The 47,081-nt window shown below is 59.3% G+C and carries 49 protein-coding genes; 34 read left to right on the forward strand and 15 right to left on the reverse strand.

All coding sequences use genetic code 11. From position 1 onward, the window contains the following. Nucleotides 1-203: 203 nt before the first annotated feature. Complete coding sequence (locus tag ACM6IV_RS03590) at nt 204-1,424, reverse strand: CaiB/BaiF CoA transferase family protein (protein WP_414868757.1); 1,221 nt, start codon at nt 1,422-1,424, stop codon at nt 204-206. A 13-nt stretch (nt 1,425-1,437) separates the two neighbouring features. Continuing rightward, entirely contained in the window at nt 1,438-2,619 is a 1,182-nt protein-coding gene (locus ACM6IV_RS03595; RefSeq protein ID WP_007953903.1) for an acyl-CoA dehydrogenase, read from the reverse strand. Nucleotides 2,620-2,777: 158 nt separating this feature from the next. On the opposite strand from ACM6IV_RS03595, the gene ACM6IV_RS03600 reads away from it, so the two are divergent. From ACM6IV_RS03600 to ACM6IV_RS03645, 10 genes are all read left to right on the forward strand, one after another. Continuing rightward, nucleotides 2,778-3,677, forward strand: coding sequence for a LysR family transcriptional regulator (locus ACM6IV_RS03600; protein ID WP_414868758.1), 900 nt, complete (start codon nt 2,778-2,780; stop codon nt 3,675-3,677). Between the two features lie 434 nt (nt 3,678-4,111). Then, entirely contained in the window at nt 4,112-5,233 is a 1,122-nt protein-coding gene (locus ACM6IV_RS03605; RefSeq protein WP_414868759.1) for a Re/Si-specific NAD(P)(+) transhydrogenase subunit alpha, read from the forward strand. Nucleotides 5,234-5,248: 15 nt separating this feature from the next. Further along, on the forward strand, nt 5,249-5,569 hold the full coding sequence (locus tag ACM6IV_RS03610) for an NAD(P) transhydrogenase subunit alpha (protein ID WP_003187417.1): 321 nt from the start codon (nt 5,249-5,251) through the stop codon (nt 5,567-5,569). Next, nucleotides 5,569-7,002, forward strand: a complete 1,434-nt coding sequence (locus ACM6IV_RS03615) for an NAD(P)(+) transhydrogenase (Re/Si-specific) subunit beta (protein ID WP_103306483.1) — start codon at nt 5,569-5,571, stop codon at nt 7,000-7,002. The genes ACM6IV_RS03610 and ACM6IV_RS03615 overlap by 1 nt, the downstream gene beginning before the upstream one ends. A gap of 214 nt (nt 7,003-7,216) precedes the next feature. Continuing rightward, entirely contained in the window at nt 7,217-8,710 is a 1,494-nt protein-coding gene (locus ACM6IV_RS03620) for an acetyl-CoA hydrolase/transferase family protein (protein ID WP_414868760.1), read from the forward strand. 321 nt (nt 8,711-9,031) lie between these two features. After that, complete coding sequence (locus ACM6IV_RS03625; RefSeq protein WP_007911656.1) at nt 9,032-9,247, forward strand: DUF1127 domain-containing protein; 216 nt, start codon at nt 9,032-9,034, stop codon at nt 9,245-9,247. A gap of 598 nt (nt 9,248-9,845) precedes the next feature. Then, nucleotides 9,846-10,163, forward strand: a complete 318-nt coding sequence (locus ACM6IV_RS03630; protein WP_414868761.1) for a DUF2388 domain-containing protein — start codon at nt 9,846-9,848, stop codon at nt 10,161-10,163. A 107-nt stretch (nt 10,164-10,270) separates the two neighbouring features. Further along, nucleotides 10,271-10,588 carry a DUF2388 domain-containing protein gene (locus tag ACM6IV_RS03635; RefSeq protein ID WP_414868762.1) on the forward strand — a complete coding sequence of 106 codons (318 nt, stop codon included), beginning with the start codon at nt 10,271-10,273 and terminating at the stop codon, nt 10,586-10,588. Between the two features lie 35 nt (nt 10,589-10,623). Beyond that, nucleotides 10,624-10,944 carry a DUF2388 domain-containing protein gene (locus ACM6IV_RS03640; protein WP_034152281.1) on the forward strand — a complete coding sequence of 107 codons (321 nt, stop codon included), beginning with the start codon at nt 10,624-10,626 and terminating at the stop codon, nt 10,942-10,944. Beyond that, on the forward strand, nt 10,941-12,902 hold the full coding sequence (locus ACM6IV_RS03645) for a DUF4105 domain-containing protein (RefSeq protein ID WP_414868763.1): 1,962 nt from the start codon (nt 10,941-10,943) through the stop codon (nt 12,900-12,902). The genes ACM6IV_RS03640 and ACM6IV_RS03645 overlap by 4 nt, the downstream gene beginning before the upstream one ends. Before the next feature lie 47 nt (nt 12,903-12,949). Here the strand turns inward: ACM6IV_RS03645 and ACM6IV_RS03650 are convergent, their stop codons facing one another. The 3 genes from ACM6IV_RS03650 to trpB form a co-directional block, all read right to left on the reverse strand. After that, nucleotides 12,950-13,405: an anti-virulence regulator CigR family protein gene (locus ACM6IV_RS03650; protein WP_414868764.1), complete on the reverse strand. Its 456-nt coding sequence runs from the start codon at nt 13,403-13,405 to the stop codon at nt 12,950-12,952. Nucleotides 13,406-13,527: 122 nt separating this feature from the next. Next, a complete protein-coding gene (gene trpA / locus ACM6IV_RS03655; protein ID WP_414868765.1) occupies nt 13,528-14,340 on the reverse strand; it encodes a tryptophan synthase subunit alpha in 813 nt (270 codons plus the stop codon). After that, nucleotides 14,340-15,572, reverse strand: a complete 1,233-nt coding sequence (gene trpB / locus ACM6IV_RS03660; protein WP_414868766.1) for a tryptophan synthase subunit beta — start codon at nt 15,570-15,572, stop codon at nt 14,340-14,342. The genes trpA and trpB overlap by 1 nt, the downstream gene beginning before the upstream one ends. A 114-nt stretch (nt 15,573-15,686) precedes the next feature. On the opposite strand from trpB, the gene ACM6IV_RS03665 reads away from it, so the two are divergent. Then, a complete protein-coding gene (locus tag ACM6IV_RS03665) occupies nt 15,687-16,604 on the forward strand; it encodes a LysR family transcriptional regulator (protein WP_414868767.1) in 918 nt (305 codons plus the stop codon). Here ACM6IV_RS03665 and ACM6IV_RS03670 read toward each other — a convergent pair. Next, entirely contained in the window at nt 16,577-16,903 is a 327-nt protein-coding gene (locus tag ACM6IV_RS03670; RefSeq protein ID WP_007911686.1) for a DUF883 family protein, read from the reverse strand. The two genes, ACM6IV_RS03665 and ACM6IV_RS03670, sit on opposite strands and share 28 nt — an antisense overlap. Nucleotides 16,904-17,060: 157 nt before the next feature. Here ACM6IV_RS03670 and ACM6IV_RS03675 point away from each other — a divergent pair, with 157 nt between their 5' ends. Both ACM6IV_RS03675 and ACM6IV_RS03680 read left to right on the forward strand, forming a co-directional pair. After that, on the forward strand, nt 17,061-17,276 hold the full coding sequence (locus tag ACM6IV_RS03675) for a dodecin (protein WP_414868768.1): 216 nt from the start codon (nt 17,061-17,063) through the stop codon (nt 17,274-17,276). A 126-nt stretch (nt 17,277-17,402) separates the two neighbouring features. Then, nucleotides 17,403-17,627 carry a DUF1161 domain-containing protein gene (locus ACM6IV_RS03680; RefSeq protein ID WP_414868769.1) on the forward strand — a complete coding sequence of 75 codons (225 nt, stop codon included), beginning with the start codon at nt 17,403-17,405 and terminating at the stop codon, nt 17,625-17,627. 250 nt (nt 17,628-17,877) lie between these two features. Here the strand turns inward: ACM6IV_RS03680 and ACM6IV_RS03685 are convergent, their stop codons facing one another. Then, nucleotides 17,878-18,879, reverse strand: a complete 1,002-nt coding sequence (locus tag ACM6IV_RS03685) for an LLM class flavin-dependent oxidoreductase (protein WP_414868770.1) — start codon at nt 18,877-18,879, stop codon at nt 17,878-17,880. A gap of 241 nt (nt 18,880-19,120) precedes the next feature. Between ACM6IV_RS03685 and ACM6IV_RS03690 the strand changes: the two genes are divergently transcribed. Then, nucleotides 19,121-19,552: an OsmC family protein gene (locus ACM6IV_RS03690; protein WP_034152273.1), complete on the forward strand. Its 432-nt coding sequence runs from the start codon at nt 19,121-19,123 to the stop codon at nt 19,550-19,552. A gap of 258 nt (nt 19,553-19,810) precedes the next feature. Further along, entirely contained in the window at nt 19,811-20,050 is a 240-nt protein-coding gene (locus tag ACM6IV_RS03695; RefSeq protein WP_414868771.1) for a DUF1161 domain-containing protein, read from the forward strand. Nucleotides 20,051-20,056: 6 nt separating this feature from the next. Here the strand turns inward: ACM6IV_RS03695 and ACM6IV_RS03700 are convergent, their stop codons facing one another. Beyond that, nucleotides 20,057-20,476: a hypothetical protein gene (locus ACM6IV_RS03700; protein WP_414868772.1), complete on the reverse strand. Its 420-nt coding sequence runs from the start codon at nt 20,474-20,476 to the stop codon at nt 20,057-20,059. Nucleotides 20,477-20,516: 40 nt separating this feature from the next. Beyond that, the gene (locus ACM6IV_RS03705; RefSeq protein WP_414868773.1) at nt 20,517-20,939 is read right to left on the reverse strand and encodes a hypothetical protein; all 423 of its coding nucleotides are present in this window, start codon (nt 20,937-20,939) and stop codon (nt 20,517-20,519) included. 60 nt (nt 20,940-20,999) lie between these two features. Here ACM6IV_RS03705 and ACM6IV_RS03710 point away from each other — a divergent pair, with 60 nt between their 5' ends. Next, nucleotides 21,000-22,082 (forward strand): aminopeptidase, encoded by a 1,083-nt coding sequence (locus ACM6IV_RS03710; RefSeq protein ID WP_414868774.1) that lies wholly within the window; start codon nt 21,000-21,002, stop codon nt 22,080-22,082. Between the two features lie 93 nt (nt 22,083-22,175). Here the strand turns inward: ACM6IV_RS03710 and ACM6IV_RS03715 are convergent, their stop codons facing one another. Together ACM6IV_RS03715 and ACM6IV_RS03720 are read right to left on the reverse strand one after the other, a co-directional pair. Continuing rightward, complete coding sequence (locus ACM6IV_RS03715) at nt 22,176-22,826, reverse strand: HAD family hydrolase (protein WP_414868775.1); 651 nt, start codon at nt 22,824-22,826, stop codon at nt 22,176-22,178. Nucleotides 22,827-22,854: 28 nt separating this feature from the next. Next, complete coding sequence (locus tag ACM6IV_RS03720; RefSeq protein WP_414868776.1) at nt 22,855-23,400, reverse strand: gamma carbonic anhydrase family protein; 546 nt, start codon at nt 23,398-23,400, stop codon at nt 22,855-22,857. Between the two features lie 88 nt (nt 23,401-23,488). Between ACM6IV_RS03720 and prlC the strand changes: the two genes are divergently transcribed. The 3 genes from prlC to ACM6IV_RS03735 all read left to right on the forward strand — a co-directional run bounded on the left by prlC (nt 23,489) and on the right by ACM6IV_RS03735 (nt 28,003). Then, on the forward strand, nt 23,489-25,540 hold the full coding sequence (gene prlC, locus ACM6IV_RS03725; RefSeq protein ID WP_414868777.1) for an oligopeptidase A: 2,052 nt from the start codon (nt 23,489-23,491) through the stop codon (nt 25,538-25,540). Next, nucleotides 25,537-25,824, forward strand: a complete 288-nt coding sequence (locus ACM6IV_RS03730) for a YheV family putative zinc ribbon protein (RefSeq protein ID WP_414868778.1) — start codon at nt 25,537-25,539, stop codon at nt 25,822-25,824. Before prlC ends, ACM6IV_RS03730 begins: the two co-directional genes overlap by 4 nt. Before the next feature lie 115 nt (nt 25,825-25,939). After that, the gene (locus ACM6IV_RS03735; protein WP_414868779.1) at nt 25,940-28,003 is read left to right on the forward strand and encodes a M3 family metallopeptidase; all 2,064 of its coding nucleotides are present in this window, start codon (nt 25,940-25,942) and stop codon (nt 28,001-28,003) included. Here the strand turns inward: ACM6IV_RS03735 and ACM6IV_RS03740 are convergent. Further along, nucleotides 27,981-28,625: a tyrosine-protein phosphatase gene (locus tag ACM6IV_RS03740; RefSeq protein WP_414868780.1), complete on the reverse strand. Its 645-nt coding sequence runs from the start codon at nt 28,623-28,625 to the stop codon at nt 27,981-27,983. The two genes, ACM6IV_RS03735 and ACM6IV_RS03740, sit on opposite strands and share 23 nt — an antisense overlap. Nucleotides 28,626-28,927: 302 nt before the next feature. Here ACM6IV_RS03740 and ACM6IV_RS03745 point away from each other — a divergent pair, with 302 nt between their 5' ends. From ACM6IV_RS03745 to ACM6IV_RS03755, 3 genes are read left to right on the forward strand one after another with little or no spacing between them, the layout of a single operon-like run. Further along, nucleotides 28,928-29,674 (forward strand): gluconate 2-dehydrogenase subunit 3 family protein, encoded by a 747-nt coding sequence (locus ACM6IV_RS03745; protein WP_414868781.1) that lies wholly within the window; start codon nt 28,928-28,930, stop codon nt 29,672-29,674. A 2-nt stretch (nt 29,675-29,676) separates the two neighbouring features. Beyond that, nucleotides 29,677-31,461 carry a GMC family oxidoreductase gene (locus ACM6IV_RS03750; protein WP_414868782.1) on the forward strand — a complete coding sequence of 595 codons (1,785 nt, stop codon included), beginning with the start codon at nt 29,677-29,679 and terminating at the stop codon, nt 31,459-31,461. Nucleotides 31,462-31,473: 12 nt separating this feature from the next. Next, the gene (locus ACM6IV_RS03755) at nt 31,474-32,775 is read left to right on the forward strand and encodes a c-type cytochrome (protein ID WP_414868783.1); all 1,302 of its coding nucleotides are present in this window, start codon (nt 31,474-31,476) and stop codon (nt 32,773-32,775) included. A gap of 69 nt (nt 32,776-32,844) precedes the next feature. On the opposite strand, the gene ACM6IV_RS03760 is transcribed toward ACM6IV_RS03755, so the two are convergent. Continuing rightward, the gene (locus ACM6IV_RS03760; protein WP_414868784.1) at nt 32,845-33,147 is read right to left on the reverse strand and encodes a hypothetical protein; all 303 of its coding nucleotides are present in this window, start codon (nt 33,145-33,147) and stop codon (nt 32,845-32,847) included. Between the two features lie 220 nt (nt 33,148-33,367). Here ACM6IV_RS03760 and ACM6IV_RS03765 point away from each other — a divergent pair, with 220 nt between their 5' ends. The 3 genes from ACM6IV_RS03765 (at nt 33,368) to ACM6IV_RS03775 (ending at nt 37,009) form a co-directional block, all read left to right on the forward strand. Then, nucleotides 33,368-34,426 (forward strand): PA0069 family radical SAM protein, encoded by a 1,059-nt coding sequence (locus ACM6IV_RS03765; RefSeq protein WP_414868785.1) that lies wholly within the window; start codon nt 33,368-33,370, stop codon nt 34,424-34,426. Nucleotides 34,427-34,663: 237 nt separating this feature from the next. Then, a complete protein-coding gene (locus tag ACM6IV_RS03770; protein ID WP_064116616.1) occupies nt 34,664-35,392 on the forward strand; it encodes a carbonic anhydrase in 729 nt (242 codons plus the stop codon). A gap of 90 nt (nt 35,393-35,482) precedes the next feature. Next, the gene (locus ACM6IV_RS03775) at nt 35,483-37,009 is read left to right on the forward strand and encodes a SulP family inorganic anion transporter (protein WP_414868786.1); all 1,527 of its coding nucleotides are present in this window, start codon (nt 35,483-35,485) and stop codon (nt 37,007-37,009) included. A gap of 137 nt (nt 37,010-37,146) precedes the next feature. Here ACM6IV_RS03775 and ACM6IV_RS03780 read toward each other — a convergent pair whose 3' ends face one another. After that, a complete protein-coding gene (locus tag ACM6IV_RS03780) occupies nt 37,147-37,797 on the reverse strand; it encodes a hypothetical protein (RefSeq protein WP_250605512.1) in 651 nt (216 codons plus the stop codon). Between the two features lie 369 nt (nt 37,798-38,166). On the opposite strand from ACM6IV_RS03780, the gene coxB reads away from it, so the two are divergent. The 4 genes from coxB to ACM6IV_RS03800 all read left to right on the forward strand — a co-directional run bounded on the left by coxB (nt 38,167) and on the right by ACM6IV_RS03800 (nt 42,557). Continuing rightward, the gene (gene coxB, locus ACM6IV_RS03785; protein WP_414868787.1) at nt 38,167-39,294 is read left to right on the forward strand and encodes a cytochrome c oxidase subunit II; all 1,128 of its coding nucleotides are present in this window, start codon (nt 38,167-38,169) and stop codon (nt 39,292-39,294) included. A gap of 82 nt (nt 39,295-39,376) precedes the next feature. After that, entirely contained in the window at nt 39,377-40,963 is a 1,587-nt protein-coding gene (gene ctaD, locus ACM6IV_RS03790; protein WP_414868788.1) for a cytochrome c oxidase subunit I, read from the forward strand. A gap of 129 nt (nt 40,964-41,092) precedes the next feature. Continuing rightward, on the forward strand, nt 41,093-41,644 hold the full coding sequence (locus ACM6IV_RS03795) for a cytochrome c oxidase assembly protein (protein ID WP_103302941.1): 552 nt from the start codon (nt 41,093-41,095) through the stop codon (nt 41,642-41,644). Nucleotides 41,645-41,669: 25 nt separating this feature from the next. Continuing rightward, entirely contained in the window at nt 41,670-42,557 is an 888-nt protein-coding gene (locus tag ACM6IV_RS03800) for a cytochrome c oxidase subunit 3 (protein WP_414868789.1), read from the forward strand. Nucleotides 42,558-42,566: 9 nt separating this feature from the next. Here the strand turns inward: ACM6IV_RS03800 and ACM6IV_RS03805 are convergent, their stop codons facing one another. Then, on the reverse strand, nt 42,567-42,770 hold the full coding sequence (locus tag ACM6IV_RS03805; RefSeq protein WP_150649207.1) for a twin transmembrane helix small protein: 204 nt from the start codon (nt 42,768-42,770) through the stop codon (nt 42,567-42,569). Nucleotides 42,771-42,841: 71 nt separating this feature from the next. On the opposite strand from ACM6IV_RS03805, the gene ACM6IV_RS03810 reads away from it, so the two are divergent. From ACM6IV_RS03810 to ACM6IV_RS03830, 5 genes are read left to right on the forward strand one after another with little or no spacing between them, the layout of a single operon-like run. Continuing rightward, nucleotides 42,842-43,582, forward strand: coding sequence for an SURF1 family protein (locus ACM6IV_RS03810; protein WP_414868790.1), 741 nt, complete (start codon nt 42,842-42,844; stop codon nt 43,580-43,582). Beyond that, a complete protein-coding gene (locus ACM6IV_RS03815) occupies nt 43,548-44,141 on the forward strand; it encodes a hypothetical protein (RefSeq protein WP_414868791.1) in 594 nt (197 codons plus the stop codon). Before ACM6IV_RS03810 ends, ACM6IV_RS03815 begins: the two co-directional genes overlap by 35 nt. Before the next feature lie 10 nt (nt 44,142-44,151). Next, a complete protein-coding gene (locus tag ACM6IV_RS03820) occupies nt 44,152-45,231 on the forward strand; it encodes a COX15/CtaA family protein (protein ID WP_414868792.1) in 1,080 nt (359 codons plus the stop codon). Next, complete coding sequence (gene cyoE / locus ACM6IV_RS03825) at nt 45,219-46,118, forward strand: heme o synthase (protein WP_038365028.1); 900 nt, start codon at nt 45,219-45,221, stop codon at nt 46,116-46,118. Before ACM6IV_RS03820 ends, cyoE begins: the two co-directional genes overlap by 13 nt. Next, nucleotides 46,115-46,750, forward strand: coding sequence for an SCO family protein (locus tag ACM6IV_RS03830; RefSeq protein ID WP_083353913.1), 636 nt, complete (start codon nt 46,115-46,117; stop codon nt 46,748-46,750). Before cyoE ends, ACM6IV_RS03830 begins: the two co-directional genes overlap by 4 nt. Nucleotides 46,751-47,081 lie beyond the last annotated feature (331 nt).

Below are 47,081 nucleotides of genomic sequence, written 5' to 3' on the forward strand. Positions count from 1 at the left end.
CTATCGAAACCTGCATAACTCATTGAATCTCAAGGAGTTTTCCGTTTCGACTGCGCCGGAAGTGGGGCGAATTATAGACATCTGAAATCTGCCGTCAACCGTTAATTGCGCTTTTCTTTCAATCACTTGCAGATTTGCTAGAAAATGTTCAAACGCTTCTCTATATAGGAAGCAAATGCTGCGTCGCTATATAGAAGAAATGTCTAGATCACTCCAGCCGCCTTCAAATCAGCCACCGCACCCGCACCTATCCCCAGCACCCGCTGCAAAACATCCAGCGTATGCTCGCCCAATAAGGGTGGCGCTCGACGATACTCGACTGGCGTCTGCGACAACCGAATAGGGCTGGCCACCTGAGGCACCGTCCCCGCCAACGCATGCGGCATCTCTATCGACAATCCACGTGCTTTAACCTGAGGATCTTCGAATACCTGCGACAGATCGTTGATCGGGCCACACGGAACGCCCGCCTGCTCCAGCTGAGCAACCCATTCGGCAGTCGTCTTGAACACGGTGGCCTGACGAATCAACGGAATCAGTTCCGCGCGGTTAGCCACCCGCAGCTTATTGGTCGCGAAGCGCGGATCATCCGCCCACTGCGGCTGCCCCGCCACTTCGGCGAACTTGCGGAACTGCCCGTCGTTACCAACCGTGAGAATGAAATCACCATCGGCCGTAGGAAAATCCTGATAAGGCACAATGTTCGGATGCGCATTGCCCAAGCGCTTCGGTGCATTGCCCGTTGTCAGGTAGTTCATCGCCTGGTTAGCCAGACACGCCACCTGTACATCGAGCAACGCCATATCAATGTGCTGACCACCACCGTCATGATCGCGGTGCGCCAGTGCCGCGAGGATCGCCACTGTCGAATACAGACCAGTGAGAATGTCCGTCAACGCCACACCGACCTTCACCGGCCCGGCCCCCTCATCCCCCTCAGGTCGACCGGTCAGACTCATCAGTCCGCCCAGCCCCTGAATCATAAAGTCGTAGCCCGCGCGTTTGGCATATGGCCCGGTCTGGCCAAAACCGGTGATCGAGCAGTAAATCAGATCCGGATTGATCGCCTTCAGCGACTCATAATCCAGGCCGTAAGCCGCGAGCCCGCCGACCTTGAAGTTCTCGATGAGAATGTCCGACTTTGCCGCCAGCTCACGCACCAGCCTCTGGCCCTCGGGACGCGTGAAGTCGATAGTCACCGATTGCTTGTTGCGGTTGGCCGACAGGTAATAAGCGGCCTCCGAAGTGTTCTCGCCATAAGCGTCTTTAAGGAAGGGCGGGCCCCAGGCGCGAGTGTCGTCACCATTGCCCGGGCGCTCGACCTTGATCACCTCGGCGCCAAGATCGGCGAGGATCTGCCCGGCCCACGGTCCGGCCAATACCCGCGATAAATCCAGTACCCGCAGATGCGACAGTGCGCCCATGGTCGCTCTCCTATTAATAGAACGCCTGCAGACCGGTTTGCGCACGCCCGAGGATCAACGCGTGGACGTCGTGGGTACCTTCATAGGTATTCACCACTTCCAGGTTGACCAGATGACGGGCCACGCCGAACTCATCGGAGATGCCGTTACCACCGAGCATGTCGCGAGCCATACGCGCGATATCCAGCGACTTGCCGCACGAGTTGCGCTTCATGATCGAAGTGATCTCGACCGCAGCAGTGCCTTCATCCTTCATACGACCCAGACGCAGGCAGCCTTGCAGAGCCAGGGTGATTTCGGTCTGCATGTCGGCCAGCTTCTTCTGGATCAGTTGAGTAGCGGCCAATGGCCGACCGAACTGCTGACGATCCAGGGTGTACTGACGAGCGGTGTGCCAGCAGAACTCGGCGGCGCCCAGTGCCCCCCAGGAAATGCCATAACGCGCCGAGTTGAGGCAGGTGAACGGACCTTTCAGGCCACGCACGTCCGGGAAGATGTTCTCTTCCGGCACGAATACGTTGTCCATGACGATCTCACCGGTGATCGACGCGCGCAGACCGACCTTGCCGTGAATCGCCGGAGCACTCAGGCCTTTCCAGCCTTTTTCCAGGACGAAGCCACGGATGTCGCCGGCATCGTCTTTGGCCCAGACCACGAACACATCGGCGATCGGGCTGTTGGTGATCCACATTTTCGCGCCAGTCAGGCTATAGCCGCCGTCGACCTTACGTGCACGGGTAATCATCGCGCCTGGATCCGAACCGTGGTTTGGCTCAGTCAAACCGAAGCAGCCAATCCACTCGCCAGACGCCAGTTTCGGCAGGTACTTCTGTTTCTGCGCTTCAGTACCGAATTCGTTGATCGGCACCATCACCAGCGACGACTGCACGCTCATCATCGAGCGGTAGCCGGAGTCGACACGCTCGACCTCACGGGCGATCAGGCCGTAGCTGACATAGTTAAGTCCGCTGCCTCCGTATTGCTCAGGGATGGTCGCGCCCAACAGGCCGACTTCGCCCATTTCGCGGAAGATCGCCGGGTCGGTTTTCTCATGGCGGAAGGCTTCAAGAACACGCGGTGCGAGGCTCTGTTGAGCGAACTGCTCGGCGGTGTCGCGGATCATGCGCTCTTCTTCAGTGAGTTGCTGATCCAGCAGCAGGGGATCGATCCAATTGAAGCTAGCTTTACCGCCCATGAGTGTGTCCTCGCAAATCGGCTGAATTAACGTGGGATTGATCCTAGGCGTCGTTCGCTGGCGCGGCAAACGAGGATTTCGCATCCTGTTGTGCTAATTTCTCACTCCGAAACGTCGCCAAATGCCTTTTATGCGGCGCATTAGTGAGGTTGACGTACATGCGCAGGAAGATCCCCAGCACCACCGCCCTGATCAGTTTCGAAGCCGCCGCGCGCCACGAGAGCTTTACCCGGGCCGCCGAAGAACTTTCCCTCACTCAAGGCGCCATTTGCCGACAGATCGCCAGCCTTGAGGAGTTTCTCAGTGTGGAACTGTTCCGACGCTCGCGGCGCGGAGTGAAACTGACAGAAGCAGGACTTTCCTACAGCCGCCGGGTCGCGACGCAACTCGATGCGGTCGAGCGCGACACGCTGTCAGTGATGGGCCAGCAAGGCATCAACGTGATCGAATTGGCGGTGGTGCCGACCTTCGGTACTCAATGGCTACTGCCACGGCTCAAGGATTTCCAGCTCAAGCACCCGGAAGTCACGGTCAACCTGACCAACCGCACCCGGCCCTTTCTGTTTGCTGATACCGAATTCGACGCCGCGATCTACTTCGGCGATGCCGATTGGTCAGGTACCGAATCCCACAGACTGATGGGAGAGAATCCGATGCCGGTGTGCAGCCCCGCCCTACTTGGCAACGAGACGCATCTGACCGCCGAAGCCATCGCCGAACTGCCGCTGCTGCAGCAAACCACCCGCCCCTACGCCTGGCGCCAGTGGTTCAACTCGCAACACCTGAATATTCCCCGCGACATGACAGGCCCGCGCTACGAGCTATTCTCCATGCTGGCCCAGGCAGCGATGCACGACATGGGCATTGCGCTGATTCCGCCGTTCCTGATTCAGCGTGAGCTGGCCGAGAAACGCCTGGTGGTCGCCAACCCCCAAGCACTCTCCAGCATCAAGGCCTATTACCTGATGATTCCTGAGCGAAAGGTCGAATCAGCGTCATTAAAGGCTTTTCGCGACTGGCTGGTAAACCAGGCACAGAGCTACAGCCTAGAAGGATAAAGGCTTACAGCAATATCTAACCTCGTAGTCAGGAAAAACAAAGCCCTACAGATATAACTATTTGTCGCAATTTCGCTGACTGTATCCGAAAGTCGTACAGACGTCCCAGAAGCGCCTGACGACGTGGCTTTGAGCCTTCATGGACGACGCATTACTGTCTATTCACGCCACCAATGAGAAATTTTTCCATATTCGGCCAGAATCCTTGTAAGGCACGGCCTGCAAGGGATTCAACTGGCCATCTGCGACATTCGGTCACGGGATGACTTGTAGTTAATTTTCCGTCACCCGTCATAATCCCTTGAAGGGCATAAAGTTCGCCTGCAAAATGCCGCGCCCCGCCCTGATTTGGCGGGATCGTGCTGATCGGCCGCCCCAGTCGCACCATCCGTAGTGCATGGGTTTACTCAATAAGATCACGCAGGAGATTTGACGTGCACATTGGTGTTCCTCTCGAAACCCAGACCGGTGAAACACGGGTTGCTGCAACCCCGGAAACCATTAAAAAGCTGATCAGCCAAGGTCATAAGGTCACTGTGCAAACCGGCGCCGGCGTTAAAGCCAGCGTTGTCGACAGTGCCTATGAAGCGGCAGGCGCAACCATTGGCAGTGCCAATGATGCGTTTGGCGCCGAGCTGATTCTCAAAGTGGTCGCACCAAGCGATACCGAACTGACGCTGATCAAGCGCGGTACGGTGCTGGTGGGCATGCTCAACCCGTTCAACAACGAGACCATCGCGAAGATGGCCGAGTGCGGCATTACCGCGTTCGCCCTCGAAGCCGCGCCGCGCACCTCGCGCGCGCAGAGTCTCGATGTGTTGTCGTCGCAGGCGAACATTGCCGGCTATAAGGCGGTGTTGCTTGCTGCGCACCACTATCCACGTTTCATGCCTATGTTGATGACCGCTGCGGGCACCGTGAAAGCGGCGCGCGTATTGATTCTCGGCGCGGGTGTGGCCGGGTTGCAGGCGATTGCCACGGCGAAACGTCTGGGTGCGGTAATCGAAGCGTCCGACGTACGTCCGGCCGTCAAGGAACAGATCGAATCCCTCGGCGCCAAGTTCGTCGACGTGCCTTACGAGACCGATGAAGAGCGCGAATGCGCTGTTGGTGTTGGCGGTTACGCGCGGCCAATGCCGGCGAGCTGGATGCAGCGTCAGGCCCAGGCCGTGCACGAGCGCGCCAAACAAGCTGACATCGTCATTACCACCGCGCTGATTCCGGGCCGCAAGGCGCCGACGCTGTTGAGCGCGGAGACCGTGGCCCAGATGAAACCGGGCTCGGTGGTCATCGACCTCGCAGCGGCTCAGGGTGGTAACTGCCCGCTGACCGTGGCTGATCAGGTCGTGGTCGAGAATGGCGTAACCATTTGTGGCCCGACCAATCTGGCCGGCGAAGTCGCTGCAGACGCCTCGGCACTGTATGCGCGCAACCTGCTGGACTTCCTCAAGCTGGTGTTCACCAAAGAAGGCCAGTTCGACGTCAACCTCGAAGACGACATCGTCGCCGCGTGCCTGATGTGCCGCGACGGCCAAGTCATCCGCAAAAACGCCTAAGCAGGGATTCAGACGATGGAAGAGCTTATCTCCCCCGGTATCTACAACCTGATCATCTTCGTGCTGGCGATTTATGTCGGTTACCACGTGGTCTGGAACGTTACACCTGCGCTGCACACGCCATTGATGGCGGTGACCAACGCCATCTCCGCGATCGTGATCGTCGGCGCCATGCTTGCCGCCGCACTGACCGTCACGCCGCTGGGTAAAACCATGGGCACCCTTGCGGTGGCGCTGGCTGCGGTCAACGTGTTCGGTGGCTTCCTGGTCACCCGCCGCATGCTTGAGATGTTCAAGAAGAAAGCCCCGAAAGTAAAAGAAGAGGCGCCGAAGTAATGAGCATGAATCTCGTCACGACGCTCTACCTGATCGCGTCGATCTGCTTTATCCAGGCCCTCAAAGGCCTGTCGCACCCGACCACCTCGCGCCGCGGCAACCTGTTCGGCATGCTCGGCATGGCGTTGGCGATCCTGACCACCGTCGGCCTCATCTATAAGCTGGGCGCCGAGCTGGCAACCGCGGGTATCGGTTACGTCATCGTTGGCCTGCTGATCGGTGGCACCGCCGGTTCGATCATGGCCAAACGCGTTGAAATGACCAAAATGCCGGAACTGGTCGCCTTCATGCACAGCATGATCGGCCTCGCGGCCGTGTTCATTGCCATCGCGGCAGTGGTTGAGCCGCAATCGCTGGGTATCGTTAAACAGCTGGGCGACTCGATTCCGGCGGGCAACCGTCTGGAGCTGTTCCTCGGTGCGGCGATCGGTGCAATCACCTTCTCCGGTTCGGTGATTGCCTTCGGCAAGCTGTCGGGCAAGTACAAGTTCCGTCTGTTCCAGGGCGCGCCGGTACAGTTTGCCGGTCAGCACAAGCTCAACGCAGTGTTGGGTCTGGCGACGCTGGCACTCGGTCTGACGTTCATGTTCACCGGCAACCTCACTGCGTTCGCGCTGATGCTGGCGCTGGCGTTCGTGATGGGCGTGCTGATCATCATCCCGATCGGCGGTGCCGACATGCCAGTCGTGGTGTCGATGCTCAACAGCTACTCGGGCTGGGCGGCGGCGGGTATCGGTTTCTCGCTGAACAACTCGATGTTGATCATTGCCGGTTCCCTGGTGGGCTCGAGCGGTGCGATTCTCTCGTACATCATGTGCAAGGCGATGAACCGTTCCTTCTTTAATGTACTGCTCGGCGGTTTCGGCAACACGGCCGATGCGGGCCCGGCCGGTGCGAAAGAAGCCCGCCCGGTGAAATCCGGTTCGGCTGACGATGCAACCTTCCTGCTGACCAACGCCGACACCGTGATCATCGTGCCGGGCTACGGTCTGGCAGTGGCGCGTGCGCAACATGCATTGAAAGAACTGACCGAGAAGCTGACCCACCGTGGTGTAACCGTGAAGTATGCGATCCACCCGGTGGCCGGCCGTATGCCTGGCCATATGAACGTCCTGCTCGCCGAGGCCGAAGTGCCTTACGACCAGGTGTTCGAGATGGAAGACATCAACTCCGAGTTCGGCCAGGCCGACGTGGTGCTGGTGCTCGGCGCGAACGACGTGGTCAACCCGGCCGCCAAGAACGATCCGAAGTCGCCGATTGCCGGCATGCCGATTCTCGAAGCATTCAAGGCCAAGACCATCATCGTCAACAAGCGCTCGATGGCCAGCGGTTACGCCGGTCTGGACAACGAACTGTTCTATCTGGACAAGACCATGATGGTGTTCGGCGACGCGAAGAAAGTCATCGAAGACATGGTCAAAGCGGTCGAGTAATTCCCCGCTGCAAGACCGAACGCCCCGACTCGTCGGGGCGTTTTTGTTTGCGCAAAACGCCGGACAATTTGCCGCGTTGTTGCGGATCCGGTAACGGTGTTTTACTTGAAACCCGCTAAATAGACGCCTCGTTTGCGACCTTGGTAGCGGGACAGGCGCCCGTCAAATTCACTAGACTGCGCATCCTGCTACTCGTTGCCCGAGATAATAATCCATGTACCGTGACCGTATTCGCCTGCCTTCGTTGTTGGATAAAGTGATGAGCGCTGCCGACGCCGCCGCTCTGATTGAGGACGGCATGACCGTCGGCATGAGCGGCTTCACCCGCGCCGGCGAAGCCAAAGCCGTTCCCCACGCATTGGCCGAGCGGGCCAAGGTCACGCCGCTGAAGATCAGCCTGATGACCGGCGCCAGCCTCGGCAATGATCTGGACAAACAACTGACCGAAGCCGGCGTACTGTCGCGACGCATGCCGTTCCAGGTCGACAGCACCCTGCGCAAGGCAATCAATGCCGGCGAAGTCATGTTCATCGACCAGCACTTGTCGGAAACCGTCGAGCAACTGCGCAACCAGCAACTGAAGCTGCCGGATATCGCAGTGATTGAGGCTGTGGCCATCACTGAACAAGGTCATATCGTGCCGACCACCTCGGTGGGCAACTCGGCGAGTTTTGCGATTTTCGCCAAACAGGTGATCGTCGAGATCAACCTAGCGCACAACGCCAACCTCGAAGGCCTGCATGACATCTATATCCCGACCTATCGCCCGACGCGCACGCCGATCCCGCTGGTAAAAGTCGACGACCGCATCGGCAGCACCGCGATTCCGATTCCGCCGGAGAAGATTGTCGCCATCGTTATCACCCAGCAGGCGGACTCGCCGTCCACGGTGTCAACCCCGGATGTCGATACCAACGCCATCGCCGCGCACCTGATCACCTTCTTCAAGCAGGAAGTCGATGCCGGGCGCATGACCAACAAACTGGGCCCGTTGCAGGCGGGGATCGGCAACATTGCCAACGCGGTGATGTGCGGCCTGATCGATTCGCCGTTCGAAGACCTGACCATGTACTCCGAAGTGTTGCAGGATTCGACCTTCGACCTGATCGATGCCGGCAAGCTGAGCTTCGCCTCGGGCAGCTCGATCACCCTCTCGGAGCGGCGCAACAGCGATGTGTTCGGCAATCTGGAGAAATACAAGGACAAACTGGTGCTGCGGCCGCAGGAGATCTCCAACCACCCGGAAGTGGTGCGTCGGCTGGGCATCATCGGCATCAACACGGCGCTGGAGTTCGACATCTACGGCAACGTCAACTCGACCCACGTCTGCGGCACGCGGATGATGAACGGCATCGGTGGTTCCGGCGATTTCGCACGCAACGCGCACCTGGCGGTCTTCGTGACCAAATCGATCGCCAAGGGTGGCGCGATTTCCAGCGTAGTACCGATGGTCAGCCACGTTGACCACACCGAGCATGACGTCGACATTCTGGTGACCGAAGTGGGTCTGGCCGACCTGCGGGGTCTGGCGCCACGGGAACGTGCGCGAGTGATCATCGATAACTGTGTGCACCCGGACTTCCGTCAGGCGCTGAATGATTACTTCACTTCTGCCTGTGCAATCGGTGGTCACACCCCGCATATCCTGCGTGAAGCGTTGAGCTGGCACATGAACCTGGAAGAAACCGGTCGCATGCTCGCCGTGTAATTCACACAGATAAACCGCTGATGCAAACACAGTTTGCATCAGCGATCTTTGGCAAACGTTCCACCTGACAAAAACTGTACTGCTGTACCGGTCTTTTCCTACAGTGATCGCCTACCTTCTCAGCTTAATTGAGCTAAAACGCACTACTTGAGTGCAGACAGGTACAGTTTGCTCAATTTTGACCCGTACACCCCCTATAAACAGTTAACTGGTCACTCACAATACAGCTGAACTGTATCTAGAGAGACTTGGCAAACGAGAGGATCATGGGCACCAGTCAAACCACTACCTGATCCCGCCACAAGCGGAAGGATGTCAACCATGGAACGTACACTCAGTTCCGAACTGTTCTTCGAAGACAAAGCTGTAAACACCCAGGCTTCCCTGCCTCTGCGCGTTATCGCCAACCTGATGTTGTGGCAGCGCCGCATCTCCAGCCGCCATCAACTGGCTCGTCTGGATTCGCGTCTGCTGGCTGACGCCGGTATCAGCGAAGCACAACGCTACGAAGAGCTGAGCAAGCCGTTCTGGCGCTAAGTAGCGTCGCTGGCTCTGGTCGTTAGACCCACCGCCAGCAACCCGAATTGAACAAACAAAACCCGTCGTGGGGAACCACGACGGGTTTTGTCGTTTTTGGCTTTGGGAAACCACGATATGGATGCCGAGACCACCAACAGGTACAGTTCGCAGCATGAAGATATCAACCAGTACAATTTAATCAGTGTACATGCACCTTCGGCGCCTCAACGGCGCAACGTCTCCGTGCACCGTGACCGGTACAGGGGACACGTTATGAATGACTTACAGAATGTTTCAAAATCTAAAGACACCTGGTCACGCGGTGCAACGCTCTGTGGCGCCTCCGCCGCCCCTTTTGCCGGCGCGTGGAACGGGCACAGCCCGGCGTTTACTGGCTCAACTGCAGGGTCGGGATCTCGCCAGTCGAGGCCTTAGCCACACCGAGTGCTTCCATGAACCGGATAAACCCTCCTCGCGCTAGCATTCTGCCCACTGTGCGAATCTCGCAAAGCAAGCCTAATATCCAAACAGAACGTGGCGAATGCTGTGCAAGTGGCGTCTGACTCCTCAGATACCGAGCCACCTCTCAATACGGTTTATCCACAGGAGTTACACCATGACCCGTCTTCGTCTGCTCAGTGCTGCCGCCCTGCTGGCCGTGGCTGCCAATGCCAGCGCCACCAGTTTCATCGTGACCACCGACGCCGTTGTCGGTGCCCTGAAATCCTCATCCGATGCCACCTCCGACGTCACCTCGTCGTTCCGTGACGACAAAATCGTTCTCGCCGCTCGCGACGACGCGGCCAGCTTCGTGGCAAGTGAAGGCGAAATCCGTGGGGTGAAGCTGGAAAGCGCGCTGGATCACATTCGCCATCAGGCGCCACAGCTGCAAGCCACCGACGCACAATTGGCTCAGGCCATCCTGACGATCTAAGCGACCGGTACAGTTCGGGACACGCGGGTCGTGTCCCGATGTTTCGGCGCTGGCTCTGGTCCGGGCATTGCGCTAGCCTTTGGGCTCGCTAACCATTACCGAGTCTCATGCGTTTTCTTTCAAATCTGCTCTTCCCTTCTGTTCTGTTGACGGCCTGCTGGACGATGTCGGCGAATGCCTTTGATGCGTTCAACCTGTCGACGCAAAGCAGTGTCGTCAGCGGTTATGCCACCAGCATGGTGTCTTCTGCGCCTTTCGACCGTAAACTGCTGCTCGCCGCCCATGATGACGCGGCAGCGTTCGTTGCCAGTGACGGTGAATGGCGAGGTGCTCGTCTGGAATCCGCGCTGCATTACCTGCGCAAAACCCGACCGAAACTTCATGCCAGCGATCTTGAACTGGCAGAGGCAATTCTCGTCCAATAGTTATCCCGTAACCCTTGCCCTTCCGGAGTCGTTCCATGCGTAGCCCGCTGATTGCTGCCGCCCTTGGCCTGTTTTTGTTGGCCGACGTGGCCCAGGCGCACACCCTGGTAGCCACCAGTAACATCATCGTTCGCGCTTCCCAGCGCACCATCGATTTCACGTCTGACACCACGACGTCGATTCGCGACTCGAAAATCATCCGCGAAGCCCATGACGACGCCGCCAGTTTCGTAGCATCCAATGGCGATATCCGTGGCGCGCACCTTGAAGCCGCCCTCAACACTTTGCGCACTCGTGTGCCGGAAGCACGCGACGCCAGTGATCAGGTGCTCGCCGAAGCCATCCTCGCACTGTGAAGTCACTCGGCACCTGGCTGCTGGCCGGGGCGTTGTTGCTGCTTGGCAACAGCGCCCACGCCGGCCTGCAACTGCGGCTCAAGACCGACGGTCTGAGCCCCGCCCAACAACAGGCCAGCCAGGCGCTCATCGATGAGGCGATGCAAAAGCTGCCGCCGAGCTTCATCGAACGGCTGGACCGACGCATCGATGTCGGCTGGACCGACGACATGCCCGGCAACGCCTACGGCCAGGCCACGCTGGTCGCCGAACTCGATCTGAACCGCAAACTGCTCGGCAGTCTTACTGACGGCAGTGCAGCCAAAGAAAAAACCAACCGCCCCCACGGCACTGTGCGTCAGGAACTGCTCGCAACGGTGCTGCACGAAATCACCCACATTTATGATCGCGCGCGCCTGTGGCCGAGTGCCGAGCGCACGCTGATCCAGCGCTGCAGCCGACGTTTCAACAGCGCCGGGCTGGTCGGTATCCCCGATGAATGTCGCGGCCAGAACGGCCGGCGTTTCACCCTCAGCGATGACCCGCGCCTGCTCGATCTCGCCGGTTGGCAGCAATACGTCGGTCGCCGTGGTGAACGCGAACAGCACAACCGGCAGATCGCCCGTAGCCCGGACTTGTACGAGATCTCCAGCCCCAAGGAATTCGTCGCGGTCAACATGGAGTACTTCCTCCTCGACCCGAGCTACGCCTGCCGCCGCCCGGCGCTGTATCGCTATTACCAGCAACACTTCGGCTGGGCGCCGCCGGCCAGGGACGCCTGCAGCAAGACCTTCTCGTTCCTCAATGCCGGCAATGACTTCGCCAAGCAACCTCTGGGGCAAGTCGATCCGGAACGAGTCTATGCCGTCGACTATCTGCTGGCCGAAGCCAATCAGAACTGGGTCAGCCGCTGGGGCCACAGCATGTTGCGCCTGGTGATCTGCGCGCCGGGTCGACCGCGTGGGCCGGATTGCCGGCTCGACCTCGATCAGCATCTGGTGCTGTCCTACCGCGCCTTTGTCGGCGATGTACAGCTGTCGAGCTGGGACGGACTGGTCGGCAAATACCCGTCACGCCTGTTCGTCCTCCCGCTAGCGCAGGTCATCGATGAATACACCAAGACTGAACTGCGCAGCCTCGCCTCGGTGCCGCTGAATCTGTCACGCGACGAGATCGAAGGCGTGGTCGAACACGCTGCCGAAATGCACTGGAGCTACGACGGCAACTACTTTTTCCTTTCCAACAACTGTGCGGTGGAAGGCTTGAAGCTGTTGCGCAGCGGCAGCAACAACACACAGTTCGTGGGTCTGGACAGCATCATGCCCAACGGCTTGCTGGAAGTGATGAAGGGCCGTGGTCTGGCGGATACCAGTGTGCTGGATGATCCGAAAGAAGCGTTGCGTCTCGGCTACCGCTTCGACTCGTTCCGCGATCGCTATCAGGCAATGTTCGATGTGCTGAAGAAGCAATTGCCAATCAAACAGAACACCGTCGAGGAATGGCTTTCGCTGTCGGCCGAAGAGCGCCGAGAGTGGTTCGAACGCGCCGACCTTCGTACCAGCGCCGCACTCCTGCTGTTGGAACAAGCCAGTTATCGGCGGCAATTGCTGCTGGCCCAGGATGAGGTCAAACAGCGTTACCTCGGCGCACGCGAGCTCGAAAACGGCGGCATGGACAAGGCCAACGCGACCTTGCAGGAAATCCTCGCCAACAGCGGGTTCCTCAGTCGTCCGGCGGAACTGCTCGATTCCAAGGGGTACGGACTGCCACAGCCGGCCGAGTTCAGTCGACTCGAAGCAGAGAGCAGTCAGCGGCAGAAGAAGCTGTTGGCACTGTCCGGTGATCTGGACGCCGAAGTGCGCAAGTTGCTGGAGCCCAAGCGCGCCGCGGAGATTGCGGCCAGTGAGGAGAATGTGAAGCAGATTGGCGCGCATCTGCGCAAACTGCACAAGGCCTCCGGCGGACTGGAGTTGCCCTGAAAAAAAGATCGCAGCCATTGGCTGCGATCTTTTTTATTGCCTGCAGATCAGTACAAAACCCCGTCCAGAATTTCATAAACGATCCCGGTGCCCACCGCGATCAGCACAATGTCGCCCCCCGCCCGGCGCCATTCGTAGCCCGGATACACCGGCAAACGACCTAACGCCCGATTATCCAGACGCTCGCCGTAATAGCCGTGCGGCAACGGCCGGCCACGCTCCAGATGAATCCCGGGAGGCGGCGGCGCACCGCGTACGAAGTAGCCATGATTATCACGAATGGTCTGGCGTACAGGCCCGAAGTCATGGGGCGGCGGGCCGCCACGGTGCTCATTGTGTGGGCCACGGTGGTCGTCACCGTGATTGTCGCCACGGTTATCGTAATGGCCCTGTGGCGGGCCGCCGTGGTCGTGATCATCGCGCGGGTCGGCGCTGGCCAGCAGCGGTGTCGCACTGATCATCAGCACGCCCAGCCCGGCAATCAGACGTTTCGGCATTTTCATCGGGTCTTTCCTCACGGCACAAACAGCAAAAAGGGCCTCAGAACGATGTTCTGAAGCCCTCGGTCTTGCTCGTTTAGTCTTTGCCGCGAGGCGCTAATTCCTCTGTATCAGGAACTTTACCTTCAGCTGACACGGGCCTTACGTACGCCTTCGGAGAGTGCCGAGCACAGGCTCAATACGCCGTCGATGGCCTGGTCCGGTGTAGTCGCGTTGGCGATGTGATCGATCAGTGCCGACCCCACCACCACACCGTCAGCGAGACGCGCGATGGACGCCGCTTGCTCTGGCGTACGGATGCCGAAACCGATGCTGATCGGCAAATCGGTATGACGACGCAGACGGGTCACGGCCTCTTCAACGTGCTCCAGCGTTGCAGCACCGGCACCGGTCACACCGGCAACCGACACGTAATAAACGAAACCGGAACTGCCATTGAGGACCTTCGGCAAACGCGCATCATCAGTGGTCGGCGTGGTCAGACGAATGAAGTCCAGACCGGCAGCCTGCGCCGGGTCACACAGCTCGGCGTTGTGCTCAGGCGGCATGTCGACCACGATCAGGCCATCGACGCCGGCCTCTCTCGCATCGGCGATGAAGCGCTCAACGCCGTACATGTGGATCGGGTTGAAGTAACCCATCAGCACTAGCGGGGTGTCGCTGTTGCCTTCACGGAACTCGCGAACCATTTGCAGGGTTTTCGTCAGGTTCTGCCTGGCGCCCAAGGCGCGGATGTTCGCCAGTTGAATCGCCGGGCCGTCAGCCATCGGGTCGGTGAATGGCATGCCCAGCTCGATCACGTCGGCGCCAGCACCCGGCAAACCTTTGAGGATCGCCAGCGAGGTGTCGTAGTCCGGATCACCGGCGGTGACGAAAGTCACCAGCGCGGCGCGGTTCTGTTCTTTGAGGTCGGCAAAACGCGTTTGCAGGCGGCTCATCAGTGTTTCTCCTGCTTGGACTGTTCCATATGGTGCATGACGGTCTGCATGTCTTTGTCGCCACGGCCCGACAGGTTGACCACCATCAGGTGATCCTTCGGCAGCTTCGGTGCGCGTTTGAACACTTCAGCCAGGGCGTGGGCGCTTTCCAGTGCCGGAATGATCCCTTCCAGGCGGCAGCATTTGTGGAACGCGTCGAGGGCTTCGTCGTCGGTCACCGAGGTGTATTGAACGCGGCCGATGTCATGCAACCAGGCGTGCTCCGGGCCAATGCCGGGATAATCGAGACCGGCGGAAATCGAATGGGCGTCGATGATCTGGCCATCGTCGTCCTGCAGCAGGAACGTGCGATTGCCGTGCAACACACCCGGAACGCCGCCGTTCAGGCTCGCGGCGTGCTTGCCGGTTTCGATGCCGTAACCGGCCGCTTCAACACCGATGATTTCAACGCCCTTGTCGTCGAGGAACGGGTGGAACAGGCCCATGGCATTGGAACCACCGCCGATGCACGCCACCAGGCTGTCCGGCAGTCGACCTTCCTGAGCCTGCAATTGATCGCGGGTTTCCTTGCCGATCACGGCCTGGAAGTCGCGAACCATTGCTGGATAAGGGTGCGGGCCGGCCACGGTGCCGATCAGGTAGAAGGTGCTGTCGACGTTGGTCACCCAGTCACGCAGCGCTTCGTTCATCGCGTCTTTCAGAGTGCCGGTGCCGGCCACGACCGGAATCACTTCAGCGCCCAGCAGCTTCATGCGAAAGACGTTGGCCTGCTGACGTTCGATGTCAGTGGTGCCCATGTAGATCACGCAATCCAGACCGAAACGTGCAGCAACGGTGGCCGTGGCTACGCCATGCATACCGGCGCCGGTCTCGGCGATGATGCGTTTCTTGCCCATGCGCCGCGCCAACAGGATCTGGCCGATGCAGTTGTTGATCTTGTGCGCGCCGGTGTGGTTCAGCTCTTCGCGCTTGAGATAAATCTTCGCGCCGCCGCAGAACTCGGTCAGGCGTTCGGCGAAATACAGTGGGCTTGGACGTCCGACGTAGTCACGCTGGAAGTAGGCCAATTCTTCTTTGAATGCCGGATCTTCCTTGGCCGCTTCGTATTCCCGAGCCAGATCGAGGATCAACGGCATCAGGGTTTCTGCCACGTAGCGGCCGCCGAAGGCGCCGAACAGGCCGTTATCGTCCGGGCCGTTGCGCAGATCAGAGGTGTTCGACGTCTGGGTCATGAGTCGCTCCAGGTGAATTCGGATGAAAAGACAATGACGACCACTCTACCCCTGACCTTCTAAGCTGAAAACCGATAAGATCGCCACAACCTGTCAGGAAAACTCACAGATACCATGAGCCACGACCTTCCCCCGCTGAACGCCTTGCGCGCATTCGAAGCCACCGCCCGGCTGAACAGCGTCAGTCAGGCCGCCGAACAGCTTCACGTCACCCATGGGGCGGTCAGTCGTCAGCTCAAAGTGCTTGAAGAACACCTCGGCGTCAGTCTGTTCGCCAAGGACGGTCGCGGCTTGAAACTCACAGATGCCGGTGTGCGTTTGCGCGATGCCAGTGGCGAAGCGTTCGACCGGTTGCGCAGCGTCTGTGCAGAGCTGACGCAAAGCACCGCCGATGCGCCGTTCGTGCTGGGTTGCTCAGGAAGTCTGTTGGCGCGCTGGTTTATTCCGCGCCTGGGGCGGTTGAATGCGGATCTGCCGGACTTGCGTCTACATCTGTCGGCGGGTGAAGGCGATCTCGATCCTCGTCGCCCGGGACTGGACGCTTTGTTGTTGTTCGCCGAACCACCCTGGCCAGCGGATATGCAGGTTTACGAACTCGCTGCGGAACGCATTGGCCCGGTGATGAGCCCGCTGTTCAGCGGCTATCAACGCCTGCAAAACGCGCCAACCTCGGCGCTGTTTAATGAACCGCTGCTGCACACCACCTCTCGCCCACAAGCCTGGCCAAGCTGGGCACAGCAAAACCACCTCGACGCGAAAGCGTTGAAGCTCGGGCAAGGTTTTGAGCATTTATATTATTTGCTGGAAGCAGCAGTGGCAGGTCTCGGTGTGGCGATCGCGCCGGAGCCGCTGGTGACGGAAGATTTGAAGGCTGGTCGCCTGGTTGCGCCGTGGGGCTTCTGTGAAACCCCGGCGCAACTGGCGTTGTGGCTACCCAAACGCGCCGCAGACGGGCGCGCCCGGCAACTGGCGCAATGGCTCAAGAACGAGCTGCGCCAGACGGATCACTCGCCGCGTTTGAACAGCAAGTAAGCCGCGAGCAGGCCGATCGCACCGACTGCCACACCGGCCGTCGTCCACGGATGTTCCTGCGCGTAATCACGGGTGGCGATCCCGGTTTCGCGGGTTTTCACTTTGACTTCTTCATAGGCATCGCTGAGCAGGTGGCGCGAGTGTTTCAGCGCACTTTCGGCATTGCTTTTCAGCGCCTTGAGGGTCTTGCGCGACTCGTCCGAAGCGTCGTCCTTCAGGCTTTCCAACGACTTGAGCAGACTCTCGATCTCGGCTTCCATGCTTTGCAACGAGGCTTTACGTAAAGAGGTGTTGGCCATGGTGGCTCTCCTGCATTGGTGATGAGTGGCGTGTGTTGGTTGGGACTTCAGCGGTTTGAGAAAGTGCAGAAAATCTGAACTTCGCCTGCGCGCCGCCACCGAAATCAACAGTGCAGATTCACTGCTAGTCTCAATTCCACACGCCTAGGAGATCGTTATGAGTGACCATCACACGTACAAGAAAGTCGAGCTGGTCGGTTCGTCTACAACCAGCATCGAAGACGCCATCAATAACGCAATTGCTGAAGCAAACAAGACCATTCGCAATCTGGAATGGTTTGAAGTCACCGAGACCCGTGGCCATATCGAAAACGGTAAGGCTGCGCACTTTCAAGTGACACTCAAGATCGGCTTCAAGATTGCCAGCAGCTGAGTTTGGTCTAGTCTTCTGAACTTGCGCGCTGGCCGAGTGCCATAGGAATGGCAATGCGCTACAGGGTGGGTGCATCGGGTGAACGCTCGATGCCCGCCTCTTTCAATCCGACCAGGAGTGCGACCGATGAAGAAGTTCATATTGGCAGTAGGGTTGTTGAGCCTTGCGGGTGGTGCGTTTGCTGCCGGCAAGCCTTGTGAAGAGCTGAAAAGCGAGATTGCGGCGAAGCTGGATGCCAAGGGTGTTTCCGGGTATTCGCTGGAGATTGTCGATAAGGGCGCAGCCGCTGGTGGCGACGTCGTTGGCACCTGCGAAGGCGGAGCCAAGGAAATCGTCTACAAGCGCGGTTAATCGCGCCTGAAATACAAAAGCCGACGTGAAGGCGTCGGCTTTTTTGTGTCCGGGATTTGAGATTTCTGGTGAGTTTGAAATCGAACCCCCTCACCCCAGCCCTCTCCCCCAAGGGGTAGAGGGGGAAAGGGAGCCGATCGGGGATTGTTCAGACCGTGAGTTCGACTCGATTTTTCAGGTCGATGTATTTCGAACATCCAACTCGATCAGTCCCCTCTTCCTCCGGGAGAGGGCTAGGGTGAGGGGCTTTTCAGCCCTTCATCACCTGCGCCAACAACTCGTACGAATGCACGCGGTCGGCGTGTTCATACAGATCACAAGTGAAAATCAACTCATCGGCCTGGGTCTGCTCGACCAGCACTTCAAGTTTGGCGCGGATCTTCTGCGGGCTGCCGACCATCGCCAGACCGAGGAAATCGCCGACGGCTTCACGTTCATGCGGCAGCCACAGGCCGTCCATGGTTTTCACCGGCGGACGCTGCACCAGACTCTGCCCGCGCATTAACGCGAGAATGCGCTGGTACACCGACGTCGCCAGGTAATCGGCCTGTTCATCGGTATCCGCCGCCACCAGCGGCACACCCAGCATCACGTACGGCTTGTCGAGCACCGCCGACGGCTTGAAGTGATTGCGATAGACGCGAATCGCCTCATGCATGAAGCGTGGGGCGAAATGCGAGGCGAAGGCGTATGGCAAGCCGCGCTCACCGGCCAACTGTGCACTGAACAGGCTGGAGCCGAGCAGCCAGATCGGCACATTGGTCCCGGTGCCCGGCATCGCGATCACGCGCTGATCCGGCGTGCGCGGGCCGAGGTAGCGAACCAGTTCGGCGACGTCTTCGGGGAAATCATCGGCGCTGCCGGAGCGCTCGCGGCGCAAGGCCCTGGCAGTCATCTGATCGGAGCCCGGCGCGCGGCCCAGACCGAGGTCGATCCGCCCCGGATACAGACTTTCGAGGGTGCCGAACTGCTCGGCGATCACCAGCGGCGCATGGTTGGGCAGCATCACCCCGCCGGAGCCGACGCGAATGGTCGACGTCCCGCCCGCCAGATAACCGAGCAACACCGAGGTGGCGGAACTCGCGATGCCATCCATGTTGTGGTGTTCAGCCACCCAGAACCGCGTGTAGCCGAGTTTCTCGACATGCTGCGCCAGGTCCAGCGAGTTGCGCAGCGATTGCGCCGGGCTGCCGTTCTCGCGCACTGGCACCAGATCAAGGGTGGAAAATTTTACGTCGGACAGTTGTTTCATAAACCTGCGTCTCCGAGTGAGGAGGCAGGTTTTTCTTGCGAACGAGAACCTGCCGAATTCATAAGCGTGTTTTGTGCAATGAGGGCATATACCCGAGTTTCAATAGCAGCGATGAAATTTCCTACTAAAAAAGTCAACGATTCAGCCAGGCTGAACTTTGTTCCCGCGTCTATCCTCAGAAGCCTTGCAAGTAAAACCACGAAGGCGCGGCGTTTCCGCGCCAGATCTTGAGGAGGCAGACATGGCTATCGTGAAGAAAGCATCCGCGCATTGGGCAGGCGATCTGAAAACCGGCATCGGCTCGATCTCCACTGAAACCGGTGTCCTCAGAGAAGCACCGTACGGCTTCAAGGCGCGCTTCGAGGGCGGCAAAGGCACCAACCCGGAAGAGCTGATCGGCGCGGCGCATGCCGGCTGTTTCTCCATGGCGTTTTCGATGATTCTCGGCGATGCGGGCCTGAAGGCCGACAGCATTGATACTCAGGCTGAAGTGACCCTGGACCAGGTGGATGGCGGCTTCGCGATCACCGCGGTGAAGCTGATCCTCAAAGCGAAAATCCCGGGGGCGACTCAGGCGCAGTTTGAGGAACTGAGCAACAAGGCCAAGGAAGGGTGCCCTGTTTCAAAAGTGCTGAACGCGAAGATTACCCTTGAGGCTTCGCTGGTCAGTTGATTCGACGCTGACCGGTCTGACGCTATCGCGAGCAGGCTCGCTCCTACAGTTGATCTCCAGCGGGCACAGCAATTGTGAACAGCGGAGAACCCTGTAGGCGTGAGCCTGCTCGCGATAGCAATCTGAAAGTCACTGCAAATCTGAAACCGTAAACACAAGTTGTGAGCGAAGTCAGAACCCTCGCGGTAAAAATATGGTCGAATCAATCACAGCAGCTTCAGCGCACGCCCGTGCGCGCTGCCTCAGGGAGCTTCACTCATGAAACGTATTGGCTTGGCGATTCTCTGCAGTGCACTGGCCACTTCTGTCATTGCGGCACCCAAAGACTGCGAAGAACTGAAAAAAGAAATCGAAGTAAAGATTCAGGCCAAAGCCGTGCCGTCTTACACACTGGAAATCGTCAGCAAGGAAGAAGCCGCAAAACATGACATCGCCATGGTGGTCGGTTCCTGTGAGAACGGTTCCAAAGCGATCATCTATCAGAAGAACGACAGCTGAGTCGCCTCAGATAATGCAGTCGTAGTCGTAATCTTCGGCGACGATTTCGCGCTTGGCGTTGTACAGCCGGGCACTCGGGGTGAATGCCAGCGAACGCCCCTCCAGCACATAACGCTGCCCGGCCTCGAAATGGTCATAGCGGATGTACAGGTAGCACAGCCGCTCCACCGGACCGTTCATCAAACTGCCGCCCCCGCCGAACACTTCGAAATCGAACCGCACGCGCAATTCGTGGCTGCCGGGAGTGACCTGAAAGAAGCGCCCGTCATTCAGTCGTTGTTTGTCGAGGCGCTCGGCCATCAGGACTTTGCCGCCGGGTGTCGGCGTCGAAAAGTCGACCCAGGCCATGTGCGGATCGACAGGAGGCAACGGCGTCTGGCAACCGGCCAAAACACTGAAAACGAACAGCAACCGCAACGTGCGCATGATGAATGTCCACGGATGTGAACACTCAGCATAGCGCCGTTCAGGTGCGCTGGCAGCCTGCCGGCGTGCCCTGGCCTACCACTTTGCGCTGCTCGTCATAGAGCTTGGCCCAAGGGCGGAAACCGATACTGCCGGCCTGCAACTGATAACGCTGGCCAGCGTTGAAATCCTTGAATTTCACGCTCAACTGGCAATCGCGCCATAGAGGTTCGGCATCCGGGCCGATGTTGGTCGCCTCGACCGGAAACTGATAACGCACCTTCAGCTCATGGCTGCCGGGTTGTACTTCGAAATAGCGTTTGTCGACGGCCGCCTGGGTATCGACTTGCAGCGCTTGCAGCGCCGTATCCTGTTGCCGGGCATCGAGATCGATCCAGGCTTGCGAAGGATCCGGGTCGGGCATTCCGAATCCGGCACAACCGGCCAGTGTCAGCAGGCCTCCTGACAGCATCAACATGCGCATAGCGGTGCTCCTTAAGGCGGGATAGTCTTGCGGACAGACTCTCCGGGGGGATTTCTTATTTTGATCAGGCCGTTTCCAAGCCTTGGGTTACTTGATCGCGTTTTTCGGATTTTGTTTCCGGGTGTGTTGTTTTTGTTGCTCAACGGTTGCGCCAGCATCAGCTATTACGGCCAGTTGGCCAGCGGCCAACTGCAATTGCTGCGGGCACGCGAGCCTGTGGAAAAAGTCATTGCCGATCCAGGCCGGGACGCGAAATTGCGGACACACCTGGCTCAGTCGCAAAAGGCTCGGGTTTTCGCCAGCGAGCATCTGCACTTGCCGGATAACCAGAGCTATCGCCTGTACGCCGACATCCATCGCCCGTACGTGGTGTGGAATGTGTTCGCCACCCAAGAGTTCTCCCTGACGCCGCAGAACCATTGCTTCCCGATTGCCGGCTGCGTCGCCTATCGCGGTTACTACAGCCAGAGCGCTGCGCGGGGCGAGGCGGCGATCCAGCGCTTGCAAGGGATGGACGTGTCGATTGGCGGTGTCGAAGCTTATTCAACGCTCGGCTGGTTCAACGACCCGATCCTCAATTCGATGATGGGCTGGGGTGACGAGCGCCTGGCCACGTTGATCTTTCACGAGCTGGCGCATCAACGCTTCTATGTGAAGGACGACACCGAGTTCAACGAATCCTTTGCCACGTTTGTCGAGCAGGAAGGTACGCGGCAGTGGCGGGCGTTTCGTGGCTTGCCGGCGGACACCGATTCACGGCTGAAGCAGCGCGATCAGTTTATTGAGCTGGTACTCGATACCCGCTCACGACTGGAGAAGCTCTATGCGCAGTCAATGCCGGTTGAGCAGATGCGCGAACGCAAAGCGGCGGAGTTCGAGCAGTTTCGCCGGGATTATCGGCTGATGAGGGATAGTCAGTGGGCCGGGGACAAACGCTATGACGCTTGGGTGAGTGCGCCGTTGAACAATGCGCGGTTGTTGCCGTTTGGGTTGTATGACCAATGGGTGCCGGCGTTTGCGGCGCTGTTCAGGCAGGTCGGCGGGGATTGGCTGAGATTTTATGCTGAGGTTGAGGAGTTGGGGGAGCTGCCGGTGAAAGAGCGTAAAGCGGCGCTGAAAGCGTTGGCAGATGCGCAAGCCTGAGGTGGCTGAAAGGGCGTCATCGCGAGCAGGCTCATTCCTACAGGGGAATGCGTTCCAAATGTAGGAGTGAGCCTGCTCGCGATAGTCATCTGATCAGCGCCGCAGAAATGCCTGATGCAACTCGGCCAGCGTTTCAAAGTGATAAGCCGGCGCCTCGGCACTCAACTCTTCAAAACTGCCAAAGCCATAACCGACCGCCGCCGCATCCAGCCCATTGCTGCGAGCGCCGATCAGGTCGTGCTTGCGATCACCGATCATCAGCGTATCCGCCGGATCCAGCCCTTCTTCCGTTATCAAATGCGCAATCAACTCAACCTTGTCGGTCCGCGTGCCATCCAGCTCGCTACCGTAAATCACTTTGAAATGCCGGGCGAAGTCGAAATGCCGGGCGATCTCGCGGGCAAATTCCCACGGCTTGGAAGTGGCGATATACAGCTGCCGGCCTTGACCACTGAGGGTTTCCAGCAACGGCGTGACGCCATCGAACACACGGTTCTCGTACAGGCCCGTCACTTTGAAGCGCTCGCGATAAAAATTCACCGCCTGCCACGCTTTCGCCTCATCGAAACCGTAAAACTGCATGAACGCCTGCAGTAGCGGCGGGCCGATGAAATGTTCCAGTCTGGTCAGGTCCGGCTCGTCGATGCCGAGCCTGGCGAGGGCGAACTGGATGGAACGGGTGATGCCCTCACGCGGGTCGGTCAGGGTGCCATCGAGGTCGAACAGTACGGTCTGGTAATGCATGAGAAATCCTGAGCAGGTGTAAGGCGATTCAGAGCTGGCCGTAGCCTTCGGCCAAATGCAGGTCCTTGAGCTTCACGTAGTTCGCCGCGCTGTAGGTGAAGAAAGCTTTTTCCTTGTCGGTGAGTGCTCGCACCTGTTTCACCGGGCTGCCGACATAAAGGAAGCCACTTTGCAGACGCTTGCCCGGCGGCACCAGACTGCCCGCGCCGATGATCACGTCGTCCTCGACCACCGCGCCGTCCATGACGATGCTGCCCATGCCGATCAACACACGGCTGCCGACAGTGCAGCCATGCAGCATGACCTTGTGGGCGATGGTCACGTCATCGCCGATCAGCAGCGGAAAGCCGTCCGGGTTGAACGGGCCGGCATGGGTAATGTGCAACACGCAACCATCCTGCACGCTGGTGCGTGCTCCGATGCGGATGCGGTGCATGTCGCCACGGATTACGGTCAGCGGCCAGACCGAGCTGTCTTCACCGATTTCGACGTCGCCGATTACCACCGCCGAGCCGTCGACAAACGCGCCTTTGCCAAGGCTTGGGGTGTGATTCTGGTACTTGCGAACGGACACGATAATTTCTCTCTCTGTCGCCGATAGCTGCGGTGAATGCCGATTGTAATTAAGATGGGGCAATGTTTCCCCAGCCAAGGTGCCAACCGTGAGCGTGAACAACCCTCTTCTGCAGTCCTACGACCTGCCACCGTTCTCCACGATCCGTGCCGAACACGTCCTGCCGGCCATCGAAACGATCCTGGCCGACAACCGCGCCGCCATCGCCGAAATCCTCAAAACTCAAGTTGAGAAACCGACCTGGGCCGGTCTGGTCTTGGCGATGGACGAACTCAATGATCGCCTCGGCGCTGCCTGGAGTCCGGTCAGCCACCTCAACGCCGTGTGCAACAGCGCCGAACTGCGCGAAGCCTACGAATCGTGCCTGCCGGCCTTGAGCGCCTACTCTACCGAGATGGGCCAGAACCGCGAGCTGTTCCAGACCTATGAGGCATTGGCCAACAGCCCGGAAGCCGCCGGTTTCGACGTGGCGCAAAAGACTATTCTGGAACACGCCCTGCGTGACTTCCGTCTGTCGGGTATCGACCTGCCGGAAGCCGAACAGAAGCGCTACGCCGAAGTGCAGAGCAAACTGTCCGAGCTGGGCAGCCGCTTTTCCAATCAACTGCTCGACGCCACGCAAGCGTGGACCAAGCACGTCACCGACGAGGCCGCCCTCGCCGGCCTGACCGACTCGGCCAAGGCGCAAATGGCCGCCGCCGCACAGGCTAAAGACCTCGACGGCTGGTTGATCACCCTGGAATTCCCCAGCTACTACGCAGTAATGACCTACGCGCAAGACCGCGCGCTGCGTGAAGAAGTCTATGCCGCCTACTGCACCCGCGCCTCGGATCAAGGCCCGAACGCCGGCCAGAACGACAACGGCCCGGTGATGGAAGAGATCCTCGACCTGCGCCAGGAACTGGCCAAACTCCTGGGCTTCACCAGTTTCTCCGAACTGAGCCTGGCCACCAAAATGGCTGAATCCAGCGATCAGGTGCTGAGTTTCCTGCGCGATCTGGCCAAGCGCAGCAAACCGTTCGCCGCGCAGGATCTGCAACAATTGCGTGCCTACGCCGCCGAACAGGGCTGCGCCGACCTGCAAAGCTGGGACAGCGGTTTCTACGGTGAAAAGCTGCGTGAACAACGCTACAGCGTTGCGCAGGAAACCCTGCGCGCCTACTTCCCGATCGATAAGGTGCTGAGCGGTCTGTTCGCCATCGTTCAGCGTCTATACGGCATCGAAATCGCCGAGCAGAAAGGCTTCGACACCTGGCATCCGGACGTGCGCCTGTTCGAAATCAAGGAAAACGGCCAGCACGTCGGCCGCTTCTTCTTCGACCTCTATGCCCGCGCCAACAAACGTGGCGGGGCATGGATGGACGGCGCCCGCGACCGTCGCCGCACGGTTGACGGCGTATTGCAAAGCCCGGTGGCCAACCTGGTGTGCAACTTCACCCCGGCCGACAGCGGCAAGCCTGCGCTGCTGACCCACGACGAAGTGACCACGCTGTTCCACGAATTCGGCCACGGCCTGCATCACCTGCTGACCCGGGTTGATCACGCCGGCGTTTCCGGCATCAACGGTGTGGCATGGGATGCGGTCGAGCTGCCAAGCCAGTTCATGGAAAACTGGTGCTGGGAGCCGGAAGGCCTGGCGCTGATTTCCGGCCACTACGAAAGCGGCGAGCCACTGCCGCAGGACCTGCTGGAAAAAATGCTCGCGGCGAAGAACTTCCAGTCCGGCCTGATGATGGTTCGTCAGCTGGAATTTTCGCTGTTCGACTTCGAACTGCACGCCACCCACGGTGACGGCCGCAGCGTGCTGCAAGTGCTCGAGGGCGTACGTGACGAAGTGTCGGTGATGCGTCCGCCAGCCTACAACCGCTTCCCGAACAGCTTCGCGCACATCTTCGCTGGCGGCTACGCGGCCGGCTACTACAGCTACAAGTGGGCTGAAGTGCTGTCGGCGGATGCCTTCTCCAGGTTTGAAGAGGACGGCGTGCTCAACGCTGAAACCGGTCGAGCCTTCCGTGAAGCCATTCTGGCTCGCGGCGGTTCGCAGGCGCCGATGGTGCTGTTCGTCGACTTCCGTGGCCGAGAGCCATCGATTGACGCACTCTTGCGCCACAGCGGCCTGAGTGAGGACGCGGCAGCATGAGTGAGGCACCTGTGATTACCAAAAAACGCTTTATCGCCGGGGCCGTCTGCCCGGCGTGCAGCGAGCCGGACAAATTGATGATGTGGAACGAGGACAGCGTGCCGCATCGCGAATGTGTGGCTTGCGGTTATTCGGATACGCTGAACGAACAAGGCTTGTCGGTACCGAAAGAACTGGGCACGCGGGTCAACACCAGCGCGCTGAACAAACCTGCGCCGGACAAGACGGTACAGGCGGTGCAGTTCTTCCCGAATCCGAAGCTGAAGAAAAAGACCGACGAGTAAAACGTCTCACCCCACCTTCCTGCGGTTGGCGCAGGAAGGTGGTAACTATCTACCACCCTCACCCCGCGCTTCCTGCCTAGGCTGGCACTTCCAGCCATACTTCAAGGAAGACGCCATGCCTGACATCAATCCGCTTTTACGCCAATGGACTCTGCCACCGTGGTCTTCGGTGCACGCCGAACATCTGCTACCGGCGGTCGAAACGATCGTGGCCGACAACCGCCAGATCATCGCGCAGGTGATCGCCAGCCAGACCGAACATCCAAACTGGGATGACGTGGTCATCGCTGTGGATGAAGCCGATGCCCGGCTGAACTCGACGATCGCCATTATTGAAACCCTCGCGGCGATCCACAGCGAGGATCGCGCCTGGATAGAGCAGAGCGCCCTGAGCAGCTTCGCCGCCGCCCGCTACAAATCAGATCAATCCGCCAATCTGGCGTTATTCGAGACCTATCAGCGCTTGGCGAAGAGTTCGATTGCCGCCAGTTTCCACCCCTCAAGAACCGCTTCGCTGAACAAGATCCTGCGGCGGTTTCGTCTGTCCGGGATTCACCTGCCGCCTGCACAGAAGCAGAAGCTGAGCCGTTTGAATCAGGATATCGATCGCCTGCAACAACTGTTCATGAGCAATCTGGCGAGGGCCAACGCCGCGTGGAGCAAAGATATCGACGATGTCGCGATCCTCGACGGATTATCCCCTGCTGCCGTTGCACACCTGGCGCGCAATGCCCAGGCGTCGGGACGCAAAGGCTGGCGGTTGACCATGGATCAGAACACCTGGCATCAGGTCATGAAACACGCGAAAAACCGGGCGCTGCGCGAGGAGTATTTTCATGCCTGGTGTACCCAGGCCTCGGATCAGGGTCCGCAGGCGAATCAATTCGATAACGAGCCGGTGATCAATCAGTTGCTGGCGCTGCGGCATGAAAAGGCCACAGTGCTGGGGTTCGAGAATTTCGCACAACTGACCCTGGAAAACCGCATGGCTGACTCAACGGCGCAAGTGCAGGCGTTTCTGCAGCGGCAAATCGCGCTGCTCCTCCCGGAAATGGCGCGGGACGCCGAAACCTTGCAAACCGTTGCCAACGAACAGGGCCTGGGCGAAATACAGCCTTGGGACCAAGCGTTTTTGGTCGAACAGTTACGCCAGAGTGCCATGAGCACTGCACTCAAGACGTTGCCTGAGTATTTTCCGCTCGACGGCGTATTGCGGCGGCTCTGTGTGTTCTGCGAACACCTGTTCGCCATCCGGATCCGCGAAAAGACCGAATACGATCGCTGGCATGAGCAGATCCGTCTGTTTGAGATCAGCGAACACGATCAAGTGATCGGCTATATCTACGTCGACCCGTTTCATCGCAGTGGAGCCCAGGATTACGCGTGGACCGGCGCACTACGCAATCGACATGTAGATGCTGAAGGACAGCTGTCACTGCCGATCGCGATCCTGTACAGCAATTTCACCATGCCCACCGACGAACATCCGTGCCTGCTTTCCCACGAAAACCTGCGGGTGCTGTTCCATGAGTTCGGGCACTGCCTGCAACAGGTTCTGACACGTTCGCCGCATTTGAATCTGTCCGGGATCGCCGGTGCGGGCCGCGACGCTGTCGAGTTTGCCGGACAGCTTTTTGAACACTGGTGCCTGTCGCCCGAGTTTCTGTTGTGGTTGGCGTCACATCATCAAACCGGCGAACGGTTGAGCGAAGCACAAGTACAGACCGTGCTGGCCGCTCAGGACGTATACACCAGCAGAGAAACCGCGATGTTACTGCTGGGTGCCCTGTTCGACTTTGAACTGCACAGCACTTATGGTGACGGCCGCGGGATATCCCAAGTGTTTGAAGACGTACTGCGAGCGTTGCCACTGCTCAAACTGCCCGTGAATTGCCGTTTCGCCAATAGCTTCGACTATCTGGCAACCGGGTACGAAGCCTCTGTGTACGCTTACAAATGGTCAGGTGTGCTGGCCACCGAAGCCTTCAAACGATTCGAGCGCGAAGGCGTGTTCAATGCGCAGACTGGCAAGGCGTTCCGCGAGGCATTTTTCTCGCCGGGCGACGCTCACTCGCTGTTGGACGCCCTTGCCCTCTTCCTCGGTCATCCCTCCGACACTGGTCATTTGACGTCGGTGACGCAAATGGACAGTGCGGTCACTCGACGTTGGCAGATTTGAACCAGCTTTTCATCGAGCACGTGGCGAAGGCACTGGTACTGCAATCGCCATTGACCAGCGCCGTGCGCAGTTTGTCGATATCGGCCTGCATCATGTAGCGAATGCCGTCCTTGAAATGGGTACTGTCACCAAAGCCGCCCTGAGTCATTTCGCTCAATGCGTCCTCTTTGCTCCAGCCCTGCACGACCACGCGGTACATCGCCGCCATCAGACCGGTGCGGTCGGAGCCGTGTTTGCAATGCATCAACACCGGACCGTTGGCTTCGGCAGCCTGTATGGCCCGCAGGGTTTTGAGTACATCGGCGTCGTCAACGTGATTGGTGCGATACGGCAGTTGCACCTGATTGATGCCCGGTTCGGACAGCCAGCTGCTGTCCGCCTCCGGCAAAAAGTTGATCACCGTGGCGACTCTGAGATTTTTCAGCAACGGCACCGCGCCGCCATCGGGCAAGGCACTGCGGTAGAGCGTCGGCGATATCTGGAACAGGTTGTATTGCACTTCGACCGGTTGCGCCCAGTCCGCGGGACGGGCCGTCGCTGTGGCCTCAGCCTGGGCCGGCAGCCCATGCAACAGCGCTGCAAGCGATAAACACAAAGCAGGAAACAAACGCACTCGGAACATGCTGGGATAACCGTGTCGGGATTCATCGAGGAGAGGTAGCGCAGCTTCGGCGTTGAGCGGTCAAAGCCCCGTGAGGCGCTTGTCAAAGAATCGTGAATCGGCACGGTTTCATTCACCGCAACGCGGAAACCCGGTGTTTTTTTCCGAGAAACCGGTTCATCTCGAAGCTTAGCCTGCTACCATTTGTCACACGATGTTGCAGACGCGTCCCCCTTTTCCGGGTCATCCCGTCACGTCGCGACGAAAAATCTTCAAGCCGTTCGCAGAAACGGCGACTCCTGATGCCTGATGAGGTGCACCCCATGTCTGATGAAAGTCGAGACAACCCGCGGCGTGAGTTTTTGCGCAAATCCCTGACCCTGATTCCAGTGGTCACCCTGGCCGGCAGCGGTCTGGGCAGCAGCGTCCTGCAAGCGGCCCCCGAAACCACACCGGCGGCATCCGCGCCGCAACCCACTCGCGCGGATGCCGGTGTTTACCAGCCGAGCTATTTCACCGCTGAGGAATGGGCATTCATCAATGCCGCCGTCGCCCAGCTGATCCCTAACGATGCCCAAGGCCCAGGCGCGCTTGAAGCCGGTGTGCCGGAATACATCGACCGCCAGATGAACACGCCCTATGCCGCCGGCGCTCTGTGGTTCATGCAAGGCCCGTTCAATGCAGACGCTGCGCCAGAGATGGGCTGGCAGAGCAAACTGGTGCCCAAAGAAATCTATCGCCTCGGCATCGCCGCTACGGATCAGTGGGCAAAATCCCTTAACGGTAAAGTATTTGCTGAGCAAGACAGCGCTACCCGAGACGATTTGCTCAAACAACTTGAAGCCGGAAAACCGCAGTTTGACGCTGTTCCAGCGAAGATTTTTTTCAACTTGCTGCTGCAAAACACCAAGGAAGGGTTCTTCTGCGACCCGATCCATGGCGGTAACAAAGGCATGGTCGGCTGGACCATGATCGGTTTCCCCGGCGCCCGCGCCGATTTCATGGATTGGGTGGAACGCAACGAGCAATACCCCTTCCCGGCAGTTTCGATTCGCGGCGAGAGGGCGTAAGCATGGCAACGGTAATGAAGAAGGTTGACGCAGTGATCGTCGGTTTCGGCTGGACCGGCGCGATCATGGCCAAGGAGCTGACCGAAGCAGGTCTCAACGTGCTGGCGCTGGAACGCGGGCCGATGCAGGACACGTACCCCGACGGCAACTATCCACAGGTGATTGACGAACTTACCTACAGCGTGCGGAAGAAACTCTTTCAGGACATCTCCAAAGAGACCGTCACCATCCGCCACAGCGTCAACGACGTTGCCTTGCCGAACCGCCAATTAGGTGCGTTCCTGCCGGGTAATGGCGTGGGCGGCGCCGGTTTGCACTGGTCGGGCGTGCACTTTCGCGTCGATCCGATCGAGTTGCGCATGCGCAGCCACTACGAAGAGCGCTACGGCAAAAGCTTTATCCCCAAGGACATGACCATCCAGGACTTCGGCGTCAGCTATGAAGAGCTGGAACCGTTTTTCGATTTCGCCGAAAAAGTCTTCGGCACCTCCGGCCAGGCGTGGACGGTGAAGGGCCAACTGGTCGGTCAGGGCAAGGGCGGCAACCCGTATGCGCCGGATCGTTCCAATCCGTTCCCGCTGGAGGCGCAGAAAAACACGGTGTCCGCACAGCTGTTCGGTAAAGCGGCTACAGAGGTCGGTTACAAACCCTACAACCTGCCGTCAGCAAATACGTCCGGGCCCTACACCAACCCTTACGGCGCACAGATGGGCCCTTGCAACTTCTGCGGTTTCTGCAGCGGTTATGTTTGCTACATGTATTCGAAAGCCTCGCCGAACGTGAACATTCTCCCGGCATTGAAACCGCTGCCGAATTTCGAACTGCGGCCTAACTCGCACGTGTTGCGGGTCAATCTCGACAGCAGCAAATCCAAAGCCACCGGCGTGACCTACATCGACGGCCAGGGTCGTGAGATCGAGCAACCGGCGGATCTGGTGATCCTCGGCGCCTTCCAGTTGCACAACGTGCGTCTGATGCTGCTGTCCGGCATCGGCAAGCCGTACGACCCGATCAGCGGCGAAGGCGTGGTCGGGCGTAACTTCGCCTACCAGAACATGGCGACCATCAAGGCGTTCTTCGACAAAGACACCCACACCAACAACTTTATCGGCGCTGGTGGCAACGGCGTTGCGCTGGACGATTTCAACGCCGATAACTTCGACCACGGCCCGCACGGCTTCGTCGGCGGCTCGCCGATGTGGGTCAACCAGGCTGGCAGTCGGCCGATTGCCGGCACCTCGAACCCGCCGGGCACTCCGGCCTGGGGCAGTGCGTGGAAACGCGCGACGGCCGATTACTACACCCATCAGGTGTCGATGGACGCCCACGGCGCGCATCAGTCCTACCGCGGCAACTACCTCGATCTCGATCCGGTGTACCGCGATGCCTATGGTTTGCCGCTGCTGCGGATGACCTTCGACTGGCAGGAAAACGACATCAAGATGAACCGCTTCATGGTCGAGAAAATGGGCAAGGTCGCCGAAGCGATGGGACCGAAAGCCATTGCCGTGATCGGCAAGCAAGTCGGCGATCACTTCAACACCGCCTCTTACCAGACCACCCACCTCAACGGCGGCGCGATCATGGGCACCGATCCGAAGAAGAGCGCGTTGAACCGCTACCTGCAGAGCTGGGACGTGCACAACGTCTTCGTTCCGGGCGCTTCGGCATTCCCGCAAGGCCTGGGTTACAACCCGACCGGTCTGGTGGCCGCACTGACCTACTGGTCGGCGAAGGCGATCCGCGAGCAGTACCTGAAAAACCCCGGCCCGCTGGTTCAGGCTTAAGGAGCGATGACCATGAAGACTCTCGTTATCGCGACCCTGGTGCTGCTCGGCAGTGCCTCACTGCATGCGGCTGAAGTTGATCAAACTTTGATCAAACAGGGCGAATACCTCGCCCGCGCCGGTGACTGCGTGGCCTGCCACACCGCCAAGGGCGGCAAGCCGTTCGCCGGGGGCCTGCCGATGGAAACCCCGATCGGCACGATTTACTCGACCAACATCACTCCGGACAAAACCGGCGTCGGTGATTACAGCTTCGCCGACTTCGACCAGGCCGTGCGCCATGGCGTCGCCAAAAACGGTAGTACGTTGTACCCGGCAATGCCGTATCCGTCCTACGCCCGTGTCAGCGAAACCGACATGCAAGCGTTGTACGCGTACTTCATGCACGGCGTAGAACCGGTGGCGCAAGAGAACAAGGCCAGTGACATTCCATGGCCACTCAGCATGCGCTGGCCGCTGATGGGCTGGCGCTGGATGTTTGCGCCGAAGGTCGAGGACTACAAGGCAAGCGGTGACGACGCCGTCATCAACCGTGGTGCGTATCTGGTCGAAGGCCTCGGCCATTGCGGTGCCTGCCATACGCCACGTGCCCTGACCATGCAGGAAAAATCCCTGAGCGCCACTGACGGCACCACCTTCCTCGCCGGCAGTGCGCCGCTGGAAGGCTGGATCGCCAAAAGTTTGCGCGGCGATCACAAGGATGGTCTGGGCAGCTGGAGCGAAGAGCAACTGGTGCAATTCCTCAAGACCGGGCGCAGCGATCGCAGCGCGGTGTTCGGCGGCATGAGCGACGTGGTCACCCACAGCATGCAATACATGACCGACGCCGACCTGACTGCGATTGCCCGTTACCTCAAGTCACTGCCGGCCACCGATCCAAATGATCAGCCACATCAGTACGATGAGAAAGCGGCCAAAGCGCTGTGGAACGGTGACGACAGTCAGCGAGGCGCTGCGGTGTACATCGACAACTGCGCGGCGTGCCATCGCACCGATGGCCACGGTTACACCCGGGTGTTCCCGGCGCTGGCGGGTAATCCGGTGCTGCAATCGGAAGACCCGACCTCACTGATCCACATCGTGCTCAAGGGCGGCACATTGCCAGCCACGCACACGGCACCCTCGACCTTCACCATGCCCGGCTTCGCCTGGCGCCTCTCGGACCAGGAAGTGGCGGATGTGGTGAGTTTTATCCGGGGCAGCTGGGGCAACCAAGGCGCGCCGGTCAGCGCCAAAGAAGTGGCTGGGTTGCGCAGTGACGATATGAAAACTACGTCCACCGATGATCTTGGCCAAGTCACCGATCATCGTTAAAAACAAAAACCCTGCATGAATCATTCATGCAGGGTTTTTTATTAGCGATTATCGCAGCAAACTTCAAACTTACGGATTGACGATACTTACATAAGCCTTGGCCAGGGCTATCAACTTCGCCTTGTCGTCGTTATCAATATCGCCATCACCGTCCACATCTTTCTTGTTGTTGCGAATAGTGAATGTCTTGCCATGGTCGCTGGATACCGCCACCACGTAGATCGAATCGACCAGCCCCTCGGTGGGGATTTCTTCCTCGGCGTTCCAGCCCAGTTCCTTACGGGCCAGTTGCATGGAAACAACAGTATTCGGCTCAGAAGCATTCGGCAGCATCAACTGCAAAAATACACCACGTTGGTTGAGATAAGACATGATTAAATCCTTTTAATTTAATTACCGGCCAGTGCCGATGGAGTAGCCAAGACTATAATCGATAACTTGGCACGACAACGGAGCATGTGTATCTCGGATTGTATTTAAACTTGGAACATATATAACTTTTCTGTCCGGAAGTACTTCATCGCTGAACGGTACTGGATCACAGCGAGCCTGCTCGGGTACTGTATGCATATACAGATCAGGAGCCTGCCCAATGATCAACCCTCTGCCGCCTCGCGGTCGCGGCACCGCCAGCAACCCGCACAACCGTTTCGCGCCGAACCGTTCGGTGGCCGAGGACGACGGCTGGTATCAGGAAGTGCCGCTGACCCAGGGCACCGAAGTGATGATCGAAACCGCCAAAACCATCATTACCCGCAACACCTCTCCGGACTTGCCCTTCGACCGCTCGATCAACCCCTACCGTGGCTGCGAGCATGGCTGCATCTATTGCTACGCGCGGCCCAGCCACGCCTATTGGGACCTGTCACCGGGGCTGGATTTCGAAACCAAGCTGATTGCCAAGACCAACGCCGCCCAGGTGCTGGAGGAACAGCTCGGGAAAAAAGGCTATCAATGTGCACCGATCAATCTGGGCTCCAACACCGATCCGTATCAGCCGATCGAACGCGAACACAAAATCACCCGCCAGACCCTCGAAGTGCTGCTGCGTTATAAGCACCCAGTGACCATCGTCACCAAGGGCTCGCTGATTCTGCGCGACCTCGACCTGCTCACCGAACTGGCGCAGCAACGGCTGGTGGCGGTGATGATCAGCCTGACCACGCTCGATGACGAACTCAAACGCATCCTCGAACCGCGTGCCGCTGCGCCCAAAGCGCGGTTGCGCGCCATACGGGTGATGCGCGAAGCGGGAATTCCAGTGGGGGTGCTGTGCTCGCCGATGATCCCAATGATCAACGACAGTGAAATCGAAAGTCTGCTGACCGAGGCTCATGCGGCAGGCGCGCAAAGCGCGGCGTACATGATGCTGCGCCTGCCGCTGGAGGTGGCACCGCTGTTCGAGGAATGGTTAGAAGCGCATTACCCGCAACGGGCGGCACATGTACTGAGCCTGATCCGCCAGAGCCGCGGCGGCGAGCTCTACGACAGCCGTTTCGGCGCTCGGATGCGCGGCGAAGGGGTATTCGCCGATCTGCTCGCGCAACGATTTGCCAAAGCCATCAAGCGTCTGGGCCTCAATCGTCGCGAAGGCTACAACCTCGATTGCACAGCCTTCTGTCCGCCGGGTCGCCAGATGTCGTTGATTTAGAGACAATTGGCCTATGGTTGAAGGGTTGGAATCCTTGCGCCGAAAACACTCAGTCACATTTTTTGTGACCTGGAACACACGTTCTAGAGCGTTTGATTCAGTTTGAGTTAAGTTTCGGCGGCTACCTTGTTCATCGAGTGACTGACGGGTCGGGATGACCCGGATGTTTTAAACAGCCACTGGCTTCATACCGGAATACCGGGGAAGACTCCCTGAATCCGCCTAAGAGGATGAATCATGAGTGACAAGGATAAACAGCCGCTGGCTGCGTCGGCGCAAACCCCTGAAGCGGAATCCGCCGATGCAGCGCTGCGACAGATCGTTGACGGCTTTTTGCATTTTCATCATGAAGTTTTTCCCCAACAGGAAGAACTCTTCAAGAAACTCGCCACGGCCCAAGCGCCCAAAGCGATGTTTATCACTTGCGCCGACTCGCGCATCGTCCCCGAACTGATCACCCAGAGTTCGCCGGGCGATCTGTTCGTGACCCGCAACGTCGGCAACGTTGTCCCGCCTTACGGCCAGATGAACGGCGGCGTGTCCACCGCGATCGAATACGCGGTGCTGGCGCTGGGCGTGCAGCACATCATCATTTGCGGCCACTCCGATTGCGGCGCCATGCGTGCGGTACTCAACCCGGACAGCCTGGAAAAGATGCCGACAGTCAAAGCCTGGCTGCGCCACGCCGAAGTCGCGAAAACCATGGTGCATGACAACTGTCATTGCGCCGACGAAAAAGAAAGCATGCCGATCCTCACCGAGGAAAACGTCATCGCCCAGTTGCAGCACTTGCGTACCCATCCTTCGGTAGCCTCGCGCATGGCGAACGGTCATCTGTTCATCCATGGCTGGGTCTACAACATCGAAACCAGCGAAATCAAAGCTTACGACGCGGATCAGGGACGTTTCCTGCCGCTTGACGGTAGCCATCCGATTCCGGTGGCGACGCCTAAAGCGCGCTTCTAAATCTTCCTAACAATCCGTGTGGTTTGACGCCGGCCGCTGTTTCAGCGGCTCGGCGAAGCCATGCCTGAAGAAAACTTCGGGAGAATCGCCATGCGTGCGGCTCAATTGAAAGCGGTGTTGCCACGGGAGTTGCTCGCTTCAGTGGTTGTGTTTCTGGTCGCCTTGCCACTGTGCATGGGTATCGCGATTGCGTCAGGGTTGCCACCGGCCAAGGGCTTGATCACCGGGATCATCGGCGGACTGGTGGTCGGTTGGCTGGCGGGTTCGCCATTGCAGGTCAGCGGACCGGCAGCGGGTCTGGCGGTGCTGGTGTTTGAACTGGTGCGCCAGCACGGTATCGAGATGCTCGGGCCGATTCTGTTGCTTGCCGGTTTTCTGCAACTGGTCGCCGGGCGCTTGAAGCTCGGCTGCTGGTTTCGGGTTACGGCACCAGCCGTGGTGTACGGGATGCTGGCGGGGATTGGCGTGTTGATCGTGCTGTCGCAGGTGCATGTGATGCTTGATGCCAAACCGCAGCCCTCCGGCCTGGATAACCTCACGGCGTTCCCGGCAGCCGTGGCGCAGGCGTTACCGTCGTTTGGCTGGCAGGCTGGCTTGCTCGGGCTGTCGACGATCGCGGTGATGTGGTTGTGGGAGAAGTTTCGCCCGCATTCGTTGCGCTTCGTGCCCGGCGCCTTGCTCGGTGTGGGTCTGGCAACAGGTGCGAGCCTGTTGCTGGCGCTGCAGGTCAAACGTGTCGAAGTGCCGGCGAATCTGGCCGAAGCCATTGATTGGCTGAAGCCGGCGGACCTGCTCAGCCTGGCCGATCCGACGCTGTTGATCGCCGCGTTCGCCGTGGCCTTCATTGCCAGCGCCGAGACGCTGCTCTCCGCTGCTGCGGTGGATCGCATGCACAGCGGTGTGCGTTCGGACTTCGACCGGGAACTGTCGGCGCAAGGGGTCGGCAACATGCTCTGCGGTCTGCTCGGCGCGCTGCCGATGACCGGGGTGATCGTGCGCAGTTCGGCCAACGTTCAGGCCGGTGCGACCACGCGTTACTCGACGATTTTCCATGGCCTGTGGCTGCTGGCGTTCGTGTTGCTGCTGTCGAGTGTGCTGCAAAGCATTCCGGTGGCGAGTCTGGCGGGCGTGTTGGTGTACACCGGGTTCAAACTGGTCGATCTCAAAGCATTTCGTGGTTTGGGACGTTATGGACGGATGCCGATGTTCACCTACGCGGCGACGGCGCTGGCAATCATCTTCACCGACCTGCTCACCGGTGTGTTGATCGGTTTCGGTCTGACGATGTTGAAACTGGCGTTCAAGGCTTCGCGGTTGAAGATCAGCCTGATCGATCTGCCGCAGGACGGTGAGATGGAATTGCGTCTGGTCGGCGCGGCGACCTTTCTCAAGGTGCCGGCATTGACGCAGGTACTGGGCAGTATTCCGCAAGGGACAACGGTGCATGTGCCGCTCAATAACCTGAGCTACATTGACCATTCGTGTCTGGAATTACTGGAGGAGTGGAGCCGGGCGAATGCGGCGAAGGGGTCGAAACTGTTGATCGAGTCGCGTGGGTTGAAGCGCAGGCTTGAGGGACGGATTCGGACGACTACCGGTATCGGTGCTGCCGGCTAAAAACTCCGTTGTGAATACAAACTCTGTGGGAGGGGGCTTGCTCCCGAAAGCGGTGGATCAGTCGACATTGTTAGTGACTGACACACCGCCTTCGGGAGCAAGCCCCCTCCCACATTGGATTTGTGCAGGGCTTTAAATCAGGCAGCAGGCTGGTCGAGTTCCAGGCCCACACCCAGTCGGCGGCCCATGCACGGCCAGCGTTTCCACGCGGCGCCGGTGTCCGGGCTGCTGAGTTTGTCGCGGTAGGCTTCTACCGACTCCAGGGCAAAACTCTCGTCGTTGAGCATCTCGTCGATGGCGTGATGCACCGCTTCGTCCAGTTGGTTGGCAAATTCCTCACCGATCAATTGGTGAGCAATCAGGTTGGCGACCGTCATGTCCAGGGGGATCAGTGGCTGGCCGAAATGCTTGATGTACAGGTCGTTGACCTCTTCGACAAAACGGTGCGCCAGATAGGCCTCATCGAGCAGGCTGTCCAGACCGACGTGCCCGGCCATGATGGCCGGCGGCTGGAGGAAATACTGCTCGGCGATTTTCAGCACCGGTTTGATCTGCGATTCGATTCCCGCTTCCCTGGCGACTTCATTGGCTGCATCCAGCAGGTCTGGCACTTCATCGATGTACGCGGCGACAAAACGCGTCAGCACACCCTGGGCGTCGGCTTCCGGCAACTGGATCGCCGGGTGTAAATGAGGCAGCTTGCTTTCCAGCTGACGAGTCAGCAGGCCGGTATCTTTTTCGTGTTGTTGGGCTTTTTGGATCTGCTCGCGCAATGCGGCGGTGTTCATGAAAACTCCAGGAAACAAGGCAATGAAATAGGGAAGACATAACTTAGCTGGCTTACGAAAAATGCTAAGACGCATTTGTCATAATTATTTCATCCTTGATGCGCGCGCGTTATATCGGTTTGCCACCACTCGTCTGCATCCTTCTCCATTCGTGCCCTTGAACGCAAGTGCCAGCTGTTTCAGTTCATTTACGCGTGCACGTTGCAATTTCCCGCCGCTGTCTATACTCGCCATTGAATGGAGTTAGCTGATGACGCCCGACTGCACCCGCAGCAAGGCCCGGCGATTCAAGTTCGTAGTCTGATGCAGCCGCTCCCTTGCCGCAGGCGAAAGCCGGCGGGATAACAAGAACGATAAGGGGAACCCGCAATGATGCGACATCCACACGTCTGGATGGGCCTCCTGTTGTGGTCGATTTTCAGCCCGGTGCACGCTGCCTGGACTGTGAATATGGCACCTGGAGCGACTGAAATCAGTCACGCAGTATTCGACCTGCACATGACCATTTTCTGGATCTGTGTAGTGATCGGAGTCATCGTCTTCGGCGCCATGTTCTGGTCGATGATGGTGCACCGCCGTTCAACCGGGCAGGTCGCCGCAAAATTCCATGAAAGCACCGGCGTCGAAATCATGTGGACCATCGTGCCGCTGCTGATTCTGGTGGCCATGGCCGTTCCCGCCACCGCAACGCTGATCAAGATGTACGACACCACCGAGCCGGATATCGATATCCAGATCACCGGCTATCAGTGGAAGTGGCACTACAAATACCTGGGTCAGGACGTCGAGTTCTTCAGCAACCTGGCCACCCCCGCCGAGCAGATCCACAACAAGGAAGCCAAGGGCGAGCACTACTTGCTTGAGGTCGACAAGCCATTGGTGCTGCCGACCGGGGCCAAGGTGCGCTTTCTCGTGACCTCCGCCGACGTTATTCACTCCTGGTGGGTGCCGGCCTTCGCGGTCAAGCGCGATGCGATCCCGGGGTTCGTCAACGAAGCCTGGACGCGCATCGACAAACCCGGCCTGTATCGTGGCCAGTGCGCCGAACTGTGCGGCAAGGACCACGGCTTCATGCCGATCGTGGTCGAGGTCAAGGAAAAGGCCGACTACGACAAGTGGCTCGCCGAGCGCAAAGCCGAAGCGGCGCAGCTGAAAGAGCTGACCAGCAAGGAATGGACCCTCGACGAACTCAAGGAGCGTGGCGACAAGATTTATCACACCACCTGCGTCGCCTGTCACCAGGCCGAAGGTCAGGGTCTGCCGCCGATGTTCCCGGCGCTCAAAGGCTCGAAAATCGCCACCGGGCCAAAAGAAGGCCACTTGAGCATTGTCTTCCACGGCAAACCCGGCACCGCCATGGCGGCGTTCGGCAAGCAGCTGTCCGAAGTCGATATCGCAGCGGTCGTGACCTACGAACGTAACGCCTGGGGCAACAACAAGGGCGACATGGTCACGCCAAAAGAAGTGCTGGAGCTGAAACAGGCGGAAAGCAAATGAGCCGGTCTATCGCGTACCTCATGAACCGGCCGGGGCACCACGCCCCGGCCCGCCCCGCCCACTCACGTAAAGGAGACCGGCCATGAGCGCTGTCATCGATGACCACGGTCACGCCGAGCACGCCCACGGCCCCGCCAAAGGCCTGATGCGCTGGGTGCTGACCACCAACCACAAGGACATCGGCACGCTGTATTTGTGGTTTGCGTTCCTGATGTTCCTGCTCGGCGGCTCGTTCGCCATGGTAATCCGCGCCGAGTTGTTCCAGCCCGGTCTGCAGATCGTCGAACCGGCGTTCTTCAACCAGATGACCACCATGCACGGTCTGGTGATGGTCTTCGGCGCGGTGATGCCGGCGTTCGTCGGCCTCGCCAACTGGATGATCCCGTTGATGGTCGGCGCGCCGGACATGGCCCTGCCACGGATGAACAACTTCAGTTTCTGGCTGTTGCCGGCGGCGTTCCTGCTGCTGGTCTCGACCCTGTTCACTCCCGGTGGCGGGCCGAATTTCGGCTGGACCTTCTACGCACCGCTGTCGACGACCTATGCACCGGAAAGCGTGACGTTCTTCATCTTCGCCATCCACCTGATGGGGATCAGCTCGATCATGGGCGCGATCAACGTGATCGCGACCATCCTCAATCTGCGTGCCCCCGGCATGACCCTGATGAAAATGCCGCTGTTCGTCTGGACCTGGCTGATCACCGCGTTCCTGCTGATCGCGGTGATGCCGGTGCTGGCCGGGTGCGTGACGATGATGCTGATGGACATCCACTTCGGCACCAGTTTCTTCAGTGCTGCCGGTGGCGGTGACCCGGTGCTGTTCCAGCATGTGTTCTGGTTCTTCGGGCATCCCGAGGTGTACATCATGATCCTGCCGGCGTTCGGCGCGGTCAGCCAGATCATCCCGACCTTCGCGCGCAAACCGCTGTTCGGCTACACCTCGATGGTCTACGCCACGGCGAGCATTGCGTTCCTGTCGTTCATCGTCTGGGCGCACCACATGTTTGTGGTCGGCATTCCGTTGGTAGGCGAGCTGTTCTTCATGTACGCAACGATGCTCATCGCCGTGCCGACCGGGGTGAAGGTGTTCAACTGGGCGAGCACCATGTGGCAAGGCTCGATGACTTTCGAGACGCCGATGCTGTTTGCGGTGGCGTTCGTGATCCTGTTTTCCATTGGTGGTTTCTCCGGGCTGATGCTCGCCATCGCGCCGGCGGACTTCCAGTACCAGGACACCTATTTTGTGGTCGCGCACTTCCACTATGTGCTGGTGCCGGGGGCGATCTTCGGGATCTTCGCCTCGGCCTATTACTGGCTGCCGAAGTGGACCGGGCACATGTACGACGAAACCCTCGGCAAGCTGCATTTCTGGCTGTCGTTCGTCGGCATGAACCTGACCTTCTTCCCGATGCACTTCGTCGGGCTGGCAGGGATGCCGCGACGGATTCCGGATTACAACCTGCAGTTCGCCGACTTCAACATGGTCTCGTCGATCGGCGCGTTCATGTTCGGCGCCACACAGATCTTCTTCCTGTTCATTGTGATCAAGACCATTCGCGGTGGCGAGCCTGCACCGGCCAAGCCTTGGGATGGTGCGGAAGGTCTGGAGTGGAGCGTGCCGTCGCCGGCGCCGTATCACACCTTCACCACGCCGCCGGAAGTGAAATGAAACGCCTGGCTTCTGTGGGAGGGGGCTTGCTCCCGAATGCCATTTATCATTCAACAGATAAGTTGACTGATCCGACGCATTCGCGAGCAAGCCCGCTCCCACAGAGGTTCTTGGTTGAGGGTTGGAACCATGGCTGACTCGATCTCGATGAAGAAACTGGTCACCCGCCTGCTCGGCGTGGTGGTGGCGATGTTCGTTTTCGGTTTTGCCCTGGTACCGATCTACGACGTGATGTGCAAAGCCTTCGGCATCAACGGCAAGACTGCCGGGCAGTACGAAGGCGAGCAGGTCGTCGATACCTCGCGCCAGGTGCGCGTGCAGTTTCTCTCGACCAATACCGCCGACATGCCGTGGGACTTCTACCCCAAGCATGACGAACTCACCGCCAACCCCGGCGCGGTCAACGAGATGATTTTCATCGCGCGCAACCCCACCGACAAACCGATGAGTGCGCAAGCCGTACCGAGCATCGCGCCGAGCAATGCGGCGGCGTATTTCCACAAGACTGAATGCTTTTGCTTTACCCAGCAGGTGCTGCAGCCCGGTCAGCAGATCGAGATGCCGGTGCGTTTCATTGTTGACCGCGACATGCCCAAGGATGTGAAGCACCTGACGCTGTCCTACACGCTGTTCGATATCACCGCCCGACATCCTCCGGTAGCCGTAAACACTGGCGGTTGAGCGTGCCCGATAAGGAGAACAATAAATGGCAACTCATGAGCACTATTACGTTCCGGCCCAGAGCAAATGGCCGATCATCGCCACCTTCGGCATGGCCATCACGGTGTACGGCCTCGCCACCTGGTTCAACGATCTGAAGGCAGCACGCCCGGAATCCCACGGCCCGTACATCTTTTTCATCGGTGGGCTGTTGCTGGCGTACATGCTGTTCGGCTGGTTCGGGGCGGTGATCAAGGAAAGCCGCGCGGGACTCTACAGCGCACAGCTGGATCGCTCGTTCCGCTGGGGCATGAGCTGGTTCATCTTCTCTGAGGTGATGTTCTTCGTCGCCTTCTTCGGTGCACTGTTTTATGTGCGCCACGTTTCCGGGCCGGCGCTCGGCGGTGAAGGGCCGAAAGGCATCGCCCACATGCTGTGGCCGAACTTTCAGTTCACCTGGCCGCTGCTGCACACACCGGATCCGAAACTGTTCCCGCCACCCAAGGAAGTCATCAGCCCGTGGGGCCTGCCGCTGATCAACACGATTCTGCTGGTCAGCTCCAGCGTGACCATCACCATCGCCCACCACGCACTGAAGAAGGGCCATCGCGGCGCGTTGAAAATCTGGCTGGCGATCACCGTGCTGCTGGGCTGCGCGTTTCTCGGTTTCCAGGCTGAGGAATACATCCACGCCTATCACGAACTGGGCCTGACCCTCGGTTCAGGCATTTACGGCGCGACGTTCTTCATGCTCACCGGCTTCCACGGCGCCCACGTGACCATCGGCACGATCATTCTGTTTGTGATGCTGATGCGCATCATGAAGGGCCATTTCGATGCCGAGCATCAGTTCGGGTTTGAAGCGGCGAGCTGGTATTGGCACTTCGTCGACGTGGTGTGGATCGGCTTGTTTATCTTCGTTTACGTGCTCTGAGGACCAACGCTACCAAGGCGCATGCGACACCAGTTGGCCGCTGTAAAAGCCCCAGGCGATCAAGCCGACGGTGATGGCGGCCAACGCCACCCGAACACTCAAGGCGATGACCAGGCGATTCGAGCTGCTGTCGTCCTTGACCAGGAAAAACAGGCCGCTGAACAGGCTGATCACCGTGGCAATCAGCATCAGGACGATCGCTGTTTTGAGCATGGGAAGAACTCCGGGGGACAGGCGATGCAGTTGAGTATAGCGATCGCAATGACTGACTTTGTGGCGCAGCCATGAAGCGTTTTCGTCCGGGCGTGATACCGACCGTGGTGGTGACCTTATTGCTACCGCTGCTGGTGTCGCTGGGTTTCTGGCAACTTAGCCGGGGCGCCGAGAAAACCGCCCTGCTCGCCAGTTACGCCGAACGCCGCGCCGCCGAACCGATGGCCAGCACTGAGTTGCTGAGCAGCGCCGATCCGGCCTATCGCCGCGTGCATCTGCATGGCCAGTTCGATGCCGCGCACAGTCTGCTGCTGGATAACCGCCAACGGAACGGCAAGGTTGGCGTCGAGCTGCTGCAACCGTTTCAGGATCAACGCAGCGGTCTGTGGCTGCTGGTCAATCGCGGCTGGTTGCCGTGGCCGGATCGCCGCGTACCGCCGCAATTCTCCACGCCTGCAGATGCGCTGAATGTCGACGCCTGGGTTTATGTCGCCCCCGGCGCGACCTTCCAGTTACACGCCGATCCGGTGAGCAATACCTGGCCGCAAACCGTCACCGCCATCGACCCGACCAAGCTGTGGAAAACCCTCGACCGCGACGGCTTCACCTACGAATTACGCGCCGAACCCGGCCCGGCCAGCTTGGAAACCGATTGGCCGGTGGTCGCCATGGGCCCGGAAAAACACCTCGGTTACGCCGTGCAGTGGTTCGCCATGGCCACCGCCCTGCTCGGCCTCTATGTCTATTTGGGCTTGCACAACGCAAAGGAGAAACACCATGGGAACGGCCATGAATCCACCCAGCATGTCTGAGGCGAAACCTGCCACCAGCCGCCGTCGCGGGCGTATTCAGTTGCTGCTGATTGTGCTCGGTGTGGTCGGCCCGATGCTGCTCGCCACCGGCATGTACAAACTGCAGTTCTGGGTGCCGGAGGGACGCAGCTATCACGGCGAACTGATCGGCAACGGCCAGACCCGCGCCGACCTCGGCGTACCAGCCGAGGAACAACGCTGGCAGATGCTGGTTACCGCGCCGAAGGACTGCGCAGTGGATTGCCAGCAACTGGTGTATCTGGCGCGGCAGATCCAGATTGGCCTCGGTCGCGAAGCCGGGCGCGCCAGCCATGCACTCGCCGTCGCGCAACCGGTGAGCGCAGATTACGAGGCCAAGCTGAGCCGTGAATATCCACAACTGCAACGCTATCCGCTGGACGCTGGTGTGTTCAGCAAAACCACTGGCGACAAAGCCACGCCACAGCTGTGGATCATCGACCCGCACGGCAACCTCGTGCTGCGCTATGAGCCGAATGTGAAAGGCAAGGATCTGCTCAACGACCTGCGGCACCTGCTGAAACTGTCGAACATCGGATAAGGGCATTGTCATGGCCAAACCTGGATTTCGCCTCGCGCTGTTTGCCACCCTGCTGGCCCTGATTGTGGTGCTGCTCGGCGCCTACACCCGCCTGACCCACGCCGGCCTCGGCTGTCCGGATTGGCCGGGCTGCTACGGGTTTATCAGCGTGCCAAAAAGCGAAACCCAACTGGCCCATGCCGAATTGCATTACCCCGACTCGCCGGTGGAGGCGCACAAGGGCTGGAACGAGATGATCCACCGCTACTTCGCCGGCACCCTCGGCCTGCTGATTTCGATTCTGGCCGGGCGCGCGTGGGTCAACCGTCGTCATCCGGGGCAACCGCTGAAGCTGCCGCTGTTTCTGCTGGCGGTGGTGTTCGCGCAAGCGGCGTTCGGCATGTGGACGGTGACGCTCAAGCTCTGGCCGCAGGTGGTCACCGGGCATTTGCTCGGCGGGTTTGCGACGTTGAGTCTGCTGTTTTTACTGACCTTGAGATTGTCCGGCGTATTACCGGCGCTGACCGTGCCCAAGCGCTTGCAGTATTGGGCGACGGCGGGATTGTTGTTGGTGATCGGCCAGATTGCGCTGGGCGGCTGGGTCAGTTCCAACTACGCGGCGGTGGCCTGCATCGATTTTCCGACCTGCCACGGGCAATGGTTGCCGCCAGCGGATTTCGCCAATGGTTTTCACCTGACTCAACACATCGGCCCGAATTACTTGGGCGGACAACTCGACAGCGATGCGCGCACGGCGATTCACCTGACTCACCGTATCGGCGCTTTGCTGGTTACGTTGGTGCTGCTCGGTCTCGCCTGGCAATTGAAAGTGGTCGGCATGACGCGGCTGGCCGGTCTGGTGCTGATTGCCCTCGCGGCGCAGATCACCCTCGGCATCAGCAACGTGCTGTTCCATCTGCCGCTGCCGGTGGCAGTCGCGCATAACGCCGGCGGCGCGGCGCTGTTGCTGACCCTGGTGCTGGTCAACTATCACGCGCGCACCAGTCTGGTCCGGGTCAAGCAACCGGTACTTGCGCGCTGGCGCCTGAGTCCGCGTAAACACGCGGCCGCGCCCATCACCATAAAAGGAGAAACGCCGTGGCGATTCTGATTGGCGAGCGCCCGCATCAGGCGATCTGGCGTGATTATCTGGAACTGACCAAACCAAAAGTCGTGGTGCTGATGCTGATCACCTCGCTGGTCGGCATGTTCCTCGCGACCCGCGCCGGGGTGCCGTGGACGGTGCTGGTGTTCGGCAATCTGGGGATTGCGTTGTGTGCCGGCGGCGCGGCGGCGGTCAACCATGTGGTGGATCGGCGCATCGATGCGGTGATGGCGCGCACGCACAAACGACCGTTGGCTGAAGGCCGGGTTTCACCAGCGGCAGCGCTGACGTTTGCACTGGTACTGGCGTTGCTCGGTCAGGCCTTGTTGCTGACCTTCACCAATCCGCTGACCGCTTGGCTGACCCTCGCTTCGCTGCTCGGATACGCGGTGATCTACACCGGGTTCCTCAAACGCGCGACGCCGCAGAACATCGTCATCGGCGGCCTCGCCGGTGCTGCCCCGCCACTGCTGGGCTGGACCGCCGCCACCGGCCACGTCAGCGCCGAACCACTTCTGCTGGTGCTGATCATCTTCGCCTGGACCCCGCCGCACTTCTGGGCACTGGCGATTCATCGCAAGGAGGAATACGCCAAAGCCGACATCCCGATGCTGCCGGTGACCCATGGCGAGCACTACACCAAGGTGCACATTCTGCTCTACACCTTCGCCCTGTTGGCGGTGAGTCTGTTGCCGTACGTGATTCACATGAGCGGCGTGCTCTACCTGATTTGCGCGCTCGCGCTCGGCGCAAGGTTTCTGCAATGGGCCGTGGTGCTGTACCGTGGCACTCGGCCGCACGCGGCGATCAACACCTTCAAGTACTCTATCTGGTACTTGTTTCTGTTGTTCATCGCACTGCTCGTAGACCACTACCTACTGTTGAACCTATGACTCGAACCCAGAAAACCGTCTTCATCCTCGTCGCCGTGATCGCGCTGATCCTCGGCCTGACCGTGAACAAAGTGCTGAGCGGCAAGGGCCAGGGCGATCCGACTGCGCTGATCGACGCCGGCATTATCCTGCTGCCGCAGAGCCGCAATCTGCCGGACGTGACGATGACAGATCAGGACGGCAAACCGGTGGCGATCGATGAGTTGAAGGGTAAGTGGAGCCTGCTGTTTTTCGGCTACACCTTTTGCCCGGACATCTGCCCGACCACCCTTGCGCAGCTGCGGCAGATCAAGAGTGAATTGCCCAAAGACGCTGTGGACAAGTTGCAGATCGTGCTGGTCAGCGTTGACCCGAACCGCGATAACCCGAAGCAGTTGAAACAGTACCTGGGCTACTTTGATCCGCAGTTTGTCGGCCTGACGCCGACCTCGATCGAAGAGCTGCAGAAGGTCGCGAATGCGGTGAGTATTCCGTTTATTCCGGCGGATACCAGTAAGCCGAATTACACCGTCGACCATAGCGGCAATCTGGCGGTGATCGGGCCGGACGGTACGCAGCGCGGGTTTATTCGAGCGCCGTTGAATAACGCCAAACTGGTTGCGCAACTGCCGGTGATGCTTAACCGCAAGTAATCTTTTAAAGGCAAAAGCCCCTCACCCTAGCCCTCCCGAAACGTCGGACCGCCCGGAGGGAGAGGGGACTGATTGGGGGATGCTGTAGAAATACGCCGACCTGTAAGCGCGGTGCTGAATCCATAATCGCCAGGATCGTTCAGGTCGATGTGCTGTACCGAATCCATAATCGACTCGATCTGTCAGGGTCGATGTATGACACAAGACAACTCGGTCGGCTCCCTCTCCCTCCGGGAGAGGGCTGGGGTGAGGGGCCGCTTCACAGCAGGTTCAAAGCCAAACACCAGACACAAAAAAGGGGACGCTCATGGCGTCCTCTTTTTCATTGCAG

Origin of the sequence: Pseudomonas sp. IT-347P (assembly GCF_949768005.1) — a bacterium.
In the GTDB taxonomy this organism is placed as follows: Bacteria; Pseudomonadota; Gammaproteobacteria; order Pseudomonadales; family Pseudomonadaceae; genus Aquipseudomonas.

Bases quoted from the DNA above. Each gene is read 5' to 3' on its own strand.
- trpB (WP_414868766.1), bottom strand. From the start codon at position 15,572: ATGACCCAGACGTCGAACACCTCTGATCTGCGCAACGGCCCGGACGAT.
- ACM6IV_RS03615 (WP_103306483.1), top strand. From the start codon at position 5,569: ATGAGCATGAATCTCGTCACGACGCTCTACCTGATCGCGTCGATCTGC.
- ACM6IV_RS03740 (WP_414868780.1), bottom strand. From the start codon at position 28,625: ATGTTCCGAGTGCGTTTGTTTCCTGCTTTGTGTTTATCGCTTGCAGCG.
- ACM6IV_RS03650 (WP_414868764.1), bottom strand. From the start codon at position 13,405: ATGAAAATGCCGAAACGTCTGATTGCCGGGCTGGGCGTGCTGATGATC.
- ACM6IV_RS03735 (WP_414868779.1), top strand. From the start codon at position 25,940: ATGCCTGACATCAATCCGCTTTTACGCCAATGGACTCTGCCACCGTGG.
- ACM6IV_RS03595 (WP_007953903.1), bottom strand. From the start codon at position 2,619: ATGGGCGGTAAAGCTAGCTTCAATTGGATCGATCCCCTGCTGCTGGAT.
- ACM6IV_RS03685 (WP_414868770.1), bottom strand. From the start codon at position 18,879: ATGAAACAACTGTCCGACGTAAAATTTTCCACCCTTGATCTGGTGCCA.
- ACM6IV_RS03625 (WP_007911656.1), top strand. From the start codon at position 9,032: ATGGAACGTACACTCAGTTCCGAACTGTTCTTCGAAGACAAAGCTGTA.
- ACM6IV_RS03600 (WP_414868758.1), top strand. From the start codon at position 2,778: ATGCGCAGGAAGATCCCCAGCACCACCGCCCTGATCAGTTTCGAAGCC.
- ACM6IV_RS03755 (WP_414868783.1), top strand. From the start codon at position 31,474: ATGAAGACTCTCGTTATCGCGACCCTGGTGCTGCTCGGCAGTGCCTCA.
- ACM6IV_RS03765 (WP_414868785.1), top strand. From the start codon at position 33,368: ATGATCAACCCTCTGCCGCCTCGCGGTCGCGGCACCGCCAGCAACCCG.
- ACM6IV_RS03805 (WP_150649207.1), bottom strand. From the start codon at position 42,770: ATGCTCAAAACAGCGATCGTCCTGATGCTGATTGCCACGGTGATCAGC.
- ACM6IV_RS03705 (WP_414868773.1), bottom strand. From the start codon at position 20,939: ATGCGCATGTTGATGCTGTCAGGAGGCCTGCTGACACTGGCCGGTTGT.
- ACM6IV_RS03635 (WP_414868762.1), top strand. From the start codon at position 10,271: ATGCGTTTTCTTTCAAATCTGCTCTTCCCTTCTGTTCTGTTGACGGCC.
- ACM6IV_RS03665 (WP_414868767.1), top strand. From the start codon at position 15,687: ATGAGCCACGACCTTCCCCCGCTGAACGCCTTGCGCGCATTCGAAGCC.
- ACM6IV_RS03800 (WP_414868789.1), top strand. From the start codon at position 41,670: ATGGCAACTCATGAGCACTATTACGTTCCGGCCCAGAGCAAATGGCCG.
- trpA (WP_414868765.1), bottom strand. From the start codon at position 14,340: ATGAGCCGCCTGCAAACGCGTTTTGCCGACCTCAAAGAACAGAACCGC.
- ACM6IV_RS03780 (WP_250605512.1), bottom strand. From the start codon at position 37,797: ATGAACACCGCCGCATTGCGCGAGCAGATCCAAAAAGCCCAACAACAC.
- ACM6IV_RS03640 (WP_034152281.1), top strand. From the start codon at position 10,624: ATGCGTAGCCCGCTGATTGCTGCCGCCCTTGGCCTGTTTTTGTTGGCC.
- ACM6IV_RS03770 (WP_064116616.1), top strand. From the start codon at position 34,664: ATGAGTGACAAGGATAAACAGCCGCTGGCTGCGTCGGCGCAAACCCCT.
- ACM6IV_RS03715 (WP_414868775.1), bottom strand. From the start codon at position 22,826: ATGCATTACCAGACCGTACTGTTCGACCTCGATGGCACCCTGACCGAC.
- ACM6IV_RS03830 (WP_083353913.1), top strand. From the start codon at position 46,115: ATGACTCGAACCCAGAAAACCGTCTTCATCCTCGTCGCCGTGATCGCG.
- ACM6IV_RS03810 (WP_414868790.1), top strand. From the start codon at position 42,842: ATGAAGCGTTTTCGTCCGGGCGTGATACCGACCGTGGTGGTGACCTTA.
- ACM6IV_RS03795 (WP_103302941.1), top strand. From the start codon at position 41,093: ATGGCTGACTCGATCTCGATGAAGAAACTGGTCACCCGCCTGCTCGGC.
- ACM6IV_RS03630 (WP_414868761.1), top strand. From the start codon at position 9,846: ATGACCCGTCTTCGTCTGCTCAGTGCTGCCGCCCTGCTGGCCGTGGCT.
- ACM6IV_RS03815 (WP_414868791.1), top strand. From the start codon at position 43,548: ATGGGAACGGCCATGAATCCACCCAGCATGTCTGAGGCGAAACCTGCC.
- ACM6IV_RS03750 (WP_414868782.1), top strand. From the start codon at position 29,677: ATGGCAACGGTAATGAAGAAGGTTGACGCAGTGATCGTCGGTTTCGGC.
- ACM6IV_RS03610 (WP_003187417.1), top strand. From the start codon at position 5,249: ATGGAAGAGCTTATCTCCCCCGGTATCTACAACCTGATCATCTTCGTG.
- ACM6IV_RS03680 (WP_414868769.1), top strand. From the start codon at position 17,403: ATGAAGAAGTTCATATTGGCAGTAGGGTTGTTGAGCCTTGCGGGTGGT.
- ACM6IV_RS03730 (WP_414868778.1), top strand. From the start codon at position 25,537: ATGAGTGAGGCACCTGTGATTACCAAAAAACGCTTTATCGCCGGGGCC.
- ACM6IV_RS03695 (WP_414868771.1), top strand. From the start codon at position 19,811: ATGAAACGTATTGGCTTGGCGATTCTCTGCAGTGCACTGGCCACTTCT.
- ACM6IV_RS03700 (WP_414868772.1), bottom strand. From the start codon at position 20,476: ATGCGCACGTTGCGGTTGCTGTTCGTTTTCAGTGTTTTGGCCGGTTGC.
- ACM6IV_RS03620 (WP_414868760.1), top strand. From the start codon at position 7,217: ATGTACCGTGACCGTATTCGCCTGCCTTCGTTGTTGGATAAAGTGATG.
- ACM6IV_RS03675 (WP_414868768.1), top strand. From the start codon at position 17,061: ATGAGTGACCATCACACGTACAAGAAAGTCGAGCTGGTCGGTTCGTCT.
- coxB (WP_414868787.1), top strand. From the start codon at position 38,167: ATGATGCGACATCCACACGTCTGGATGGGCCTCCTGTTGTGGTCGATT.
- ACM6IV_RS03820 (WP_414868792.1), top strand. From the start codon at position 44,152: ATGGCCAAACCTGGATTTCGCCTCGCGCTGTTTGCCACCCTGCTGGCC.
- ACM6IV_RS03690 (WP_034152273.1), top strand. From the start codon at position 19,121: ATGGCTATCGTGAAGAAAGCATCCGCGCATTGGGCAGGCGATCTGAAA.
- ACM6IV_RS03670 (WP_007911686.1), bottom strand. From the start codon at position 16,903: ATGGCCAACACCTCTTTACGTAAAGCCTCGTTGCAAAGCATGGAAGCC.
- ACM6IV_RS03590 (WP_414868757.1), bottom strand. From the start codon at position 1,424: ATGGGCGCACTGTCGCATCTGCGGGTACTGGATTTATCGCGGGTATTG.
- ctaD (WP_414868788.1), top strand. From the start codon at position 39,377: ATGAGCGCTGTCATCGATGACCACGGTCACGCCGAGCACGCCCACGGC.
- ACM6IV_RS03745 (WP_414868781.1), top strand. From the start codon at position 28,928: ATGTCTGATGAAAGTCGAGACAACCCGCGGCGTGAGTTTTTGCGCAAA.
- ACM6IV_RS03775 (WP_414868786.1), top strand. From the start codon at position 35,483: ATGCGTGCGGCTCAATTGAAAGCGGTGTTGCCACGGGAGTTGCTCGCT.
- ACM6IV_RS03760 (WP_414868784.1), bottom strand. From the start codon at position 33,147: ATGTCTTATCTCAACCAACGTGGTGTATTTTTGCAGTTGATGCTGCCG.